The organism is uncultured Methanobrevibacter sp., assembly GCF_902769175.1.
In the GTDB taxonomy this organism is placed as follows: domain Archaea; phylum Methanobacteriota; class Methanobacteria; order Methanobacteriales; family Methanobacteriaceae; genus Methanobrevibacter.
Genome location: NZ_CACXNW010000011.1, coordinates 1 through 57671 on the forward strand (window position 1 = coordinate 1; position 57671 = coordinate 57671).

Annotated in this window: 64 protein-coding genes (1 of these 64 running past the window's edge); 15 read left to right on the forward strand and 49 right to left on the reverse strand. The window is 32.1% G+C overall.

Features of this window, described 5'->3' with window-relative positions:
• Positions 1 to 308 precede the first annotated feature (308 nt).
• From cca to thpR, 5 genes are all read left to right on the forward strand, one after another.
• Positions 309 to 1781 carry a CCA tRNA nucleotidyltransferase gene (cca, locus tag QZV12_RS04720; RefSeq protein WP_295617999.1) on the forward strand — a complete coding sequence of 491 codons (1473 nt, stop codon included), beginning with the start codon at positions 309 to 311 and terminating at the stop codon, positions 1779 to 1781.
• Positions 1782 to 2456: 675 nt separating this feature from the next.
• Positions 2457 to 3779, forward strand: coding sequence for a hypothetical protein (locus QZV12_RS04725; RefSeq protein ID WP_295618001.1), 1323 nt, complete (start codon positions 2457 to 2459; stop codon positions 3777 to 3779).
• A gap of 5 nt (positions 3780 to 3784) precedes the next feature.
• Positions 3785 to 5086 (forward strand): hypothetical protein, encoded by a 1302-nt coding sequence (locus QZV12_RS04730; RefSeq protein ID WP_295618004.1) that lies wholly within the window; start codon positions 3785 to 3787, stop codon positions 5084 to 5086.
• Positions 5055 to 5540 (forward strand): hypothetical protein, encoded by a 486-nt coding sequence (locus QZV12_RS04735; protein ID WP_295618007.1) that lies wholly within the window; start codon positions 5055 to 5057, stop codon positions 5538 to 5540. The genes QZV12_RS04730 and QZV12_RS04735 overlap by 32 nt, the downstream gene beginning before the upstream one ends.
• A gap of 358 nt (positions 5541 to 5898) precedes the next feature.
• Positions 5899 to 6474, forward strand: coding sequence for an RNA 2',3'-cyclic phosphodiesterase (gene thpR / locus QZV12_RS04740; RefSeq protein ID WP_295618010.1), 576 nt, complete (start codon positions 5899 to 5901; stop codon positions 6472 to 6474).
• 56 nt (positions 6475 to 6530) lie between these two features.
• Here thpR and QZV12_RS04745 read toward each other — a convergent pair whose 3' ends face one another.
• From QZV12_RS04745 to QZV12_RS04780, 8 genes are all read right to left on the reverse strand, one after another.
• Entirely contained in the window at positions 6531 to 7040 is a 510-nt protein-coding gene (locus QZV12_RS04745) for a nitroreductase family protein (RefSeq protein ID WP_295618013.1), read from the reverse strand.
• A 78-nt stretch (positions 7041 to 7118) separates the two neighbouring features.
• Positions 7119 to 7298 carry a hypothetical protein gene (locus tag QZV12_RS04750; RefSeq protein ID WP_295618018.1) on the reverse strand — a complete coding sequence of 60 codons (180 nt, stop codon included), beginning with the start codon at positions 7296 to 7298 and terminating at the stop codon, positions 7119 to 7121.
• A 71-nt stretch (positions 7299 to 7369) separates the two neighbouring features.
• Positions 7370 to 8020, reverse strand: coding sequence for a hypothetical protein (locus QZV12_RS04755; protein ID WP_295618021.1), 651 nt, complete (start codon positions 8018 to 8020; stop codon positions 7370 to 7372).
• Positions 8021 to 8124: 104 nt separating this feature from the next.
• Positions 8125 to 8604 carry a GNAT family N-acetyltransferase gene (locus QZV12_RS04760; RefSeq protein WP_366925539.1) on the reverse strand — a complete coding sequence of 160 codons (480 nt, stop codon included), beginning with the start codon at positions 8602 to 8604 and terminating at the stop codon, positions 8125 to 8127.
• Between the two features lie 124 nt (positions 8605 to 8728).
• A complete protein-coding gene (npdG, locus tag QZV12_RS04765) occupies positions 8729 to 9415 on the reverse strand; it encodes an NADPH-dependent F420 reductase (RefSeq protein ID WP_295618024.1) in 687 nt (228 codons plus the stop codon).
• A 475-nt stretch (positions 9416 to 9890) separates the two neighbouring features.
• Entirely contained in the window at positions 9891 to 10217 is a 327-nt protein-coding gene (locus QZV12_RS04770; protein ID WP_295618027.1) for a hypothetical protein, read from the reverse strand.
• 333 nt (positions 10218 to 10550) lie between these two features.
• Positions 10551 to 11483 carry a 3-hydroxyacyl-CoA dehydrogenase gene (locus tag QZV12_RS04775; protein WP_295618235.1) on the reverse strand — a complete coding sequence of 311 codons (933 nt, stop codon included), beginning with the start codon at positions 11481 to 11483 and terminating at the stop codon, positions 10551 to 10553.
• A gap of 185 nt (positions 11484 to 11668) precedes the next feature.
• Complete coding sequence (locus tag QZV12_RS04780) at positions 11669 to 11974, reverse strand: MarR family winged helix-turn-helix transcriptional regulator (RefSeq protein ID WP_295618030.1); 306 nt, start codon at positions 11972 to 11974, stop codon at positions 11669 to 11671.
• Positions 11975 to 12743: 769 nt separating this feature from the next.
• Here QZV12_RS04780 and QZV12_RS04785 point away from each other — a divergent pair.
• Positions 12744 to 13541: a 2-amino-3,7-dideoxy-D-threo-hept-6-ulosonate synthase gene (locus tag QZV12_RS04785; protein ID WP_295618033.1), complete on the forward strand. Its 798-nt coding sequence runs from the start codon at positions 12744 to 12746 to the stop codon at positions 13539 to 13541.
• 61 nt (positions 13542 to 13602) lie between these two features.
• Entirely contained in the window at positions 13603 to 14733 is a 1131-nt protein-coding gene (locus QZV12_RS04790) for a 3-dehydroquinate synthase II (protein WP_295618036.1), read from the forward strand.
• Between the two features lie 192 nt (positions 14734 to 14925).
• Here the strand turns inward: QZV12_RS04790 and QZV12_RS04795 are convergent, their stop codons facing one another.
• Together QZV12_RS04795 and QZV12_RS04800 are read right to left on the reverse strand one after the other, a co-directional pair.
• Positions 14926 to 15273, reverse strand: a complete 348-nt coding sequence (locus QZV12_RS04795) for a nitroreductase family protein (protein WP_366925540.1) — start codon at positions 15271 to 15273, stop codon at positions 14926 to 14928.
• A complete protein-coding gene (locus tag QZV12_RS04800) occupies positions 15227 to 15448 on the reverse strand; it encodes a nitroreductase family protein (RefSeq protein ID WP_295618039.1) in 222 nt (73 codons plus the stop codon). Before QZV12_RS04800 ends, QZV12_RS04795 begins: the two co-directional genes overlap by 47 nt.
• 259 nt (positions 15449 to 15707) lie before the next feature.
• Here QZV12_RS04800 and hemL point away from each other — a divergent pair, with 259 nt between their 5' ends.
• The 5 genes from hemL to uppS all read left to right on the forward strand — a co-directional run bounded on the left by hemL (position 15708) and on the right by uppS (position 22278).
• On the forward strand, positions 15708 to 16973 hold the full coding sequence (gene hemL / locus QZV12_RS04805) for a glutamate-1-semialdehyde 2,1-aminomutase (RefSeq protein ID WP_295618042.1): 1266 nt from the start codon (positions 15708 to 15710) through the stop codon (positions 16971 to 16973).
• A 432-nt stretch (positions 16974 to 17405) separates the two neighbouring features.
• Positions 17406 to 19379 (forward strand): hypothetical protein, encoded by a 1974-nt coding sequence (locus QZV12_RS04810; RefSeq protein WP_295618045.1) that lies wholly within the window; start codon positions 17406 to 17408, stop codon positions 19377 to 19379.
• Positions 19380 to 19688: 309 nt separating this feature from the next.
• Positions 19689 to 20231 carry a flavodoxin family protein gene (locus QZV12_RS04815; protein WP_295618048.1) on the forward strand — a complete coding sequence of 181 codons (543 nt, stop codon included), beginning with the start codon at positions 19689 to 19691 and terminating at the stop codon, positions 20229 to 20231.
• A gap of 151 nt (positions 20232 to 20382) precedes the next feature.
• The gene (gene mtxX / locus QZV12_RS04820) at positions 20383 to 21174 is read left to right on the forward strand and encodes a methanogenesis marker protein Mmp4/MtxX (protein WP_295618051.1); all 792 of its coding nucleotides are present in this window, start codon (positions 20383 to 20385) and stop codon (positions 21172 to 21174) included.
• Positions 21175 to 21537: 363 nt separating this feature from the next.
• On the forward strand, positions 21538 to 22278 hold the full coding sequence (gene uppS / locus QZV12_RS04825) for a polyprenyl diphosphate synthase (protein WP_394350722.1): 741 nt from the start codon (positions 21538 to 21540) through the stop codon (positions 22276 to 22278).
• A 352-nt stretch (positions 22279 to 22630) separates the two neighbouring features.
• On the opposite strand, the gene QZV12_RS04830 is transcribed toward uppS, so the two are convergent.
• The 21 genes from QZV12_RS04830 to QZV12_RS04930 form a co-directional block, all read right to left on the reverse strand.
• Complete coding sequence (locus tag QZV12_RS04830) at positions 22631 to 22777, reverse strand: hypothetical protein (protein ID WP_295618058.1); 147 nt, start codon at positions 22775 to 22777, stop codon at positions 22631 to 22633.
• 1368 nt (positions 22778 to 24145) lie between these two features.
• Positions 24146 to 24826 carry a 2,5-diamino-6-(ribosylamino)-4(3H)-pyrimidinone 5'-phosphate reductase gene (locus tag QZV12_RS04835; RefSeq protein ID WP_295618060.1) on the reverse strand — a complete coding sequence of 227 codons (681 nt, stop codon included), beginning with the start codon at positions 24824 to 24826 and terminating at the stop codon, positions 24146 to 24148.
• A gap of 87 nt (positions 24827 to 24913) precedes the next feature.
• The gene (locus QZV12_RS04840) at positions 24914 to 25675 is read right to left on the reverse strand and encodes a TatD family hydrolase (RefSeq protein WP_295618065.1); all 762 of its coding nucleotides are present in this window, start codon (positions 25673 to 25675) and stop codon (positions 24914 to 24916) included.
• 585 nt (positions 25676 to 26260) lie between these two features.
• The gene (locus tag QZV12_RS04845) at positions 26261 to 27598 is read right to left on the reverse strand and encodes an LlaJI family restriction endonuclease (RefSeq protein ID WP_295618068.1); all 1338 of its coding nucleotides are present in this window, start codon (positions 27596 to 27598) and stop codon (positions 26261 to 26263) included.
• 13 nt (positions 27599 to 27611) lie between these two features.
• Positions 27612 to 29837: an AAA family ATPase gene (locus QZV12_RS04850; RefSeq protein WP_295618071.1), complete on the reverse strand. Its 2226-nt coding sequence runs from the start codon at positions 29835 to 29837 to the stop codon at positions 27612 to 27614.
• 60 nt (positions 29838 to 29897) lie between these two features.
• Positions 29898 to 32621: an AAA domain-containing protein gene (locus QZV12_RS04855; protein WP_295618074.1), complete on the reverse strand. Its 2724-nt coding sequence runs from the start codon at positions 32619 to 32621 to the stop codon at positions 29898 to 29900.
• Between the two features lie 69 nt (positions 32622 to 32690).
• Complete coding sequence (locus QZV12_RS04860; protein WP_295618107.1) at positions 32691 to 32984, reverse strand: hypothetical protein; 294 nt, start codon at positions 32982 to 32984, stop codon at positions 32691 to 32693.
• Between the two features lie 23 nt (positions 32985 to 33007).
• Positions 33008 to 33958 (reverse strand): DUF4268 domain-containing protein, encoded by a 951-nt coding sequence (locus tag QZV12_RS04865; protein ID WP_295618110.1) that lies wholly within the window; start codon positions 33956 to 33958, stop codon positions 33008 to 33010.
• Between the two features lie 100 nt (positions 33959 to 34058).
• Positions 34059 to 34397 carry a DUF2149 domain-containing protein gene (locus tag QZV12_RS04870; RefSeq protein ID WP_295618113.1) on the reverse strand — a complete coding sequence of 113 codons (339 nt, stop codon included), beginning with the start codon at positions 34395 to 34397 and terminating at the stop codon, positions 34059 to 34061.
• A 13-nt stretch (positions 34398 to 34410) separates the two neighbouring features.
• Positions 34411 to 35043 (reverse strand): MotA/TolQ/ExbB proton channel family protein, encoded by a 633-nt coding sequence (locus tag QZV12_RS04875; protein WP_295618116.1) that lies wholly within the window; start codon positions 35041 to 35043, stop codon positions 34411 to 34413.
• Positions 35044 to 35391: 348 nt separating this feature from the next.
• Positions 35392 to 37566, reverse strand: a complete 2175-nt coding sequence (locus QZV12_RS04880; RefSeq protein ID WP_295618119.1) for a hypothetical protein — start codon at positions 37564 to 37566, stop codon at positions 35392 to 35394.
• A gap of 224 nt (positions 37567 to 37790) precedes the next feature.
• A complete protein-coding gene (locus tag QZV12_RS04885; RefSeq protein WP_295618121.1) occupies positions 37791 to 39767 on the reverse strand; it encodes an Ig-like domain-containing protein in 1977 nt (658 codons plus the stop codon).
• Positions 39768 to 40014: 247 nt separating this feature from the next.
• Entirely contained in the window at positions 40015 to 41646 is a 1632-nt protein-coding gene (locus QZV12_RS04890; RefSeq protein WP_295618124.1) for an Ig-like domain-containing protein, read from the reverse strand.
• 56 nt (positions 41647 to 41702) lie between these two features.
• The gene (locus tag QZV12_RS04895; RefSeq protein WP_295618132.1) at positions 41703 to 41834 is read right to left on the reverse strand and encodes a hypothetical protein; all 132 of its coding nucleotides are present in this window, start codon (positions 41832 to 41834) and stop codon (positions 41703 to 41705) included.
• Positions 41835 to 42591: 757 nt separating this feature from the next.
• A complete protein-coding gene (locus QZV12_RS04900; RefSeq protein WP_295618134.1) occupies positions 42592 to 43587 on the reverse strand; it encodes an integrase in 996 nt (331 codons plus the stop codon).
• Between the two features lie 223 nt (positions 43588 to 43810).
• Positions 43811 to 44962, reverse strand: coding sequence for a helix-turn-helix domain-containing protein (locus tag QZV12_RS04905; RefSeq protein ID WP_295618137.1), 1152 nt, complete (start codon positions 44960 to 44962; stop codon positions 43811 to 43813).
• 490 nt (positions 44963 to 45452) lie between these two features.
• Positions 45453 to 46172: a hypothetical protein gene (locus tag QZV12_RS04910; RefSeq protein ID WP_295618140.1), complete on the reverse strand. Its 720-nt coding sequence runs from the start codon at positions 46170 to 46172 to the stop codon at positions 45453 to 45455.
• 7 nt (positions 46173 to 46179) lie between these two features.
• A complete protein-coding gene (locus QZV12_RS04915; protein WP_295618143.1) occupies positions 46180 to 46671 on the reverse strand; it encodes a Pycsar system effector family protein in 492 nt (163 codons plus the stop codon).
• Positions 46664 to 47614, reverse strand: coding sequence for an adenylate/guanylate cyclase domain-containing protein (locus tag QZV12_RS04920; RefSeq protein ID WP_295618146.1), 951 nt, complete (start codon positions 47612 to 47614; stop codon positions 46664 to 46666). Before QZV12_RS04920 ends, QZV12_RS04915 begins: the two co-directional genes overlap by 8 nt.
• A gap of 200 nt (positions 47615 to 47814) precedes the next feature.
• Positions 47815 to 48207 (reverse strand): type II toxin-antitoxin system VapC family toxin, encoded by a 393-nt coding sequence (locus tag QZV12_RS13665; protein ID WP_366925538.1) that lies wholly within the window; start codon positions 48205 to 48207, stop codon positions 47815 to 47817.
• The gene (locus tag QZV12_RS04930; protein WP_295618150.1) at positions 48208 to 48483 is read right to left on the reverse strand and encodes a hypothetical protein; all 276 of its coding nucleotides are present in this window, start codon (positions 48481 to 48483) and stop codon (positions 48208 to 48210) included.
• 669 nt (positions 48484 to 49152) lie between these two features.
• Between QZV12_RS04930 and QZV12_RS04935 the strand changes: the two genes are divergently transcribed.
• Complete coding sequence (locus QZV12_RS04935) at positions 49153 to 49275, forward strand: hypothetical protein (RefSeq protein WP_295618153.1); 123 nt, start codon at positions 49153 to 49155, stop codon at positions 49273 to 49275.
• A 492-nt stretch (positions 49276 to 49767) separates the two neighbouring features.
• On the opposite strand, the gene QZV12_RS04940 is transcribed toward QZV12_RS04935, so the two are convergent.
• The 14 genes from QZV12_RS04940 to QZV12_RS05005 all read right to left on the reverse strand — a co-directional run bounded on the left by QZV12_RS04940 (position 49768) and on the right by QZV12_RS05005 (position 55148).
• The gene (locus tag QZV12_RS04940; RefSeq protein ID WP_048812362.1) at positions 49768 to 49974 is read right to left on the reverse strand and encodes a hypothetical protein; all 207 of its coding nucleotides are present in this window, start codon (positions 49972 to 49974) and stop codon (positions 49768 to 49770) included.
• Positions 49975 to 50237: 263 nt separating this feature from the next.
• Positions 50238 to 50405 carry a hypothetical protein gene (locus QZV12_RS04945; protein ID WP_012955110.1) on the reverse strand — a complete coding sequence of 56 codons (168 nt, stop codon included), beginning with the start codon at positions 50403 to 50405 and terminating at the stop codon, positions 50238 to 50240.
• A 19-nt stretch (positions 50406 to 50424) separates the two neighbouring features.
• The gene (locus QZV12_RS04950) at positions 50425 to 50577 is read right to left on the reverse strand and encodes a hypothetical protein (protein ID WP_295618159.1); all 153 of its coding nucleotides are present in this window, start codon (positions 50575 to 50577) and stop codon (positions 50425 to 50427) included.
• Positions 50578 to 50587: 10 nt separating this feature from the next.
• A complete protein-coding gene (locus QZV12_RS04955; protein WP_295618241.1) occupies positions 50588 to 50812 on the reverse strand; it encodes a DUF4314 domain-containing protein in 225 nt (74 codons plus the stop codon).
• 16 nt (positions 50813 to 50828) lie between these two features.
• Entirely contained in the window at positions 50829 to 51170 is a 342-nt protein-coding gene (locus QZV12_RS04960) for a DUF2958 domain-containing protein (protein WP_295618162.1), read from the reverse strand.
• Between the two features lie 9 nt (positions 51171 to 51179).
• A complete protein-coding gene (locus tag QZV12_RS04965) occupies positions 51180 to 51377 on the reverse strand; it encodes a hypothetical protein (protein WP_295618165.1) in 198 nt (65 codons plus the stop codon).
• Positions 51378 to 51388: 11 nt separating this feature from the next.
• Entirely contained in the window at positions 51389 to 51760 is a 372-nt protein-coding gene (locus tag QZV12_RS04970) for a hypothetical protein (RefSeq protein ID WP_295618168.1), read from the reverse strand.
• A 12-nt stretch (positions 51761 to 51772) separates the two neighbouring features.
• The gene (locus QZV12_RS04975) at positions 51773 to 52054 is read right to left on the reverse strand and encodes a hypothetical protein (protein WP_295618171.1); all 282 of its coding nucleotides are present in this window, start codon (positions 52052 to 52054) and stop codon (positions 51773 to 51775) included.
• Positions 52055 to 52246 (reverse strand): hypothetical protein, encoded by a 192-nt coding sequence (locus QZV12_RS04980; protein ID WP_295618174.1) that lies wholly within the window; start codon positions 52244 to 52246, stop codon positions 52055 to 52057.
• A gap of 14 nt (positions 52247 to 52260) precedes the next feature.
• Positions 52261 to 52416 carry a hypothetical protein gene (locus tag QZV12_RS04985; RefSeq protein WP_295618177.1) on the reverse strand — a complete coding sequence of 52 codons (156 nt, stop codon included), beginning with the start codon at positions 52414 to 52416 and terminating at the stop codon, positions 52261 to 52263.
• A gap of 44 nt (positions 52417 to 52460) precedes the next feature.
• The gene (locus tag QZV12_RS04990; protein WP_295618179.1) at positions 52461 to 52766 is read right to left on the reverse strand and encodes a hypothetical protein; all 306 of its coding nucleotides are present in this window, start codon (positions 52764 to 52766) and stop codon (positions 52461 to 52463) included.
• A gap of 11 nt (positions 52767 to 52777) precedes the next feature.
• Positions 52778 to 53068, reverse strand: a complete 291-nt coding sequence (locus tag QZV12_RS04995; protein ID WP_295618182.1) for a hypothetical protein — start codon at positions 53066 to 53068, stop codon at positions 52778 to 52780.
• Positions 53069 to 53100: 32 nt separating this feature from the next.
• Positions 53101 to 53640 carry a hypothetical protein gene (locus QZV12_RS05000; protein ID WP_295618185.1) on the reverse strand — a complete coding sequence of 180 codons (540 nt, stop codon included), beginning with the start codon at positions 53638 to 53640 and terminating at the stop codon, positions 53101 to 53103.
• Positions 53641 to 54989: 1349 nt separating this feature from the next.
• Positions 54990 to 55148 carry a hypothetical protein gene (locus QZV12_RS05005; RefSeq protein ID WP_295618188.1) on the reverse strand — a complete coding sequence of 53 codons (159 nt, stop codon included), beginning with the start codon at positions 55146 to 55148 and terminating at the stop codon, positions 54990 to 54992.
• A 23-nt stretch (positions 55149 to 55171) separates the two neighbouring features.
• On the opposite strand from QZV12_RS05005, the gene QZV12_RS05010 reads away from it, so the two are divergent.
• Together QZV12_RS05010 and QZV12_RS05015 are read left to right on the forward strand one after the other, a co-directional pair.
• Positions 55172 to 55345 carry a hypothetical protein gene (locus QZV12_RS05010; RefSeq protein ID WP_295618191.1) on the forward strand — a complete coding sequence of 58 codons (174 nt, stop codon included), beginning with the start codon at positions 55172 to 55174 and terminating at the stop codon, positions 55343 to 55345.
• Positions 55317 to 55586 carry a hypothetical protein gene (locus QZV12_RS05015; protein ID WP_295618193.1) on the forward strand — a complete coding sequence of 90 codons (270 nt, stop codon included), beginning with the start codon at positions 55317 to 55319 and terminating at the stop codon, positions 55584 to 55586. Before QZV12_RS05010 ends, QZV12_RS05015 begins: the two co-directional genes overlap by 29 nt.
• 217 nt (positions 55587 to 55803) lie before the next feature.
• Here QZV12_RS05015 and QZV12_RS05020 read toward each other — a convergent pair whose 3' ends face one another.
• From QZV12_RS05020 to QZV12_RS05035, 4 genes are all read right to left on the reverse strand, one after another.
• Positions 55804 to 55977 (reverse strand): hypothetical protein, encoded by a 174-nt coding sequence (locus QZV12_RS05020; protein ID WP_295618196.1) that lies wholly within the window; start codon positions 55975 to 55977, stop codon positions 55804 to 55806.
• Positions 55978 to 56033: 56 nt separating this feature from the next.
• A complete protein-coding gene (locus QZV12_RS05025) occupies positions 56034 to 56330 on the reverse strand; it encodes a hypothetical protein (RefSeq protein WP_295618199.1) in 297 nt (98 codons plus the stop codon).
• Positions 56331 to 56514: 184 nt separating this feature from the next.
• The gene (locus QZV12_RS05030; RefSeq protein WP_295618202.1) at positions 56515 to 56967 is read right to left on the reverse strand and encodes a hypothetical protein; all 453 of its coding nucleotides are present in this window, start codon (positions 56965 to 56967) and stop codon (positions 56515 to 56517) included.
• 45 nt (positions 56968 to 57012) lie between these two features.
• On the reverse strand, positions 57013 to 57671 hold the 3' portion of the coding sequence (locus QZV12_RS05035) for a hypothetical protein (RefSeq protein ID WP_295618205.1). 91 nt of this gene lie beyond the right edge of the window; the window shows 659 of its 750 coding nt (coding positions 92–750); its start codon lies beyond the right edge, outside the window; it ends in the stop codon at positions 57013 to 57015.

The window sequence follows — 57671 nt, forward strand, 5'->3', positions numbered from 1 at the left end:
AAAAAAAATAAAAAGAATTTTTTGGATTTTGGAAAAAATTAAAAAAAAAAAATTGGGATCATGAATTAGATTTTTTTTCAAAATTTGTGACACCCTCTCTTCTTGAAATTTAATTTTTCTATTTTTTCTTTCCTTCTTGATTTTTCTTTTTCTACTTTTTTTTTAAGTAATTGCTTTAATTAAAAAGTTTTATTATTTGTTTCTTTTCAATATCCTCTTAAAATTCTAAAATTATAAAACTAATAAAAACATAATATAATTATTCAATGAAAACAATTAATTTTTTAAAAACTATAAGGAACTAAACAATGAATTATGAACTTATTTTAAAAGATTTAAAACCAAGCCAAGAAGAAAAAGATGCTGTTAAGAAGACTAGCGATAAAGTAATATCTTTCATCAATAAAACCTGCGAAGAAGAAGGAATTGATGCAAAAGCTCATGCTGTAGGTTCTGTTGCTAAAAACACTTGGTTAAGTGGCAAATCTGATATTGACATTTTCATTAGTTTTCCTTATGATTGTGAAATGGAAGAACTTAAAGAAAAAGGCTTGTATTTAGCATATAAAACTAATGATGCATTAAATGGCAATGCATCAGAACATTATGCTTCACATCCATATTTAACCTGTGATATTGATGGCTTTGAGGTTGATATTGTTCCTTGCTATGATTTAAGTGGCGGCAAGCCTATTCGCTCAGCAGTGGATAGGACAATATTGCATACAAATTATATTAAAGCCCATTTAAGCAAGGAGCAGGAAGATGAGGTTTTGCTTCTTAAAAAGTTTATAGATGCTGTAGGAACTTATGGTTCAGAATTTAAGACTGGCGGCTTTGCAGGTTATTTATGTGAATTGCTTATTTTAAATTATGGCACTTTTGAAAATACCTTGAGAAATGCTCAAAATTGGAAATACAACACAGGCTTCGATTTGGAGAATCATGGCACATTAAAGGATTTTAAGAAAGACCCTCTTGCTTGCATTGATCCAACTGATAAAAACAGAAATGTAGGGGCTGCCTTAAGAATAGAAAGATTTGCTGACTTTATTGTAGCTTCAAGAAACTTCTTGGAAATTGCTGATGATGAAGAGATGGATGAAAGTGAAAAAGAAGAGAAGATTGCTGAATTCTTCAATCAACTTAAAAAAGATCATTTGGATAAACCTAATAAAGATATAGCACAGGATATCGTGGATTCATTTAAGGATAGGGAAACTCAAACTTTAGTTATCAAATTCAATATTCCTATAATGTCTGCAGATGCACTTCACCCACAGCTTTTAAAAACCGTTAAATCCATAAGTGAAAAGCTAGATTCTGAAGGATTTGATGTATTTAAGTATGATTACTGGACTGATGAAGAAAAGTTTGTCCTTTTCACTATAGAGCTTAATATATTTAAGCAAGGAAAATATTATGTACACAAGGGCCCTAAAGTATGGCCTAAAAAGCCTTGCGATAACTTTAAGAAAAAATGGGGAGATGCATTATATCCTTTAGATGATTTTATGGTATTGACAAGGGAAAGAAAATTCAACACTGCTAAAGGATTTATAGGGGATATTTTAGAAAATAATATTCATATAATAAAGGTTGGAAAGAGCATTAAAACTGTCATTAAGAATAGTGAAATTATGGAAATCGATGAATTCTTAAATGATTTGGATATTCACTTTAATTATGATCTTGAAAAGAAAAATCGTGTAGACTTGGCTTCTGATTATTTAAACTCTTTAGATGACTTTTTAAATCCAGGTCAATATATAAAGAGATAATTTTTTAATTGTTAATTCTAGAGTTGTTCTTTTACTTTATGTTTTTTTTATCTGAAAATTGTAGGAATATTCTTTTTGGATTTTTTTTTTTTTTTTTTTTTTTTTTTTTTTTTTTTTTTTTTTTTTTTTTTTTTTTTTTTTTTTTTTTTTTTTTTTTTTTTTTTTTTTATCAATTTTCAAAAATAATTATAAAAATCTTTTTTCTTATTTTTACATTCATTTTCATTTTTGATTTTTTTTATTAAATTGCTCATTTTTTATTAAGATATTATCATACTGTTTAAAAATATTTAAGTTAATTATATATTTAATTAGTTAACTTTATATGCCTTTGATAATAAAAATAAAATCGAAATATATTATATAATATATTAAAATGCTAGTATAATGTATTTTAATGCTGAAATTTTTTAATTTTGGTGTTGGAATTATTTCCAAATGAGTAATGTAACTAGGGGTAATAAAAAATTTTGCGAATAGGCTATTTTCCATTGTCTTGAAAGATTAGGTTTAAGATAAGGATTCATTTATCTATTTAAATCTTTATGGTTTTTAATGGATTAAATGAACGAAGTTTTTTTCTAATTTGTTACATAAGTTTAGTTGAATTCAAAAGTTTTTATTTAAATTTCAATTGTATTAAATGAAGATTTCTCAAACAACTTAGGTGAATTTATGGATAAATTGAAAAAGAAGATTTTGTTAATATTATTAGTTAGCATGCTAATATTTTCTGTTCAGTCTATTGCTGCAGCAGAGATTAGTGATGCTGGCGCAAGCGACAATATTTTTGATTTATCTAATGATATACAATCTGTTGATGCAGATAATCCTAACGAAGTTGTTGGATTATCAGACAGTTCAGTTTCACAGGATGAGGAAGTCATAGCAGCACCTAGTTCAGATGATGTTGTATCTGAAGGAGGAAACACCTTTACAGATTTAGAAAAGATGATTAATGAATCAACTACTGGTTCCCTTACATTAGATAAGGATTATGTTTTCTCTGATGGAGATGCAGATACTGGAATTGCAATCAATAAAAGCATTGTTATTGATGGTGCAGGATATACTATTGACGCTCAGCAATCTGCAAGGATATTCAATATTTTAGCTAAAGCAGCAAGTCCAAAACACACCATCACTCTTAAGAATTTAAATTTAGTTAATGGTGTAGCAGATAATGGTGGTGCAATCAATGTTGGCAGATACAATGAATTAAATGTAGATAATTGTAATATCACTAACAATACCGCTAACAATCGTGGTGGTGCAATTTACTCACCTACCGCTGAGTCCAATGTCAATATTATACGTTCCGATTTCAGGAACAATCGTGCAATATCAGAGAATGGTGGGGCTTTATATGGTTTTGATTATGTTATCAATATGTCCGAGTTTTATAATAACTCTGCAAAAAATGGTGGAGTAATTTACAGGGCTGGCGGTAACTTCAATATTTCTAATACCAACTTTATTAACAACTCTGCAAGTGAAAGTGGAGGAGTTGTTTATACTACCCGTACTAGTAGCCCTAATTCCGATTGTATTCGTTTCACTAACTGTAATCTTGAGTACAATAATGCTACTAATGGAAACGGTGAAGCAGTTTACCTTAAAGGCAGTTCCAGCGGAGGTCCAACAGTTAGATTCAATAACACAAATGTAATCGGAAACCTTGCAAAAAGTGATAGCGGTTGGGGTGGAGCAGTCTATTCTGACAACGGCCGTATATTTGCTTATGGATCTAGCCAATTTATAGGTAACAATGCAACTACAGGTAGTGCCATTTATATGGCTAGTCAGTCTGGACAAGGATATCTCTATCTTGAACTAAATGGTACAGTTATTTTAGACAACCAAGCTAATTCCACTGCTCTTCCTATGGATGCTAGCGGTGATTTAGAATCTGGTGAAAATGTTGTTTTCAACATTACATTCACTGGTAAGGACAATCTATTTAACGGTATTTATACGTTGTTCTTTATCATAATTTAATATTTTTGCAAAATAAGGACAATCTATTTAACGGTATTTATACGGATGTTTTTGTTAACAACTATTATTTCAATGACATAACCTATTGGAATGAAAAGGGCAGAGTGGTAGAAACTTTCAATACCCAACAAGCTAAAGATAAGAAATCATTCCAAGAAGCTGGAATTAACATAACCTTCAATATCACCAATAAGAAAACTGGTGAAGTGGTAAACTATACCATTAAAACCAATGGTACTGGTCAAGGGGATTTTAATTTCACTAAATTCGCTAAGGAAAAGAATTTGCCAAATGGTGCATATGAAGTTGTAGCTATCCATTATGAAGATAACTATTATACTGGAATCCTTTCTGATCCTATTGAAGTAAATGTTAAAAACCCTATCAATGTCACTGTTTCTAATGAGACTGGTGAAGGTAATGTCGGCGATGAGATTGAAGTTGAATTTACCGTAAACTCCACTGATGGCAGTGTTATTAGTGAGGGTAAGTTGACTGTTACTGTTAAGGGTACTGAGTATAGTGCTGATGTTAAGGATGGCAAAGCTACCTTTACTTTCGGTCCTTTCGATGAGGCATTTGAATTGAATGGTCTTGAAGTGACCTATAACGGCACCGAAAATTACCCTTCTGCAATCGGTTATCTTAACTTAACTGTTTCCCAAGTTAATGTCACTGTTTCCAATGAGACTGGTGAAGGTAAGGTCGGCGATGAGATTGAAGTTGAGTTTACTGTTACTGCTAGTGATGAAAGTGAGATTAATGAAGGTAAGTTGACTGTTACTGTTAAGGGTACTGAGTATAGTGCTGAGGTTAAGGATGGCAAGGCTACCTTTACTTTTGGTCCTTTCGATGAGGCATTTGAATTGAATGGTCTTGAAGTGACCTATAACGGCACTAACAAGTATGCTACAGCAGTAGGTTATCTTAACTTAACTGTCAAAAAGATTCCTGTAATTGTTATTGTCGAAAACATTACCTGTCACAATGGAGATGTCAAATCAGTTAAAATTACTGTAATTGAAGCAGAAACTGGTGAAGAAGTAACTGGAGGAGAGGTTACATACAGCATTGACTACAGCACTAGAAGATTAAGTGCAGATGGTGACTCATATCCAGTAGATGGTAGTGAAGCAACTGCTGAAACCACTCTTAATGGTGCTCCAGGTCTCTATGATTCTGAAGCAACTTACAGCGGTACTAACAAATATGAAGCTGGATCTGGTGTAGGTACAGCTGAAATATTAAAATTAAACACTACCACTGAAAGTGAAGATGTTTCAGGTAAAAAAAGGAGACACAACTGATATTACTGCAGATATTCTTGATGAAAATGGAGATCCTGTACAAAATGGTACAGCTACCTTAACCGTTGACGGAAAAGAATACACTGCTGAAGTAAAAGATGGTAAAGCAGTATTTAAAGGTGTAGAATTAACCGAAAACACTACTGCAACCATTGAATATGCTGGTAATGATTGGTATAATCCATCTAATACCACTATTGACATAACTGTTACTGAAGACCCAAGTCCAAGTCCTGATGAGGAACCAGATGAGGAGCCTGATGAGGAACCGGACGAAGAGCCTGATGAGGAACCAGATGAAGAGCCATCTAATGAGCCTTCTGATGAACCTCAACCAACTCCTGCTAAGACTGTAGCTATTAAAGACTTACCAGCAACTGGTAACCCAATTGCTATGCTCTTATTAGTATTAATGGCTTTAGTATCAAGTATATCTATTAGACGTCAAAAATAAGATTTTAAAAAGACTCTTTTCTTCCTTTTTTTATTTTTTTTAATTTTAATTATTTTTTGGATGTTTTAGTTGTTTTTTAGTTTTTTTTAATTTTAATTATTATTTTGATGTTTTAGTTATTTTTAATCTTTTTTCTTAACAGATTTTGTCTTTTTTTCTTGATGTTTTAGTTATTTTTAATCTTTTTTCTTAACAGATTTTGTCTTTTTTTCTTGATGTTTTAGTTATTTTTAAGTTTTTTAAATCAACTCTTAAATAAAATAAAAACATAATATTATTATTTATCATGCCTTAGAATTCAGGTGATGTGTATAAAAAAAATATTATTGAAGTTTTAGAAATTTAAAGAGTTGAAAAAATGAAAGTTAAAGAATCAAAAACTGTTAGAAGTTTTTTAGCAATTGAACTTGCAGAAGATTTAGTTCCTAAGATTTTAGATGTTCAAAAGGAGTTTAAAAAGACTAATGCAAATATAAAGTATGTTCCTTCTCAAAATATTCATTTCACCTTAAAATTCTTTGGAAACATTCATTCAGATATGATTGAAGACATTTGTGATGCAGTGGAAAGGATAATTAAAAATTATTCCTCTTTTGATTTAAATATTAAGAATTGTGGCTGTTTCCCAAATAAAAAGGTAATAAAGGTTCTTTGGTTAGGTTTAGAAGAAGGATCTCCAATTAAAGACCTGCAAAAAGACCTTGACAAGGAGTTTAAAAAATTAGGATTTAAAAAAGAGAAGAATTTCATTTCTCATTTGACTATTGGGAGAGTTAAAAGCCCTAAAAACAAAAAAGAAATTCAAGAAACAATTGAAAGATTGGAAAAGATTGAAATTGGCCAAATGACTGTATCCAAAATCTCTTTAAAAAAGAGTACTTTAACTCCTCAAGGACCAATCTATGAGGACATTAAAGTATTTGAATTAAATTAAACAATTTACTATTTTTTTTTAATTTATTTAATGAATCTCATGGTTTTTAAAAGTATTTAATAGGATTCGTAGTGAATCCTATCTTTATCAAATCTATCTGTTCCAGTATAATCCTCTGTCGGATATCCTAAAACTATTACAGAGTATGGAAAAACATTTTCTGGAATATTGAAATTCTCTTTCAAGTAATTCACTCTTTCCTCATCAGGGTATGTTCCAAGCCATACTCCACCGAGGCCTTCCTCTACTGCTTGCAGCAATATGTTCTCTGTACAGGCTCCCATATCCTGCTGAACCCATCTGTAATTCTCAAATTGACTTAAATAATCCTGATTGAATAGAGTTATGATACAGCATGTAGATGTTCTGGCAGGCTTTGAATATAAGCTCATGTTTTCTATCTTTTTGATTCCTTCCTTATCTTTAACCACTAAAAATTCCCAAGGCTGAGAATTGATTGCAGAAGGTGCTTGCATACCTGCTTTTAAAAGTCTTTCTATCTTCTTATCTTCTATTTCCTTATCTAAAAATTGTCTAATGCTTTTCCTTTTAAAAATTGCATTCATTTTATACACCTTTTTGAAATAAACTTTATCATTCATTAAATTATTTTTTTATCTATTTTCTTTTTCTTTATATTTTTTTCATGATTTTAATAGGAATATCAAGTAGTTATATGAAACAAAGATCACAAGAACCAATGCTATCACTGCTTGAATATAAAATAGATTGTTTAAAATGGCTAATCCAAAGAACTTATATGCCTCTCCTGTAGCAATTGCACTTATTACAAATGGAAATGTGAATGCTGAAAAAATTGGCATAAACTGCAGTCTTTCTAAAATTATGAATTTGATTGCTTGATAAATTGCAAAAACATAAAAAATGCATGCACCTAGATTAAGCTTAAAAAGTTTCCATCAATTGTCATCGCATTCACGTATCCAACAATAAGGATAGCGAAAATTGCAGCATAGATGCAAATGAATGGTTTATTTTTATCGTCTATTGCAGTAAACATAAGGTATCTGTAGGAGACTAAAATCAATGTTGGTATCATCATTATAAATCCAAAACAGAAGAAGATAAATCCATATTGTGATAAGCCAAATGCAGGTGCTGTAATGGCAGCCATTGTAATTCCAATATAAACAATCCACCAAGTTGCAAATACGGTTTTAATGTCAAAATTATTCAATACATATCTTTTAGTGAATATGATGATTATTGATAAATGTATTATAATTCCTAAAATCCATATTCCAAAGGCAATGCTTTGGGATAATGGGAGAAACAATGGCTTTAGATATGTGCTGAATTGCATTAATGCCATTGAAAATGTACCAAATGTGCTTAAGGCAATCAGATTATTCAATTCATTGTAAAAACCATTGAAATCCAAAACAAGCTTTAATAAAACCAAGAAAATTAGAACTGATCCGATTATAAAAAATATGCTGCTGTAATCTGTAAATATTTTGCCTAAGGATAAAATTGCTAAAATTAGACCTGTGATTGCCAGTGGCAGATTTTTTATAATATTCATAATATTAGTATAAAAAAAGAGCATAATAAAATTTTGCTAAAGTCTTTTAAAAAAATTCATAATTATTCCAATTTTTAATCGAAAAATAATTATTTTAAATTGATTTATTTGGATTCATATAGGAATTCATAGTGTTCTATATTATCCTCCAAATAAACGTCTGACACTTTTTCAAAACCTAAATCCTCATAAAATTTAGTTAAATAGGCTTGTCCTGAAAGCTTAATTCTATTTTTTCCTAAATCATCAATGATGAAAGCAATTGCATTATTCATCATGATTTTAGCAATGCCTTGTCCTCTATATTGCTTTTTAACGATTACTCTCCCAATGGCCATGTCTTCATATGCAATGTTTTCAGGAAGTATTCTTAAAACTGCTATCACTGTTGAATCATTATTGTCTTCCAAAAATAAGTGATAAGCATCTTTATCCTTATCATCCAAGTCTTGATATGGGCAATTCTGTTCAACAACAAATGCTTCTGCCCTTAATTTTAGAATTTCATATAATTCATTAGTTGTAAGTTCATCAAACTTTTTTAATTTCCAGTTTATGTAATCACGTCCAAAAAATAGTAGGATAGTTTAAAAAAGATATTTATTTTTTATATTTGATAATATTTATGATTATGAAAAATTTTAAAAAAAAGAAAAAAAGTAATTATTCTATAAAATAGAATAATTAAGTTTTTATAAATTCTGGAATTTATTCGTCTAATTTTGGAATTCCAGTGATTCTGAGTCCACCATAATGGGATCTGTATTTGATGTTTAATCCGATTAATAATGGAGTAATCTTTTCGATGATTCTGGATTTTTCCAAGATTCCAGTATCGATGGTTCTTACACCAGGGATTTTGTTGATGAGTTCTGCTGCAGTTTCTTTTGCTTCTTTGTCGTCTCCTGCAATTAAACAGTCACAGTCGATGTCTTCTGGAATGTTGGATAAGTGGGAGTTACTGATGTTACAGAATGCACAGATAACTTTTGCACCGGTTCCGTCAAGGATGGATGCGGTTCTTTCTGCTGCAGATCCTTCCATTAAGTCAATGAATCTGAATGGTTTTCCGCCAATTGCAGTTTCTAAAGGTACAGTTGCATCTAATACAATTTTATCAGTACAGAATTCTTTGATTCCTTCTACAGTTGGTTTTTGTGCTGCAAGAGGTACAGTAAGGATTAAGATGTCTCCTTCTTTTGCTGCATCTTCGTTTGCCATACCACACATCTTGGATAAGTCATAGTCGGAATATTTTTCTTTAGCTTCTGCTACAACTTCTAATGCTTTTTCCTCTTTACGGGAACCAACAATAACTTCTACACCTTCAATTGCTAATCTGAGAGCAATTCCTAAACCTTGTGGACCAGTTCCACCAATTACACTAACTACCATAGTATATCTCCTAAAATTTAATATTTAAAAATATTTTCAAATGTCTTTTGTATAAAGTCTTTGTGAATATATTCTGCAATATATTTATACATTTATTTTTATTGTAAAATGTTTATAAATTTTTCTTTTTAGTTTAATAATTTATCATTTATCCTGGTTAATGTTTAGTTAAAATTAAATTTATATGAATATTTTATAATTTTTTTTATTTTTTTTTAAAATTTTGTATAATTATTATTTTAAAAAAAATTAATATTGACATTTAAATTGATAAATTTAGGACAGTTTAATAAAATAGTCTTTTTGAACATTGGCCTTGAAAATTTTTAAAAAAAATAAAATTATGGTTTTTTTTACATAACATGGAGAAGGAAAAAAATTAAAGAAAATTTTTTAAAATTATATTTATTTTGCTTTTGAAATTTTGGTAATTTCCTCAAGACTTATTCCCGTAAGTTCAGAAGCTTCTTTAAGATCAAGTCCTTTTGAAAGCATATGGGTAATAATCATATGTCTGTCTTTTTCCATTCCCTTTTCTATTCCTTCTTTTCTGTTTTTTCTTCTTTTGTTTTATGATGATTCTTTCTATGTGTTTTCTAGCATCTTCTGTTAGCAAGTCTACCATTTCAAAACCTCCAATATCTTCGAAATCCTTTTCATTAAACCATTCGTGGGCAAAATTCATTTGAATTTCCAGCATATCTACTGTTTCTTCAGGTTTAAGAGTTTTATTAAGCCTTGTAAGTTGAATCGTTTCTTTCAGTGTTTCAATTTTTTTATTTTTATTCATCAGAGGACTCAATAAAAACAAAGCCTTTTCCTTATTTGACATAGGAATATTGTTTTTTATTTTGTAATAACTCTTATTTAAAGTTTGTTTTTGATTTAAAGCTTTTTACGATATTATAAGCATAGTAAACCCATCAAATTGATTGATTTTATTTCTGATAATCTCATGCTTGTCGTGAACAAGGCTAAAAATTGGATTAGTTAGGATAATTGGAGTTTTAAAATGAGGAATTAATTTGTGAAAAAATAGGGAAAATAAGAAATTTAAAAAAAGAAAATTAAAAAAATTAAAATAAGAAAATAAAATAAATGATAAAAATCATTTATTTAAATGTAAACTATTTTTCTAATATTCGTAGAATCCTTTTCCTGCATTGATACCTGTTTCGCCAGCATCTATTTTGGCCTTAAGCTTTGTAGCTATTTTTCCTTGGGTTGTTTCAGGGTCTTTGGATCTTGGGTCCATAATTATAATGTTATATGCAGTAGTAAGGCCTACAATATCTAAGATTTGGAAAGGGCCATTTGGTGAACCTGTAGCAAGTCTCCAAGTCAAGTCAATTGTTTCAGGGTCAGCAACTTCTTCTGCCCATAATGCTTGTCCTGCAGATAGGAATGGTACAAGCAGGGAATTGAGCACATATCCTGGTTGCTCTTTCAATACTTTGATTGGAACCATATTTATGTCTTCTGCATATTGGACTATAGCATCAAAGTATTGTGGGTCTGTTCCAGGGTATGGCATTACTTCCGCAGTGTTTTGAGCCCAGATATTGTTTGCAAAGTGGAATGCAAGATACTTTTCAGGTCTTCCTGTGTATTCTGCAAATTGGCTTGGGAGCAATGTAGATGAGTTGGTTACAACAATTGTCTTTTCAGGAAGATATTTTGCCAATTCTTCATAGAATGGGATTTTTTGATTAGGATCTTCTGCAATTGCTTCGATTACAAGATCTGCATCTTCTGCTGCTTCTTCATAACTTGTTGTTAAGGTTAAGCTGTCAAATGCTTTTTGAGCTTGCTCTTTCAATGCATCGATTTCTTCATCTGTTAAGTCAGGAGTTTTGCTGAATCCTCTGCAGTATGCAGATTTGTCGGTTTTCATTTGTTCCATGGTGGCTAAATAGATGTTTAACAATCTTTCAAATTTAGGTTTAGCCCTTTCAATGGAGCCTTCGCTTCTAAGCCAAACGGTTACATCAAAACCACAGAAAGCAGATTGATAAGCGATTTGACTACCTAATACTCCTCCACCAGCTACTACAACTTTTTTTAATATCCATTTGAATCACCTAATATTTTATAAACTATATGGAATCAAAAAAATTAAAAAAATAAATAACAAATATAGTTTACTTGAATACTATTATAAAATTTAATATATTTAAAATTTTATAAATGATTTTTTTTTAAAAAATAGCAAATGGGGGTTCAATCAAAAATTTTAGACTTTTCAATAGCTGTTTATTCATATTCATTTAATTCAACTGATTTTAATGACAAGTCAATGAATGTCTTAAAGAATTCATCATCCAACTTATCCAATCCCATCTTTTCTTCCCATTCCTTGTTGATTCCTTCTAGAATTGGAACCAATTCCTTTCCTTTTTGGGATAGTCTTAAAATATTATGTCTCTTATCTTCACTTGACTGCTGCCTTATGATTATTCCATTGTATTCAAGTTTTTTAATAGCTTTTGTAATAGCTCCTTTTGTAATGTATAAACTATCTGACAAGTCTTTTTGATTTAAAAAGCTATTGTTCAACATCTCTTCATTATGTATTCAGGCTATGCAAAGCACATGAATCAAGTTCAAGTCATATTTTGCCAAGGCATTGTTAAAATAAGTTTTATGATTTTTATGAAAAATAAACAGTAAGTCTCCTAAACGATTGTAATCATAAAATTCGGAATTGATTTTCTTTGTCATCATTTTCATTTTTATTGCTACAATTATTTAAAAATAACTGAATATTAATTGTTGTTTTAATAATGATTTTTTGATTGTAAAATATTTGAAATAATGTTTTTTTAAAATATTATTTTTTATTCTTTTTTATTATTTTCATTTCATTTTTTATTTATTTTCAATTTCTTTTTTTTTTAATTTCTTCTTTTTTTAGTTCCTATTCATTTTTTTATTTCTTATTTTTTAGTCATTATTATTCTTTTTAATTTCTTATAGTCCTCTTATTTTTCATTATTGTTATGATATTTTTACTTTTAATCATCTTCATTTTTTTATGATTTGAATTGCATTTTTTTAAAAAGATATAAATATTAAAATTACATAATATTATTGTATTAAAAAACACATCAATGTATAAAAAAATACATTCTCATTAAAAAAATATATTTTTTCTTATATTGTTTTAAATAATTTTTCAAATAAAAAATTTAGTTAAGCAAAAATTTAACAAAAACATTATAAACTATATAGTTTATATATAATTAATGTATAATTCATTAAGGTAACAAATAATTTAACTGATTTGTTCATATTGAAATTATTATAATAAAATTAGGAGACTAATCTTATGCCTGGAATAGGAAAAAAAATTCGTTTAGAAAGAATCTTCAATAGAAAAACTGGAAGAACCGTTATTGCTCCTATGGACCATGGTGTTTCAAGCGGTCCAATCAAAGGAATAATTAACATGGATGAAACCGTTGAAAGCATCTCCCAAGGTGGAGCAAATGCAATATTAATGCATAAAGGTATTGTAGGACTTGGACACAGAGGATACGGTAAGGATATTGGTCTTATTGTACACTTGTCTGCAAGTACTTCATTAAGCCCAGACCCAAACAATAAGGTAACTGTAACCAGTGTTGAAAAGGCTATCCAATTAGGTGCAGATGCAGTATCCGTACATGTAAACATAGGATCTGACACCGAACCTGAAATGTTGATGGAACTTGGTGAAATATCTGAAACCTGCAGTTACTGGGGAATTCCACTTCTTGCAATGATGTACCCAAGAGGACAAAAAGTGGAAAATGAACATGATGTGGAAATGGTTAAGCATGCAGCACGTGTAGGTTCTGAACTTGGTGTAGATATTGTAAAAACCAATTATACCGGTGACCCTGACACATTTAAGGAAGTAGTTGAAGGAGCATTAGTCCCTGTAGTCATTGCAGGAGGACCAAAAGTGGATACTGATAGGGAACTACTGGAAATGGTAAGAGATTCCCTTGAAGTTGGAGGAGCAGGTGTAGCATTTGGAAGAAACCTTTTCCAAGCTGAAAACCCTGGAAAAATCACAAGAGCTATTGCAGAAGTAGTTCACAATGATTTGGATGTTGAAGAAGCATTGAAATTCCTCGATTAAATAATAATGCTTAAATTAAAGCTTTTACATTATTAACGATTAAATTTAAAGGAGATTAAAATTGTCAAACAAATTCGCTTGGATTATGTCCCCAAAAATAAGCTGGGACGATAAGAAAGAATTGATTACAACAGCACTTGAATCAGGAATTGATTTTGTTCTTGATACAGAAGACAGTGAAAACATTAGAAAAGTGGGAAACTTTAAAATCGTTTCCAATGAAGAAGATGCTGATATCTATTTAGTTGGTTTAGATGGTGAAGGAGATGGAACTCTTGAGCTTAAAGACAATTTAAATGAATCATCAGACTTAGCAAAGGCAACTGAAGCTAAAAATAAAGGAAAAACTGTCTGTGCCTATATAGTCATTACAGATAAATTGCATGAACAATTAGCTGTAACCTTAGGTAGAGTTGTTGATTATGTAATCCTTGTAGCAACAGACTGGACAATCATTCCCCTTGAAAACATTATTGCAGACTTGCAAAAGGAAAATGTAAACATCATTGCTGCTGTAAAAAATGCAGATGATGCTAAAGTGGCTATGGAAACATTGGAAGTAGGTACTGATGGCGTAATATTTGAGCCACAGGAATTTGCTCAAATCAAGGATATTGCTAATCTGATTGAAGAGCTTTCAACAGAAAGCTATGGATTGAAGGACTTGACAATTACAAATGTAGAGCCTGTAGGCTCTGGAGACAGAGTTTGCATTGACACAACAACTATGATGAAGCCTGGTGAAGGAATGCTTATTGGATCCTATTCAAAGGCAATGTTCTTTATTCACAGTGAAAGCTTGGAAAGCGAATATGTAGCTTCAAGACCTTTCAGAGTGAATGCAGGTCCTGTGCAAGCTTATGTTATGGTTCCAGGAAACAAGACAAGATACTTGTCAGAGCTTGTAACCGGTGATGAAGTATTAATCGTTGATAATGAAGGAAAGACCAAAAAATCTATTGTCGGCAGATCTAAAATTGAAAAAAGGCCACTTCTTTTAATTGAAGCAGAATATGAAGATATGAAGATAAAATCATTAGTTCAAAATGCAGAAACAATAAGATTAGTCGATGAAAATGGAGAACCAATTTCTGTTTCAGTTTTAGAACCTGGAATGAAGGTCAAAGGATTTATTGACGATAGCGCAAGACATTTTGGTATGGCCATTGATGAACTGATTATTGAGCAATAGTTCCAATGCATTTGCAAAAGTCTGGATTTCAATATTCTTGGCTAAAATATAATTAATCGTTAAGAGTTATTGCTCTTAACATTTTACTTTTTTTCTTTTTTTATGATTTAACGTATATGATGAGTTTTTTCTTCTTTTTTTATTTTTTTTTATAATTTAACGTATATAATGAATTTTCCTCTTTTTAATAATTTAACGTAGATAATGAACTCTTTCCTTATCTATGTCCTCAAGAGCATAAGCTTCCATATGTCCGTCTTCAATACCTAAAGCCAATAGTCCAACTATTCTAAAGTAATCATCAATTCCTAAAATGTCACGTACAAGGTCTTCTGATGATTTTCCTAATTTTGATTTTCTTAAATGTATTTGGATCCAACAGCTGCCAACATCCTGTTCTGCAGCCATTAAATGCATGAATGCCAAGGCTATAGAGGAATCTTCAATCCAAGTATCTGAAACTTTGCTGTTTGCAATGACAGCTATTGCCTTATTAGCATCCTTTACAAATGAAGCGCCAAATGCTTTTGATTTGCTGATTTTTTTTTAATGTTTCCTTGTTTTCAATCATCAAAAAATTGCATGGCTTCAGGTTTCTGCTTGTTGGGGCAAGAAGGCCTGCCTGAAATATCTTATTTAGCTTTTCTCTTGGAATCTCTTCATCAGTATACTTTCTAACGCTTCTTCTTTTAAGCATCACATCCAATAAATCCATTTTATCAACCTTTTTAATTTATTTATTTTAAAGAGAAATTTAATTCTTAAAATGATTTTTATAAATAATCATATTAATCTTTTTATAAAATAGAAATACCTATTAATTAAGAATATATAAAATAGAAATACCTATTAATTAAGAATATATAAAATAGAAATACCTATTAATTAAGAATATATAAAATAGTATTATATCAATTTTAAAGATTTAAGTCATTGACAAAAATTAAAAAATTAAACTTTAAGGAATTTTTAGCATGAATTCAGAAGAATTATTTAAAATAAGTAAAACACTCACTCCTGGAGGAGTAAACTCTCCAGTACGTGCTTTTGAACCTTATCCATTCTTTGTAAAAGAAGCGAAAGGTTCTCATATTGTTGATATTGAAGGAAATGATTATGTAGATCATTGTCTGGCATATGGTCCTATCTTATTAGGTCATAGCGATGATGATGTAATGAATGATGTTTTTGCTCAAATGCAAAAGGGAACCGCTTATGGGGCTCCAACTGAAAATGAAGTTAAATTGGCTCAAGAAGTGATTGACAGGGTTCCTTGTGCTGAAATGGTTCGTTTTGTAAACTCTGGTACAGAAGCCACTATGGCTGCAATCAGACTTGCAAGAGGATTTACAGGCAAGGATAAAATAATTAAGTTTGAAGGGTCATATCATGGAGCACATGATTATGTCCTTGTAAAGACAGGTTCTGGAGCAGCATGCTTGCCTGATTCTGCTGGAATTCCAATGGAAACAACTCAAAACACCCTTTCAGTTCCATTTAATGATGTTGATGCATTGACTAAATTGATTGATGAGGAAGGGGAAAACATAGCATGCCTTATTGTAGAGCCAGTAATGGGAAATATTGGATGTGTAGAGCCTACAGTCAAATTCTTGAAATTCTTAAGGGAAATAACTGAAGAAAATGGCATAGTATTAATCTTTGATGAGGTTATCACTGGTTTTAGAGTTTCCCATGGTGGAGCTCAAGAATATTATGGAGTCAAGCCTGACCTTGTCACTTTTGCTAAAATATTAGGTGGAGGATTCCCAATAGGCGCTTATGCAGGTAAAAAGGAAATCATGTCATTGATTGCACCTAATGGTCCTGTCTACCAAGCTGGAACCTTTAGTGGAAATCCTGTTTCAGTACAGGCTGGTCTATCCACATTAAAGAAATTGGATTATCCGTTTTATGGTGAATTGGCAAGAAAAGGAGATTTCTTAAGAGATAATTTAAAAGACATTGTAGATGACTTGAAATTGGACTTACAGGTTGTAGGTTTAGCTTCAATGTTCCAAATATACTTTAATAGTGAGCCTGTCTTAAATTATGAGATTGCTAAAATGTCAGACACCAAAAGATTCTTGGTATACTTTAGGGAATTGTTGAAGAAGGGAGTGTTTATCCCTCCAAGCCAATTTGAATGTAATTTCATCTCTGGAGCACATACTGAAGATGATTTGGTCAAAACATCTGAAGCTATTGAAGCTGCTTTAAAAGTGGCTTGGGAAAAATAAATATTCTCTGGCACTGTTTAAGCTGATTGAAATTATGATTGAAATTAGATTAAGTTATTTTTTATAATAACTTGAATTTATTATTTAAATTACATTTAGTTATTTTTTTATAATAGTTTGAATCTATTTTTAAATTAGATTTAGTTATTTCTTAAAAATAATTTAAGAAATATTTTTTTTCATTGAATTAAATTTAAAAATAGCTCTTTTTTTTCATTGAAATAAATTTAAAATAACTCTTAAAAGGAAATAAATTAGAAAAAGAGCAGATTTCAACATTCATTCCTGTTGAAATCCTTTTTTTATAAAAATAAAAATATTATTAAAAATTAATTTAGACAATCGGTTTAAGTTCCTAATTTTAAAATTTTTAAGTTTAGCATATTATAAAATTTTATATATTGATAGGAATAAATTAAATATGTGGGTAAAATGTTAAGGAATAAGAAAATTTTAATTATTGCAGTGACTTTTATATTATTTTTAAGTACAGGGATTGTTTCAGCTTCAGATTTAGCTGATTCATCTATAGATTCTAATATAATTGCTGCTGAGGATAATTGTTTGATTGATAATTCAATAGGGCTTAATTCTATGGTAGATGATTCAGCAAAGGATGATTCTTTACTTCAGAATTCCATATCTAAAGAGAAAACAGCTGATCTCTCTGTTGATATAAAAAATAATGGAAATTCAAATGATTCAATAAAAGCTGAATCAAAGGATAATAAAAATAAAACCATTGCAAAATCTAAAACCAAGATTACTGCAAATAAGGTAAATGCATATTACAAGGATAAATCTCAATTAAAGGTTTATTTGAAGGAGTCCCATAAAAAGGCATTGAAAAACAAATCCCTAAGAATATCCATAAATAATAGGATTTATTTCAGGAAAACCAATGCTTTAGGTATGATTGCATTAAAATTGAATCTCAAGCCAAATAAATATAATGTGAGAATCAGTTTTGATGGTGATAAGGAATACTATGCATCTTCATTAAAAACTGTTGTCAATGTTAAAAAGGATCCATTATTGATTAAGACAAGAAATTCTAAATCTTATTATCATCCAGACACTTTCTTTAAGGCAAAAGTAATTAATAAACTTACTAAAATGCCTGTTGAAGGGGTTAAAGTATTGTTTAATGTTTATTCATCTAGAAAGAATTTTAAAAACTATTATTCATTAACAGATAAAAATGGAATAGCCACTTTGAACAAGAGATTAAAGGCTGGAAAATATGATGTCTATTCTTTCATAAAAGCTAAAAAGCAATTGTTTTCATATAAAAAGAAAATCAATAAGGCTCTTTTGACTGCAATGGATACTCGTGAAATTGGTTGTTCTTCAATTTATGTTCATATAAATGAAAATGAAAGTGCTGTTGCTTTTAGAAGGGATTCCACATATGCAGCTAATCTGCATATTATCGCTCAGAGATGGCATGGAAGACATGCATTAAAGCAATATAAGACTACTGGAACCTACTTTTTCCATTCAATTGTCACATCTGATGGATGGATGATGGGTACTGGAGGTTGGGATAATCCTTCTGTAAATAAGAAAATAGAAAACTTGGCAGGAAAGATAGTCTCTTCCAACAGCATAAAAACTTCATTCCTAAAGTCTATATTGGCTCAAGAAAGAAGATTGAAAACAGGTCATTTTACTATTGTAGCTCCTGATGGAAGATATGCTGTTCTTTGGAGAAGCGGATATATCAGAGGCACACTTAAGAATGGTGAGTATCTCCTTGTTCCAAATGCAAGATCATTGTTCCGTCATGGCAAATCTATGAAATTTTCTAGCAATACTGCAACTGCAGCATTAAAAATAGCTGCTTGTGATGTTTTTGGAGTCAATAGAAGAAATATTATGGCTTATCATTATAAAAGAACCACTAAAAACTTTAAGACAACTGCATCAGTAAGAGTTTATGGTTCCAATGATAAGGGAAACCTTATGGGAAGACATACTGCTGGCAAAAGAGACAATGTTTACTATAAAAAGAATTTTATCAGCAAATTCAAGCTTTTTGGAACTCCTAGATTATTGTACTTAGGAACACATAATTTTGGAAACATTGACAAATACTTCAAAACCCAAACCAAACTCAGCGCTCCTAATGTTACAAGAACATATGGCCAATCAGGATATTTGAAATTGGCTTTAAAGAATAGAAATACAAACAATCTATTGAAAGGCGTAAAAATCTCTCTTAGGGTTTACACTGGAAGCACATATAAAAATTATGTTGTAAGAACCAATCAATATGGAATCGCTTATTTCAATACATATGCATTAGATATAGGCAATCACAAGGTTCTCATAAGCCCTGCAAACAATAGATATATGATTTCTGGACAAACAAGAATCACTATTGAAGAGCCTAATGAAATATAAGTAATTAGGGGATAGTTGTTCTGATTATCAATTTTTATACAATTGTCTTTTATTCTATTTTATTTTAATCTTTTTTTAATCTTTTTTTTTTTAATTATTTTTTAATTATTTTTAAATTATTTTTTAATTATTTTTCTAAATTATTTTTTAATTATTTTTCTAAATTATTTTTTTTAGTTCCCCTCCAACAATTATTAGATTAACCTATTCAATTAAAAAAACTTTAAATAATCTTAAAATAAATTATTAAATATATTGATAATTTAAAAATTATTAAATATAATTCAATTATTTTGGAGGCAGAAGAAAATGAAAATTATTGCATTACAAGGAAGTCCACGTATTGGTGGAAACTGTGACGTATTGATGGATGAAATGATTAAAGGTGCAGAAGAAAACGGTCATGAAGTAGTAAAATACTACCTTGAAGAAGAAAACATTGCTGCTTGTAAAGCATGTATGTTCTGTGCTGAAAACCCTGACTGTGTACGTGAAGATGATGGTAACAAAATCATCAATGAATTGGTTGCAGCTGATGGTGTAATCTTTGCAACTCCTATTTACTATGGTCAAATGTCTGGACAAGCAAAAACCATTATTGACCGTTTCTATGCTGTTGGACAAAACCCAGATAAAAGCTTAGGCGGTAAAGCAGCACTTATCTTTACTGAAAACCAACCTGAAGGAACTTACGAAGCTTATATTGAAATGACCAAATTCTCTCCATTTATCTTTATGGGCTATGAAGTTATTGGTCATGTTGATGCAGGAAGTGCTGGTCCAGCAGGAATCGTTGCAGATGAACAAGCTGATAAATTAAAAGAAGCTTACGAATTAGGTAAACAATTTTAGGTAATTTAATAATTTTAAATTTCCTATTTTTCTTTTTTTATTTCATATTTCTATTTTTAAACTGTTTTTACTCATTTTTATCCAATTAAATTTTTCATAGCTATTTAAAATTTATAAAACTATAAATTAAATAATGAATAAATCAATTACTATGATTAATATAGTAGCAGGATTAGGAGAAAATGAGAATATCATAAAGGCTTCTAATGAATTGAAAGATATTGGAGACTTAAGCATAACTTTAGTTGAAACTGAAGATGAACTGATTGAAGCATTTAAGAATCCTGATGTTCATGCAGTAATTAGGGGATCGTTAAAGGCATCTAAAGTTATCAAAGCTATTAAAGAGCTTAAATCTGATAAGAAAATCAACAGAACTACTTATATTAACACTCATGAAGATGAAAACTTCTCAAGGGATTATGAATTTTTGCTTGCTCCTGTTGGAATAGATGAAGGCAAGGACCTTGAAGAAAAAATCACTTTAGCTATTCAATCTGCGAATTTTATCCAATATTTAGGAAAAAAGCCTAAAATTGCTGTCTTGGCTGAAGGTCGAAAGGATGATTTAGGAAGAAGCAAAAGAATAGATGAAAGCTTGAAATCCTCTCAGGAATTAACTGAAAGCCTATTGGAAAAATTTAAAGAATTGGATAACTTTGATAATGATTCCAATGAAATATCTAAGAATTATTCCATTAAAAACTATTATATTCTATTGGAACAGGCAATTGAAGATGGAAACAATATTATTCTTGCCAATGATGGTATTTTTGGAAATATCCTTTTTAGAACACTTGTATTGCTTGATTCCTGGCCTAGCTATGGTGCTGTCACACTTGGAATAGATGAAATTTTCATAGATACCAGTCGTGATCAAAGCATTGAAGGTTACATTAGAAGTTTAAAGTTGGCTTATAGATTAGCTAAATTAAGGCAATAGCCATTTCATTTTACTTTCAAATATCTTTTTTATCATTTATTTTAATCATGTCTCTCTTTTTTTTAAAATTTAATCTAAAAATTTTTTTAATCATTTATTTTAATTATGCTTTTTTTGTAATTTAATCTAAAACTTTTTTAAACATTAGTTTATTAACTCATTTTTTGTAATTTAATCTAAAACTATTTAAATTATTTTAGTTAAATATACTAATAATAAAAATTACTTAGTCAAGTATTGTAATTTAATATTACTAATTAATTCAATAATTCAAATTAATATAATAAACTAATTTAATAGATTAATGGATATTCAAAAAAATTTATTCGGGGGATTCTTGTGCCGCCACAATTTTTATATAAAATGTATGAAAAGCGTCTTTTAAAGGAATTAGATCCTGATAGGATGCCAAGACATGTAGCTATTATCATGGACGGTAATAGAAGATATTCAAAGATTCAAGGAAATATGGAGGTTATTAAAGGCCATGAAATTGGTGTAGATACCTTAGAAAAGGTTCTTGATTGGAGTATTGACTTGGGAATCGAAATCGTTACCGCTTATGCTTTTTCAACTGAAAACTTCAATAGGCCTCCAAATGAAGTGGAAGGATTGATGAATCTTTTTATTAAAAACTTTAAAAGGATTGTGGATCATGAAAAGATTCATAGAAATAAGGTTAAGGTAAAAGTAGTTGGCAGAACAGAGCTTTTGCCAGAAAGTGTTCGTGAAGCTATTCGTGAAGCTGAAGAAGCTACAAAAGATTATGATGAACGTTTATTTAACTTGGCTATCGGTTATGATGGTCGTTTGGAAATAGTTGATGCAATTAAAAAGATTTATCATCAGGTTGAAGATGGTGAAATATCCATTGATGACATTGATGAGGAATTGGTCAGCAAAAATCTATATACTGCAGGATTGGAAGATCCAAGTCTTATCATAAGAACCAGTGGAGAAGAAAGGCTTAGCGGTTTCTTGTTATGGCAATCTTCATATTCAGAGCTTTATTTCTGTGATAGCTTATGGCCAAAGTTAAGAAAAGTAGACTATTTAAGAGCTATTCGGGATTATCAGGCAAGGGATAGAAGATTTGGTGTTTAACTCAAGCTTTTTCTAGGCCTTCGGCCTGCAAAAACCTTGACCAAAAATAATTATGTTGATGTAATCAACTATTTTAACTTTTTTTTACTTTTTTTTTAATTAATTTTTTACTTTAAAATTAGTTTTTTTTTTTTTCAATTGTTTATATAAATATTATTTTAACTGTAATATTATTAAAAATAGTTTTTGAATTTTTTATGATTTTTTTTTTTGAAAGGATTATTTGCTTAAAAATAGTTTTTGAATTTTTTATGATTTTTTTTGAAAGGATTATTTGCTTAAAAATAGTTTTTTAAAAATATTAAATTAAAAATAATTATAAAAATAGGTTTAATAATTTAAAAATAGTAAATTAGTGTTCTTTCACTTTTTTACTATCCTTATTGTTACAGCATCCAAAGAAAAAGTTTCTTATTTTTTTAACTTCAGACTTGTTCTCTTTTTTTACCCTTTCATCTCTTTCGTGCATTTTTCTTCTTGCTTCAGCCATATTTCCCATGTTTTCACCTCATTCTATTTGAAAATTTTAATCAAAAATAAATTTTTTGATGTTCTTAATTATATATGTATATATAAAACATTCTTTATAAATTTTTTTAAAGTCTAATGATGCTAGAATTCTTAAAATTAGACCATTAAAAAATTATAAAAAAATTATAAAAAATTAAAAAAAATATTGAAAAAAAAAGAAAAATGGCATAAAAAGGATAAATCCTTTTTTTCTATGCCTTTAAACTTCCTTTAGAAGTAAAAACTTTTATAAAACTTTAATGATTGCTTTTTTGATTTGAAAATTAAGAATTTGAATTTATTTAGTGTGTGTTATGATTTGATTTGATGATTTTGAGGATAAATAAAATTATAGTAATGTTTTGTTTTGAGCAATTCTGGAGAATTAAAGTTTTAATAAAGTTAAAGTATTTAAAGATCATTCCCAAAAATCATCTTCTAAAGGTAACGACTTTCGGGTCTCTTTTTCTTTCTCGCTTTGTAGGTTTAATTTGCTTCTTTCCACAAATTCCACTTTTGCTTCTTCCCACATTTTCACATCCGAGAAATTAAAAGACATAAGCGGGCTAAATTTTAAGAACTGGAGTATTTTGGAGTGATTAATGACAGTATTCAATGTTTGTAGGCTAATTCTTAAAATTTAGGTTTGCCTAAATATCTTTACTTATAGTTTGTTTTGATTATATATAAATCTTTAGGTTTGCCTAAATATTAGCATACATACAAAATGTTTGTATATATCAAAACAGTTATATACTATAAGAACAAATATAATTATAGATATTTGGGATAACTCCAGCGTCGAAAATCGAAACTGGAGTAAAATGAATACTATCAAAATCCAAAGAAAAAATAAACCTGAATATCTCCAAAGAGAATTTAAATGTGCTGAAAATATTTTTAAGGGCATTTAAATTAAAATCGTATTAATTGCTTTTGCAATTAATTAAGCTGTTGAACAAAAGGATTAATTTTTAAAATTAATCAACATAAAAAAACTAAATAAATAATTGAAGAAATTTTTTAAAAAAAGCATTTTAGCATGGAAATAAACTAAAATCATTTAAAACGAAACATTACTTCAATCTATTTTCAAATCAAATCAAAAAAAGAAATCAAATCAGTCAAATCGAAAAAAAAAACAAGTAGAGGTGTAAAAATCAAGAAAATAATGATAAAACCTCAATTTGAAAACCACAATTTCAAAAGCAAGTAGAATCAAACAAAGAATAGAAATTGTTTGCTTTTACATTCTTTTTAATTTATTGATCAGAATAAATAAATTAAAATCAAATCAAATTTTGTTTAATGATTATTTCATTATTATTTATTATTTAACTATTTTTAAGCTATTTTTTTATTTTATAACCTTATATTCCAATACAAGGTCTTTGCCTAATGGATAATGTTTCTCTAGTTTTAATTGCACAGCATCTTTCATATAATCGAATCCTTCACCATCGAAGAATGTTTTGGAATCCTTTCCTCCAACGATCATAGGTGCAATGCAGATTTTCACCTCATCAATCAAATTGTCTCGAATCATTGAAAAGTTTAGCGTTGATCCTCCTTCAAGCATAAGGCTTTCTATTCCTTTTGAATATAGGTATTCCATAAATTCCCCTAAGTTCACTGATTCTTCATATGAATAGAATACATCTGCCTTTTTGGAAATTTCCTTTGCCCTATTCACTGCTTCCATATCACAATTTGGATTATTTTCATCACAGATTGAAGAAACAGCAATTATGGTTTCTGCATCATCATTAAGGATTCTAAAGTCAAGAGGGGTTCTTGCCCTATTGTCTACCACTACACGAACTGGATTGTCCTCTTTTTTTGCATTTATCTTATGGACTGTAAGTCTTGGATCATCTGCAAGGACAGTTCCGATGCCTACCATGATTCCATCAACTTCCTTTCTGATTTCGTGTACACGTTCAAGGTCTTCCTTCCCTGAGATTTCAGAACTTCCGGTTTTTGTAGCTATCTTTCCGTCCAATGTCATAGTTGCATTTAAGATAACATAAGGTTTCATTTTATCATACCTTTAGATTAAATGTATAACAAAATATTTGGATATTATATTCACAAAGTATTGGTTTAATTAAATGTTCTTTCAATATTATATGTCAAATACATATCTTGCATTCTTTTCAGTTCGCTGGTCTATATCTTCCACACTAATTTCATGAAGTTCAGCTAATTTTTCAACTGCAAGTGCAACATTAGCAGGTTCATTACGTTCTTCCCTAGTCATTCCAAGGTATGGGCTGTCTGTTTCAGTTAGGATTCTTTCAATAGGAATTTCCTTAAACAGGTCCTGATGCCTTTGGCTATAGCAGACCATAGTGGAACAGCTTAGGTAATGGTCTTCCATGTCTAAAATCTTTCTAGCAGTCTTTAAGCTACCTCCATAGCAATGGTAGATGACTTTAGGAATATCATCGTATTCCTTCAATAGGTTGAAAATCTTCTTTTCACAGTCTCTGCCATGAATGAGCAATGGCTTTTTGTACTCATTTGCAAGCTCGATAAATCCCGTGAAGATCTCTTGCTGACGGGCTCTCAATGCCTTGTCGGTACAGTAGAAGAAGTCCATTCCCACTTCTCCAATGGCTAAAATTTCATCCAAATGCTCAATCATCTGCTTATGGGCTGCATCAATTTCCTCTTGAGGGGAATTCTGTGAGCTTACCGGATGAAAACCAAAGGTAGGGTAAACAAAGCCTTCATACTCTTTTGAAAGTGCTAAAGCTTTTGCATTGCTTTCCAAGCCATATCCTGAATTAATTACTGCATTGAGCTTTTCCTTAGCTCGTGCTATTACATTTTCTCTATCTTCATCAAATTCATCGAAGTCTATATGACAATGAGTGTCTATCATCGTATCACTTATGTAGCAATGTTATAAATGTAATATATTTTTTACATATTTTTGATAAAATTTCAACAAAAATTTAACAGATTTTTATCATGTATACCTCAATGTTGAAGTGCGTATCTATCATCGTATCACTGAAGTAATAATGTTATAAATTTTTTATGAAATAACTGCTTTTTCATTCATGAAAAATTTATTCAATAAAATCTGTCAATCATTACAACTCTAATGTATCCATAACATTTAAAAGAGTTCATATAACTATATATTTTACCTAATATTTATAACTAATTTTTTGAAAAATAGTTTAAAATGTTAAAAAATAATAAGGTAGTCTATATGTAGCCATTAGGAATAGGAAGATTAATAAAAAAGATGTAATTTAATCAAATAGTCGAACAATTATTTTGACACTTTCACTTAGCATGTACAATCTTGGAACATGATACTGTGGATTTATGGCATAGACAAATACATGCGCACGAAAGTGTCTTAAATTCTTGCTTAAAGTTAGGATGAATATTAAATTTTTTAGAAATTTGAAAAAGTAAGCTGATTTTCAAAATTATTGTATGGATAAAAATAGTACTAGAGATTCAATCTTGAAATGTCCATTTTCTTATTGTTCAGATAAAGTTGGTTGATTTCACCTGCAGGAAGCATAATAACTTGAATGTTCTCCAAACCTAAACTGGAAAGCATTTCCAATTCAACATGACCCTTGTTGTCAATTTCTGAATGATATGATGGGAACAGGAAAGCATTCTTTACACCTTTGAATCCAACATAATCAATAAAATCCCTATAAGCAAGCTCATAGAAGTACTGTTTTGAAATGGATTCAATTCCAGGCTGCCCAGCCAACTTGTCCTTTTCAAATTTCAGATTGTAATATTTCGCATCAAAGATAATGAAGTCATCCTTGAAGAATGTAATCAGGTCAGGAATAAATGTATCCTTAGCCCTTAAGCCAAAATCATAATTGGATACCCACTTAGGCCTTTCTATCAAATCAATCAATCTGAGCTTTGAACTATACTTCTCATTGTGTTTGAGTAAGTCCTTCAATTTTTTATCCAACTTATTGCTAAAGACCTGACTGCACATCTCTTCCCAAATGACATGATAGGAAGTGGTACCATACAAAGTCAGGAAGTTTTCATTGGTAAATGAGTTCATGTTGGATAGATAAGCATGCATTGACTTCAATAGCTTTTGCTTATGGGTGTTGAATTCAACATTCAGCTCCTTTTCAATTTTGTTCAATATGAAATCCAAATCTCCAAAGTCATCCAATGTCCTATCACTAAGTTCAACATGCATCAGGTCAAAGTAATCAAGCAAATTGGACTTTTCAAGACGTTTAGAGCATTCTGTAATTATGTATTCATGCAACAATCTGAAGTAATCGTACAAATCATCAATTTTGTATTTGGTTTGAAGTTCTGTATAATAAGGCTTGTCCTCTTTAATTAAAGCAAAATTGTCATTGATTGTCCTGTCCCAATTTATCTCACCGTTTCCATTTATCTCCAATATGTTCTGGATATTAGTATATATTCCGTTCTCGTAATAATCCTCTATGAAAAACAGCATCAATGACAGGAGATTGAATGAAATGTCTTCTAGTTCCTCATTTTCATAGGAAAAGTCATCATGGAGCTTCTTGTATTTCTTTATGACATTTAATACTTCCTTAAAATCAGCCTTGATGTTTTCCGTATTGGTAATGTATTTAGGGTAACAGTTGATTACGGATTCTTCCACAATGAGGACTCCAACATACTTGAATTGGTATCTGTCATTATCCTTATCGATTATGGCATATTCCAGAAGCCTATTGAAGATCTTTTCATTTTTGCCAATGATGTCAAGTATTTCCGATTTAGAATAATGCCTTAACTCTTTGATATAAACGGATTTCATCATTCTTCTCCATCTAAATGATTTCCTCTTCTTCCAAATCAGAACCTATTAATTCCTCTTCATCGTAATCTAGCAATTCCTCTTTAATGTTATCGCAGAATATTTCAATGCCTATCTCATCAAAGAGTTCACATACTCTTGAATATATGACATTGTTGTTTTCCCTTGCACCTGCAAACAAGTCATTTCTCTTTGCTTTAGCGGCATCTTCAAACAGATACATGATGATTTTGTTCTTGAAGATTTCCTTGAATTCCTCATCAGTAAGTTCTTCATCAAGGTATTCGTTGAATGCAAAGAAAGGTCCAAGGAGCTTATCTTCATTGATCCTGTATGATAAGAGTTCATTGTTTATGGCTTTTCTTAAGTCATTCCATGAGATTTCCTGTCCATTTAGGTTGACTTTGATGTGTTCAATCAATTCTTCGTTGAAGTTTATTCCAAAGTATTTGAAGTCCCATCTTCTCTTGAATGCTGTGTCCATTGGGAATACTCCTTGGTCTGCACTGTTCATTGTTGCCCAAATGAACATGTTTGAAGGGATTTTTATCTTTTCAAATTCTTCGTTCAGTTCTTCTTTTAGATAGTTTCTCATGTCTTCTGTGGTTTCTATGGAGTATCTTGATTCATTGCTTTTGTCCCTGTCCAATAGCTGGAACACATCTCCAAATACTGCTGCTACATTGGACCTGTTGATTTCCTCTATAATTAATAAGAATGGTTTTTCTGGATTTTTTAAAGCTTTCACTAATGACCTCATGAAAGGTCCAGGCACATATTCATATGATATGGAATCTGATTTTGGAACTGGCTTATAGGTTCCTACAAAGTTTGCATATGAATAATCAGGGTGGAAAGTTACTCTTTCATAGCTATCTTCATCTGATATTAAGTCATCTTTGTCCACATTTAAGTTGTAGCTTTTTCCAGTTCCTGGGGCGCCAAAGTAGATTACATTTCTTTTTAAGTTGGATGTGAATCCAATTTGTGTGCCCTCTTCTCCTTCATTTCCTTCTTCTTTTTTCACTGTTTTTCGTTCAGTTTCCTTATCTTCAAATAAACCTTCGATTGTTCCGTCAATTAAGGAGTATAATTTAATTCCTGCTTTTTCAGCCAATAAATGCAATTGTCCATCTTTGGCATAATACCAGTCTTCAGGCAATATATTGAATTTGGCAATGCATTGTTCTTTTCCACCTTCATTATGCCATTTAGCAAATTTATCAGGGAAAATCATCACATAATATTTATGGATCCAAGAACTGGTATGGTGGACATGAGTGCCTTGAAAGATCTCATTCAATGTTGAATCCACTTTTTTGTAATCATCAACTGTATCTAATTTAGCACTTTTAATAAATTTAGCTCCGCTTACAATTGCATCTCTTATTTTAGTTGCAATTTGGATAGCATCTTCTTCACTGATATTTGTTGGTTTCTGCGTAGGGCCTACTCTCCAACCCAAATCCTTACTTTTAAATAAGTAATATTTGAATGCGGAACCTCCTCCAATGCCACCAAATCTGCCATATTCCTTTGAGAATTCTAAATTGTAACATAGATTATTTTGATCTCCATCATGGATGAAAATCTTGTTGAGTAATTCTAAACCTTCCAATTTCTCTAAGATTTCTGGTGAAAACTTATCATAAAAGCTTTTTATTGCAGATTCATATTCTTCCTGTTCCAAGTTTCCTAAATCATTTTCATCCAGATAGTCTCTGATGATTTTTGCTGACTTGTCATATTCAACTTCATTGATTTTTCTAAAGACATTATATATGTCTATTTTAGCATTTTTAGTTATGTTGAATAATGTGGTTTGTGTTCCTAAAGTGCTTTTAGTAGATTTTTGAAGCTTGTCATAAGGTATCTCACCTAACCATTTAACATCACGAATATTCTCAAATCCATCATATGTTTCATCTTCTAATTCAGTGATGTAATAATAATCTGAAACAATTCGTCCAAACAAATAGTTTTGAGCTGAAGGATTACTGGTTAGAACATAATCACCTATTTTTACCTTATGTCTAAATCTGCTCACTTGTGATGCATTTATACCAATGGTTTTTGCATTATCATTAGGATATTTCTCTTTCATGAGCTCTTTAATATTCTCTTCACTTTTATCTGAAAGGTCTCCAAGATCCCATCCAAGAGCAACTATGTTTCTGTTTATAAACTCATCTATAAGAAAAGCACCTTTACCTGCTCTAATCATCCATATGTTTTTCATAATTTCACCTAATAAAATCTTTATATTTTTTTAATTTTATATTCCGAGCTCATAAGATATTTATATTAACTCTATTAAACCATTATTATCTCTTAAGACTCCTTTATTCAGATTTTCATCAATAATCTGATTAAATCTATTATTGATTTTGTCACGAACTTTTTTAAAACCTAAATGTTTTGAAGCAGATTTGATTAAACTTTCCCTAGTTGATGAGAATTCCATTTTTAAAGTGTAAATAATTGCTTTTTCAATTTCTTGCTTAGAAATACGATTAATATTAGGTTTTTCACGTTTTCTAACTTTCATTTTATCAAAATCAAAACCATTAGTATAATAAAAATCGCCTAAATGAGTTACAGATGAAACAAATCTTAATTCATTATTTACAATGTTTTTGAATTTTTTAGTGGCCTTTGAACCTGTAACTTTTTTTACATTACCATAAATATCATCTATATGAATAGGTTCTTCAACTTCAATCAAAGCTTGAAGCACACCAATATAAGTATGCCCATATTTTAAGAAATCAGTGCAATATCTGTAATCTTCAAAGTAATTTTCTAATTCTTCATTAATTATATCCTCATTGGATTTAATAACTGTTTCAGGTTCAAAATTTGATTCTACTTTTTTAGCTAAATTTTTATTATCTTTATTTATTATTGCATCTTCAATGGCATCAATCAATCTTGATTTAGCATCTCGTGTTTCATGGAACCAGTCAGTTGACCAAATCCTATAGAATTTCCAACCTAAACCCTCTAAAACATTTTGCCTAAGCCTATCACGGTCTCTTGCAGACCTAGAGGAATGATATGCGGCTCCATCACATTCTATTGCAAGTATATATCTATTGCTATCTTCTTCATCTACAATAGCTAAATCTATTTTATAACCTGCACAGCCTACTTGTTTTTCTACATTGTAACCTTCATCAGTTAAGAAATTGTAGACTGATTCTTCAAATGGTGAATCAAAGTCCTCACCAGTATGATAATTTTCAGGAAATTCTCCCTTTTCTGCATAATATAAGAATGTTTTCAATGCTTCTACTCCTCTTGGAGTATTAGGAGTAGTGTTCATTTCAGAAGATTTAAAATTACTGAATACAACACATTGCATTCTTGCTCTTGTAATTAATACATTTAGCCTTCTTTCTCCACCTTCTCTGTTTAAAGGACCGAAGTTCATAGATAATTTGCCATTTAAGTCCTTACCATATCCAACACTTATCAATATTATATCTCTTTCGTCTCCTTGGATATTTTCGAGATTTTTTACGAAAAAGCCATCTTTTCCAGATTCATTGAAATATTGTTCTAATTCTGGATGTTTTCTAAGCTTATCCTCTAAAACATCTAAGACAGTGTTTCTTTGTTTAATATTGAATGTTCCAACACCAATACTTCGGGAGTTACCATATTTTCTAACAAGATCAAATGCATATTCAACAAGATTTTCTGCTTCTTTAATATTATTAGAACCAGAACCACGGTAATATTCAGTATTAGGATCATATTCAAATTTTAAACCTAAATCTTCTTTATCTTTCATTGGAGATGGGAAAACATATAGTTTATTATCATAAAATTCATTGTTTGATACATTGATTAATGATTCATGACGACTTCTATAGTGCCATTTTAGCATTTTAGTTTCCGTTGTATTTTTACAAAGGTGGAGAATACTTTCAACATCATCAGTATAATTCTCCTCTTCAGAATCATCAATATCTACTTCTTTTTCAAAGAAGCTTGTAGGAGGTAATTGTTTGGTGTCTCCCATAACAATATACTTTTTAGCCCTAAGTAGTGCTCCCATTGAATCCTCAATCTTAACCTGACTTGCTTCGTCAAAAATAACATAATCAAAATAAGACTCAAAAATTGATGGTTCTAAATATTGAGCTATTGATAAAGGACTCATCATAAAACAAGGTTTAATGGAAGAAATAACATCAAATGTCCTAGCTAAAAGTTTTCTGATAGGCATTATCTTTCTTTTTTTAGCAAATTCATGTTTCAAAACACCTAAACTGGATTGTGGACTCACGTTACTTAATAAATTAGGCCTATTTATACTTAAAATTTCTTTTACTCTGATCCTATTTGCTTTCATAACATCTTCATCTAACTGCTTAAATTTATCTATCTTTTCTTCATGCAAATAATAATTAAAGTCATCTAATATATCATTAGATGAGAATATATCTTTTAAAGCAGCTGTTGAAAAGTTATAATAGAATAAATTGATAAATAAATCTGAATTGATTTCATCAAATTTAACATAACTTATTAAATTTTCAGTATACTCATTGGAGTTTTCATCACAATATTTAATAAATTGTCTGTAATTATTTAAACCATCGATATTATCTAATAAGCTACTCATTAATGACTTAAACTCATCAATTTTAATAAACTCTTTATCACCCATGTTTGAAATCTCAGAATCCACATCAGGAATAAGGAATTTATTTTTAAAGTTTAGTTTTTGATTTAATCTATTATATAATTCCAAAATTTTATTTTTATCTATTTTTAGCCTATCAATATAACTATCTAATTTTTCAATGTCAATGTTTTCTATTAATTGAATTGTTTCATTACTGAAAAGACTGTAAATCTCTTCCCATTTTTCAAGATATTCTTGATAAGTATAGTATAGAACCCGGTTTGTACTAGCTTTTTCAGTTGATTTTGGTTTAGTTGTAGTTTCATAAATTGCAAATTCTTCAAAATCAGTTAATATGACAATAGGAATTTTAGCATTCCCCCCCATATCTTCTAGCTTGATATGCTGGACTTTGTCATCCTTAATATTTACACTAGGCTTTTTAGCTTCAAGGTACTAAATTAATTGCCCTCCCAATCTAAAAGAGTAATCTGGAGCTTTGGTTTCTTTTCCAATTGAAAGGGATTCTTCAAAAATAACTTCTTTAAAACTTGGACCTAATTTTTGTTTATTATGAACATCCCAACCCAAAGCCTCAAACATAGGATTGATAAATTCTATTTTGGCTTCTTCTTCCTTAAATGAATTTGAAGTATAAAAATCTTTATTATTTTCAAATTTAGCCACTAATTCTGCCACTATTTCTTTGCTTTTTTCAAATCCATTTTTATCAAGAATTGGGTTTAACATCAAATCACTTACCTTTTTAAGAATTACATATTTTTAAATGATTCTATCTTATCTGAGAAAACATTATAAAAGTTCACAGCCATGTCCAAATGCCATTTAATGGCTTCATCCCAGTTATCCTCATTGTTCAAGTTAATGCTTTTAATGATATTTGTATATGAAGCCTTTTTATTATCCAACCTTTCCCATCTTAATGGGAAACCTAGTTGCTCTTCAATTTCTTCCTTCTGAGAATATAAATAGTCATACAGGTCTTTATTGTCTCTAATCCATATCTGTGTTTTGATATCATTTTCCCTCGTATTGATGGTTAGAGAAATGTGTGCCAAGCTACTTCCAATAGCTAAATTGTACCAATGCTGACCTTTAGGTTTTCTGGAATTAAAAACAGCATTATAGTCCCCATCGTTATCTATCATTTCACTAAGCTGTGTCCAATAGTTTAGTTGGAGCATCTTAGTGGCACTCATTTCATCGTTGCTGCTTCTTTTAATGGTTTTTGTCCAATTGTTAGGGCTTGAAACGATTTGGAATTTAGGAGCTAACTTTGAATCGTCTATCTTCCATAATTCGATTCTGCATAAGAATATGTTTATCTCGTCATCGGTATGCTCATTCAGCCAGTCCACTGCTCTCCTATGCTCCTCACGTACATCCTTTACGACCCATATGATAGTCTTTGCGTCATGCCCTGAAGCGTAAGTGATGATTTTTCCTAAATGATCATGATTGGTTGATTCCAATTGATTTTCAATGATAATCTTGTCTTCGGTGTTAGATTCAAATGCTAAAATGTCTGTGCTGAATGTGCCAGTTTTAGCTTCAGTGGTGATTAATTCTATATCAATATCTAATTCTTTGCTTAATAATGCTAAATTTTCTTCTTTAGCTAGCCATTTAGTGAAATCTTGAGCTTCATTTTTCCAAACAAGTCTTAAATCTTTAACTTTTTCAAGTGTACCTAATTGAACCATAAGCATACCCCTTTAATATATTTTAATATATTAAGATTTATTGTTAATATTATTTAAAAATGAGCATAAAAAGTGAAAAAAAGAATAAAGAAAAAAATAGTTAGTTTTCAATCATGATGAGCTTGCCCGTATTTGAATCCTTGTAGACCTTACCAAGCTCACTGTAACCCTCACCGGAACTTGAACTTACATCAGGAGTCTCATTCAACTGCTTTCCTTGATCTATCTCTGTTACCTGCTTCATGGCATTGATAGCATCCTGCCTCTGTTCGGGATTGATATCCTCATTGAATACAATTGCCTGCATGTTCCATGAGATGACTAGAAACACCAAAAGTCCCACTGCTATTACAAGCATTGCATCCACAAGGTTTGCAACACCAGTCATTGGATCTTCCTCTTCCTCCTCAAAAGCAGTCTTTCGATTAAGCTTAACCATAAAAACATTACTCCTAAAGCTTTCCTATTTTTGTAAGGACAACATCGGTCAAGACATCAATGTTAGCAATGTACTCACTGTACCATCTGCGTCTAATCTTACTGATTACATAAGCAAGTGCACCAGCACCAATACCCACAACAGTGGTGTCAAAAGCAACAATGATAGCATTGGACAAAGTCACAATGTCACCGCTACCTAAAGCAGCAAGACCAGGACCCATAGGAATCAAAGTACCCATCAAACCTAAAGTAGGACCGATACGAGTGATAATATCAGTGTATGATAGTCTTTTCTCCAATTTCTTTTCTCTGCTGCTCACTAGTTTCTTTGCAAGCGCTATTCTTGATTCAAGGTCAAGATCAGTGCCTGTAATCTCCCTTAAGTCATTCTTCATTGAATTTGGTATTTGGGAATTGTCCACTATATTCAATATTTCCTCTTGACTGTTTGCATTTGAGATCTCATTGATTAATCTTTTCATCTCCACATTGGAAACAGTCTTCCTATGCCTGAACTCCCTAATCAATCCACCCAATAGGATAATTGCTCCTATTGCAAAGAGCAACAGAAATATTATTACAGGGATTTGAAGACTCTGGCTAACCAAATCCAAAGTAGATGTTAAAATGTTAGTGCCAACCATATAAAAATACTCCTCCTAAAAACTATACAATTTAATTAAAAAGTTGATGAATTAAAATATATGTTTCATATGAAAACTAATGTTTAATTTATCAAATCATTAAAATAATTAAAGAAATATTATAATCTTAAATTTTATAAATTGCTAATGTAGATAAAACCATTAATAAATCACAATAATCTATTAATTTTAAAATTAAAAAACAAAACTTTATCCTTTAATTTTAAAATTAAAAAATTAAAAAGGAAAGCATTTGCCAAAAAAATATACTCTAGAGGTTTATACTAAAATATGAAGCTTAAAACTATTATTTTTTGGCAAACACTCCATCATAAACAAAAATTTTAACTATTCTTCTTCCTCTTTATCCTTCTGACGCTTATATCCCACAAGCAACAATAACAGAACAGCTATGCAAATGCCTGCCAACTGAATATAGTCAATTGACTTGACTGCCAAACTGTCCTTCTCATCGATTTCATAGGCATTCTTCTTAACATCTGCATCTGCAGTGGAACTGTCTCTAGAGCCTGCAGTGGCACTTGCAGCTGCAAGGCTCAATCCGGAATCCCCTACTGCGTAATGGGTTGAATTCAAGTCTCCATGAGTTGCATTGGACCTTGAGAACCTGCTGTTCCTGCCGTTGACATCCGAATTGAAATTGAATCCATTGCCGTTTCCATTGCCGTTCCATGAATTGCCTTTTCCATTTCCATTGCCTTTGAAGCCATTGCCATTGGAATCATCAGTGGCAAAGCCAGGAGGAGAATTTGAATCTCCTGAATTGATCCAGAACAGGCTGAATCCGCTATCGCGAGGGCGTTCAAAATTCAAATACCAATCAGGCAAGTCACGCTCGGACATATGGCGATTAGGATTGGAACCATTGGTATTGTACCGGACAACATTGTTCTTGCCCTTTCCCCCTATGGCTACAGCGGAATCGCCGCCTTGACCAACAGCAGTGTTCAATATGTTATACATTACATTGGAATCACTGGTGGTGGAATCCTGCATACCATGATTCAGGCTAATTGCAATTGCACCTGGAACTGTGACATTGTTGTACTTGATTTCATACTTATGATTGCCACTAACACTTTGAGAATAGCTTATGCCGTAAATATGATCACCGGCATGCCAACCGCCAACAGTGTCGACAATTATGGTATTGTTTAGTATACGGTCATTGGAATCCTGTGCCTCAATGCCAGCAACCAAACCCCACCCATAATTGGTCGCATTACCTGTAATGTTAATGAAATTGCTGATTATGTCAATCTGAGTAGGACCATAATAATTATAGGAATAAATTCCAACATTAGGACCATTATTCACACTGTGCAAATGATTGTATGCAATCATGATATTATAAGCAGGACCTGCTACCTGAATAGGGTAAGCGGTACCCCACTGACCACTGCCACCATAAGTGAAGACGTCAATAGTGTTATTCAAGATGCAAACATTATTCAGCTTGTACAAATCCAAGGCATATAAGAAATTGGCAGTGCCCTTGCGAGTGTAGAAATCCTCAACAGTAATGTTGTTGCCGCTGATTGTAGAATTGTCACAGGCATAAATCAAGACAGTAGACAAGGTAGGATTCCGCCCTTTAGCTCCATTGATGGTAGAATAGACATTATTATCTATAAGCTGCATATTGTCACAGCCTTCGGCAGCCAAAGCTGAAACTTTGTCCATCTTCACGCCCATGCTAATGCCAGCGCCCCAACTAACATCACACAAAGGCAAAACAACACTGATATTGTTGCCGCTCACCAATGCATCATAACAATAATTCAGATAAACAGCATAATTAAAACCCATATTCTCCGCTTGGCCAATGAAATTAACAGTATTGTTTATCAGATTAAGACCAATATTGTCATTGGCATAGATTCCGTAATTGGTGCTCTTTGGACAGAAATAATTAAGAGTGTTGTTAAAGACTGTGATATTGTCCCAAGCTATATAAATGCCAGCATTCTTATTTTTATCAATTGTCTTATCCACAGTAAAATTAAAATTGGCTAAAACAACCCTTGATGCATTCAGGCAAAACACGGTATTGATAAAGTTGGAATTATTGGAAATGACAGTAGTGTTCTCCTTATCTATTGTGAATACCCCCTTATTATCAAAAATGCCATCAAAGAAAAGAATTGAACCAGCAAACTCATCCCTTAAAACACCTTTACTGTCAAAATAACGAGTATAGTTATCAGAATTCACACAATAAGTCGGATTGGCATCAGTCTCATTATCCTCTTTTAGAACATTCTTTTCAGATTTAATATTATAATCATTTGCAAAAGAATCATCAGCAGACAGCAATTCATTCTGAGAGCTTAAGTCGTTAGCCTTATCAATAATTTCAGCGTTTAAGCTCTCCTGTTCGAGTTCAGAAGAAGAATAGGATTCAGTAATCTGATCAACGGAAGAACCTTCTATTGAATCAGCAATACCACTATCATTTAAAGCAGAACAGGTATCCGCATCCAAGGCGGAAACAAAATTCATGCCTAAAATAAAAACAAATATTGAAAGAAACAATAACAATTGATATTTTAATCTCAAAACAAATCCCACCTTCTAAATTACAAAAAATCATATAATAAAATAAACAAACTAAAGAAAACCATTAATTCATCCATTTTATTTATTCACCACAACAAACACGAATCCGTTTAATACTCAACATTGTAGTGAATAAATAAAATAAAAGAATAGGATTTAAAAAAATCCTATTTGGATTTAATCTTAATAACTTTGCTAACGCCCTTATACCACTTGTCTCCCTTAAACACTATCTTTGATTTATAGGTGCCCTTTTTGGACAACTTAGTGATCTTGAAAGTTGCAACACCCTTCTTGTTAGTTGTTGCCTTGTAAGTCTTGCTGTTGACTTTTATAGTGATCTTTTTGCCTTTTAAAGCCCTGTTTTTAGAATCCTTTAAAGTGACGGCAAACTTTTTGGCTTTTGCCTTAACTTTAAATGTCTTGGCCTTGGCAACTAACTTGGTCACGCCTTTAGAGATTACAATCTTAGCAGATGCAGAAGAAGCCTTATAAAGGTCATCTCCATTAAAGCTAATGGCAGCAGTATAAGTTTTAGGAACAAGGGTTGCAACATTGAGACTTACTTGACCTTTATTGTTGGTTGTCAATGTCTTTCTGATTGAACCGACTTTGACAGTCACTTTCTTGTTTACCAATGCTTTTCCATTTGCATCCTTTAAGGTGATAACAATCTTTTTGGCAACATTGTAAACTGCACTTACCTTAGGCGCTATAAGCTTAGTGGCAATTTTAATAGGTAGAATTTCAGAATCATTAGTGCCGTTGTCACTAGTTTCCATGAAACTGAATGTCTTATTGACTGAAGCTGGAGTGTAACCTTCATACTCATCGCCAGGATAGGAAATCTCAAAACTGTACTTGCCTACAAAATTACTCAAAACTATTTTACCATTCTCGTTTGTATACTCATAAGAGACTCTGCCGTTGGTGACGACCTCTATCTCCACATCAACCAATGGATTGTTGGATTCATCGGTTAATGTGATTATCAGACTGTTGCCGCTTGCAACAACATTCAAACTGGTATTGATGACTGGCCTGTCTGCAGTAGAGTTTATGTAAAATGGAGCAACTACTGGAATATCTGGACTTGTTGGGAAATCAGAAATGCACTTGGAAATCACGATATTGCTTGCTTGGCGAGCCTTGACAATCCCATTTGTGTCACAATTGCCGAATGTGGAATTATAGATGTACACTCCATCCACGCGACCGTAGTTATCAACATTTCCTCCATAGGAATCAACAATGGCATCAGAACTTACATTATCAAACAGGCAATTATTGAAAATAAACTTGCTGCATTCAAAATTTGTAATCATTGAAGTTGTTTCATATTCATATACCGGATAAACGAATCCGCCATACATGGTAACATTATAATATTCTACATTTGAATCATAAGTGTAGTTTAAGAATTTGCAGTTTTCGAAAGTTGCAGTGCAAACATCAGTCACACCATCCCGGTTAGGTTGAGCATGCTGATACCACCCGGAAACTAAGGAAGTGTTGATGAAAGTGCAATTGATAAAATTGAAATCACGGCCATCACAAGAAATGCCATAATGGATTAATCTATCAGTATATATTCCATCATTGAGTTCTGGAAAACTAGCCTCTCCTACGGAAGGAACTTCAAAAGTCACATTGATGAAAGTCAATGTTTGATTAAAGTTAACATACCACCCATCAAACCAAAATGAATTAATTACTGTTCCTTCCTGACCGACAACATTATAATTTGTATTGTATTCCTGACCTCCATTAGGAACTCCATAGTTGCCTTCAGACAAATGAATAGTGCCATTGACAGCCACTTTATCAAATGTATAATAATCAAAGCTTTTGTATGCAGTCTCAGGACTTAATCCATCACCGCTTTCTTCCTTACTGTTGTTTATATAAATCTCTGAAGGCTTTTCATCATCTTCTGCAATTTCAGAATCACTGTCATCAAATAAGATGTCATCATCAATGTTTTCCATGATTTCAGAATCTCTGATACCTAATGAATCATCATCAAAATCTCCCAAATCATCACTATACATTAATTCAGCCATATTATCCGATGCAGATACTGTGCCGATAAAGCAGAATAAAAGTAGACCCACTAATAAAATCTTCATTCCATTATTTTTCATTATTCCTCACCCTCAATATATTAGCAAATGAACTTATGTAAATTTTCAGTTTATCAGAAAAAATTACATTTTTAGTAAATTCATATTATAACATTTAAGTTATTAATAAACGTTTTTTAAATAATTTATTTATTATTCCAATCCACTCACGAGATTAAAATAAGAAATAAATTATCAGCAACCCTAATCTTTCTTTGAACTAACTGAAAAAAATAAAAAAATAATAGAGAAAAATGTTGATTTTTCCCTATTTCTTAACGGTTATTTTTACTTTTTTGCTTAATGCTTTGTAGTATTTGCTTCCTGCAAACTTGACAGTTGCAGTGTATTTGCCTTTTTTGGTTAATTTAGTGATTTTGAAGGTTGCTTTACCTTTGCTGTTTGTGGTTGCTTTGTAGGTTTTTTTGCCTACTTTCAAGGTAAGCTTGACCTTTTTCATTACTTTACCTTTGTTGTTTTTAAGGGTAACTGTGTATTTTTTGGTTTTGACTTTAACCTTAAAGGTTTTTGCTTTTGCAGTGATCTTAGGTTTTGCTTTGCTTACAACTACTTTAGGGCTTACGCTGGAAGCAAGGTAATCGTTGTCTCCTGCAAACTTGACAGTAGCAGTGTATGTCTTAGGAACAAGGGTAGCGACATTGAGACTTACTTGACCTTTAGCATTAGTAGTCAAGGTTTTGCTGATAGTGCCTACTTTTACAGTAACTTTCTTGTTTGCTAAAGCTTTGCCATCAGCAGTGAGGGTAATGACTAATTTTTTAGCAACATTATATGTAGCGGTTACTTTAGCTGCAGCAAGTTTTGTAGCAACTTTAGTAGGAGGAACAGGAGTGTCAGGTTCACTTGCTTTGGTGACAGTTACTGTTACAAGTTTGGTTGATTCCTTGTAATTGGTTTCATCGCCAGCAAAGTATAATGTGTATTCATGGACACCTTCAGCATCATAGCTGATAGGAATAGTGGCTACCCCTCCTTCTACAGTAGTTACAGTGCTGTTTACTCCGTCAACACTGACAGTGATCTCTTTGCCTACAAGAGCATTTCCATCAGCATCTTTAAGGGTGACAGTTAAGTTTGCAGCAACATTGACTTCAACAGTCAAATCGTCAGCACCAATGACAGTTTCAGCTTTTTCAGTGCTGTTGACATAATCGCGATCACCTTCAGTTACAATGCCATAACTTTCTACACCAGTACAACCTTCAATGGCATATCTTTCACCAAAGGCACTGCCAGTAGCAACATCCACAATACCTTTAACATTCACATTATTGAAGACACAATCCTTGAAATTAATTCCATCTTCCAATATAAATTCACCAGTATTGTTTACAATGGAATTAGCAGTAACATTCTCAAAGCGACAATTATTGAAGTTAACTTGAGAAGTGGTGAACGCTTCTAAAATACTGCCTTCAGTATTATAATTTACAAAGTCACAATCAGTGAAATTAATAACACAGGTCTTTTCAGTGTAATAGATACTTGGGGAACCATCACCTATAATAAAGTAATTATATATGTCTTTATCAGTAGTTATATTAGAATTGATGAAAGTACAATTAATGAAAACTTTATCTCCTCTTAAATTAACATTTGGATTTTTGAAAGTGATGTTAATATAAGTAGTTACAAAAGTTTCAGTTTTACCATAATTATTTGGGAAAGTTTTACAATCAGGACTTGAAAAATCTCTTTGTTCAAAAATTGTGGCATCCTTATTTAACCCTATAATAGTGTAGTTCGCATCAACACTACCACCAAACATACTATAAACACCATCAGCCACATAGATTATACCCTCATTAAGGATATGTTGTATTGCATAATTTAAAGCCCTATTACCACCATATGCATTTTCCCAACTACTACCATCCACATTAGCACTACTATAACTATTAGAAGAACTTACATTGACATAAATTACACTATGGTTTAAACTATCACCAAGAACAGGGACTGTCCGGAATCTCCTTCAACAATTTCTTCAAGAGCAGGCTCCTCATCCACAGAAGCCTCCAATTCAACATCATCATTCTCTTCTTGAGCAGACGCAGACTCAACCACAGCCGGCTCAACTTCATCGTCTATAGATTCGACTGAATCGCTTACATCTTCGGAAACCGCATCAACTGCAACAGCATCAGCGCTCGCATCCACAACATCCGTGGACACATCCTCTGCCGCACTAGCAGCTCCGATTATACAAAATATAAGTATTAAACATATGCATATCTTTTTAAAACTCATATTATCACAAAATTATAATTTTTTTATTTTCAAAATTCCTCACTTTTCCATCAGGAAAGGTAGAAAAGAATATCCAGAAAATTTCTTCAATAAGTCCTATAGGTTCTCATGATTTTTATGTTTCTTTGGTAAAGACATGAAAAATCCTAATGAGACTTACTGAAAAATGGGAAAAACATCTGTTTTTCCTAAATCCATTCAAATAATCTTGATAAAAAAATAAGTTCTTATCAAGCTAGATTGGTGACTACTCAAATGAATTTTACATTTATTATATATAAATATATACTTATATAAAGTTTGCTGAATTAAGTTCGGTCAAAAAATTTTTTGATATAAAAAGCCATTTTAATGCTTAATCCAAATAACTGTTTTTTTTTTCGAATATAACTATTAAAATCTAGTTTTAAATTAAACAACTAAAGAATTTCCCTTAAAAATAAAAATAAGTCCAATTTAACTGTTTAAAATTTCACTAAAAAATGCTTTTTCTATGATCATCATACAATGCAGCTGTTTCAAATAAATTATGTTTCTTTACCAAAAACACATAAAAATCTATAAAAAACATATTCTACTTTTCCACCTTATACTCCATTCCATCTAGAGTGAAATTGATGATGATATTTATCACCTGGTTCTCAATGACAGTATTCGTATCCTCTTCTTTATCAAAATTTTCATACTTTTCTATCCATTCATCGAATACCATGACATTGTGCATTGCTGAAATGTAGATTTCCTTCAACTTTTTAGGATTGGTCTTGATGTAGGCTTCATGGACCTTGGTCTTTGCCCTTCCCTGCAAGGCATCGATATAGTCAGCGCTTAAACCTATATTGCTTGCATGGTACTTTCTTAGGGCATGGGACCTGAAGAACCTGTATTTTCCAACAAAGCCGAACCCCAGCTTGTCATTTACCTTCTTGAAGTTATATATCAGTGAGCTGTCAGTGAAGTCAAACAGCTTGTCTTCCAAAGAGAGACTACCTCTGGAAAGCAAACACTTGACAATATGGCAAGTGGCTTCAGGAGAGCAGAATGCATGATAGAACTTTTTCGTCTTGACTCTTTTCAGATAAAATGTAGGGACAGCTTCCCTGCGATTTTCCAAGGAATGCAAGACATCGTCAATGGCCCCTCCATCGTGATAATCCTCTGTTGCCTTTATGAAATCACCGACAGTCAAGGACAATGTTTCCGCCTTGGCGCATCCGCTGCCGGACATGAAAAGAATCACTGCCTTGAAATCAAGACTGGAAATCTCACAAGCTCGCCTAATGTCACGCTTTGTTGGCAAGTCACCATAGGATGAGAGATATTCCTCATTCAAGCTGATGTCATTCAAATAGGGCAATTCAACTTCAAAGTGCCTGTAGAAAGTCTTGATTCTGGAAAGATAGGTTCGGACAGTGCCAATAGACAAATCTGAACCCAATAAAAAAGCTCTAAAATCCATCAATCTCCTCTTGATACGTCTATCTTTAAGTGGAATGCCTCTTTCTTCATCCTCAATTGCCTCACCAATCAAATCATCCATAGCAATTTTATGAAAAGATTCATACTTCAAAATAGCAGACTTATAAGATATGATTGTACTATTTTTAATATTACGGTCACTACAAAAAACCTCAAGCAAATCATTCATTAACATATTATTTAATTAAGAAAAATAAAATTAAAAAGATTAAAAGGATAGGAAAAATGACATTGTTTAGTGCTTTTTTTAAATAATTTGTTTTAAAATAAAATTAAAAAAAGATGATTATTTCTAATTGTTACAAATTAAACTATTAGTTTTCAGATTGTTCAAAGTCATAATCACATTCTATTCCAAAATGATTATAGATAGGAACAAATAAATTATGCACTTCAGACCCTACTTGATTTTTATCTTCAATTATAACTCCTGCAGGATCAAGAGTGTCTCTTTCAGCATCTTGAAGCATAGATAAATTAAGTGGACCTTTCGCTATTTTTCGACCTTTTACATTAGTAAAAGTTACAAAAAAAACAACTGGGCACAAAATATCTAATTCTTCATACAATTCCAAGCATCCATTTACAAATTCTTCAAACCTTTCTTTAAAATTATCCACATAAACATCCCCCTTATCTTCGTCACGAATTGCTTCAAAAATGCCATTTCTAAATAATCTTATTTTGAATGGATATCGGCTACTACTATACAAACCTTCAAAATCAGAAGAATAAAATCCGCCTAAAAATTGTTTATTTCGAAGAGCAACTCTAGCTTTTTTTAAATCAATACGTGATTTTGAAAATGAATCGAAAGGCACTGCATGAAAAATAACTTTATAATTATCATTAATTTTAGAATTCCAAAATGAAAATCTTTCATTCCTATAACTGTTAATTTTTTCTTGTAGATTATTACTAAAATCAAACATGCTTTTTATCTCCTCAAATTCCATTGGATCAGTGCTACCATCTCTCCTAATGTAAAATGATCTATTTTTTCCATTATTTTTCTTTATACAATGAGGAGCATTCCAACTCTTAGGAACTTTAATCAATATTACAACCTTATCCTCACTTATCTTTTTTTCTCTTATTTTAACATCCACTCTTGGTTCAATATTAGTCCCAATTATACTCAATATGCTTCTTTTTTTCTCATCCCAATTAGTGCCATTTAATGAGATGCCCTTAATTTCAGTAGGCTTTTTATTTTCATCTTCTTCAAGACCATATATAAATAAACCACCACTAGCATTAGCAAAACCACAGACTGTTTTATTAATATTTTCTTTTTCTTTATCTCCATGCATTTCGCCTTTATATTCTAAATTTTTACTTTCAGGTATTTTATATTTAATTAAATCACTTATATCTTGTAAATTAATATTATCTATAGATTTTTTGTCTAAACTCATCTTATTTCCACCATACTCGTTTTTAAATTTCAATGAAGTATCCTCCATTATATCAAAGATTAAATGCAGTTGTAATCCAATACCTATTCTTTAAATATTAATTTAATATAAAACAACCTATTTAAATTTAATGGAGAAATATATGCATTGAGTTACCCATAAAATTGTATCTGGAAAAATATCTTAAATATTAGATTTTCGACTAAATAATCAATCGATTCATCTAATAAAAACATAATTTAACACACAAATGGAAAACTATGAATTCAAAAATTAAAATTAAAATTAAAACTATTTTTAGTTATAAATCTTGTAAATTGACTTCAATCATCTAAAAACAATTACTTTTCAGAATCTTTAGCAGACTCATCCACACAATACGCAATAATTTATCACCATTATCTAATGTTAGCTAGATTATAGCCTACACTAATGACTCTTAACTTAGATGACTCTCTTTTAAAATCTTCCTATTACCATCTCTTTTGAAATTTGTAAAACTCATTTTTAGAGAGTATAAATCCAAAAATGGATTCATTTAATCTTTAAAATCATTCTTTATCCAATCATTAAATTCAGTCATAATCACATCCCCAGAATAACAATTACCATAATTTGATATGTTAAAACTAAAATATTTCTCCACATCTTTATGAACATCATGTAAATTTTTATAAAATACAGATGACATAACAATATTCTCAAATCCATATGTATTTGCAATTGATGAAAAATTTGATGCATCAATAATTGAGCTCCCAATCCAAATTTTATCATTGATTCCTACGTGTTTTCTTCCTGCCTTAACCACGAGAGTTTGAGAGGCTCCTAACCCAATACCTGCTTTAAAAGTTGGCAAATTATGATTTACCAATAATTTATTTAACATTTTTATATATGTATTGCAATATGCAGCTTTCAGATATAAATCATAAAAATCATTTTTATCAGGGACAGTGTAAATTGCATAAACACAATCCCCTCTTATACCAATATCTCTTATATTATAATTCTCCCTTAATATTTCTATCAATTCTGAGGAAAAAGACTTAATTATTTTAGATATGTTTTTGTTATTTTCATTTTTAAATAAAAAAGAAGAGTTTCTAATATCAATAAAAATACTGCCTATCCATGAGTAATATGCATTATCAAATGTTAATTCTTCTGATTTGGGTAAACGATTATTTTCTTTAACTTCTAAATCATTTCTTAAAATCTCTTCTACTCTCTTTTTTCCTTCTTTATAATCATACATTAAAAGATCACCCTATCTTTAATAATGTCATTAGAATTATTATTAATACAAAGCTTATAGCGAATAATCTTAATGACCATTTTACAATGCAATATTTTTTAGTTGCAACTTTCGCTAATTGATAAATCTGTGCACTTAATTGTTCATCAAAGTTCCCATCACTCTCTTTTAACTCACTAAAATAATCATTTTCATTTTCAAAATTATCATTTATTGATTTATAATAAATTACATTCTTCTTATCAACTGTATCTGTTTTACTAGTTCTTGGACATAAACAACAAACAGAAAGCAATAAAGAAATAGATAATAAGAATATGGAAATGCCATATAAAATTTTAACAATATTATAATTGCTTAAACTAACTATTTCATCAGTAAGTTTAAAAAGAATATTAAAAATGACTCCAATAATAGCTATAAAAGCTATTGCTTTTGTATCTGCAAATTTTATCCATTCTTTATTAACTTCATAAATTTTCCATAACTTTTCAATCATACCTGCCCTCCAAATTATGTAATCTATATATTTCCATACCCTTATGGAGATTTGCTTGTTTAAGCTTTCTAGAATTAATTTTCAATTTTTTCATCCGAGATTTCCATTTTTTATGAGCCAAATCTACAACATTAGACCCTAAAATAATATCATTAGAGTTAGCAAATTTTTGCAGTTTTTTGGTTGCATTGAGATTATAACCATTTAATTCAATAGTTTCCCCTATATTTTTAACATAAACCTCACCATAATTTAAAGAAATCCGGAATTCTAATTGAGGAAGAGTCTTTTTTTCTAAAAATTTATTTAGATAATCTACAATGAAGATTCTTATATAATCAGAACATAAAATAGAATCATCAACTTTGTTTAATAAATTAGTTGGCTCAAAAAATGCTATTAAACCATCCCCTTCAAATTTGAATATATTACCGCCCATCATCCGAATAATAATTGCTATTTCATTTAAAAATAAATTAGGCACTATGCTGTATAATTCAGAAGATAACTTTAAACTCAATTCTGTAGATTTTACCATATCAATTGATAAAAATACAAACGAAGCTTTACTATCCGCATATTCCTTTAAAACAGCACCATCTGTAGAAAAATTATAAATTAGCTTATCATTCTCAAAATAGCAATCTAATAAAGTATAACGTTTTTCCAAAAATTCCGTGATGTTTTCAATTTTAGGAGTTGGAGCTAATATGGGTGATCCAACTAATGAGTTAACCCCTTGTTCAAATTCTTCATTAGGTATAAATAGTTGTTTCTCTTCACTCCAAAATCCCACTACTCCCTCTCGTTCGCATGGCACAAATCCATCCAAAGGGATGGATGCTTCGAATTGTAGATTTCCATCCTCATCAGAATACTTTTGGATATCACAATCCAACCTTAAATTATGAGGGTAAATCTCTTGAAATTTTTCTTTATCCACAAAAATACCTCTTATAAAATGAATGAATTGAAGATATGACTTCAAAACTTGGAAGAAATTTCATATATTCTTAAGATTCAATCTAACTACTGAATCATTTTGTAATCAGTTATTTAACAGAAGCATTGCAAAATATTGCAGGAAATAGGACATCATCCCAATTTAAATCAAAAAAGTAAAAAGAAGAGGAAGAGATTTCATTACAAGTATATCATGTTTATTCCGTTTATCTTGTCAAAATCACCGTCAAAGCTAAGGATGTTTGTTACATTGTGCTTCTGCATCGTATGCAGAATGGTGCAGTCGCTGTAATTGACACTATGGTTGTACTGTTTCCACAGCTTGAAGGAATCATCGAAATCCTGCTTGCTCAGATAATCAATGTTGTCCATGCCATAGAGCAAGTCGATTATCTCCTGCCTTTTTGAATCATACCTTTTCTTGTTCAGGTTGTTCAACATTTCTACAAGGACAGTCGAATTGATCAGTGTGCTTTCATTTTCAATCAAACCCAATAGGGTCAATGCTTCATGATGCTTTTTCGCCTTATCGTTCATCAGGGCAATCAGGTAACAGGTGTCAACAAAAATCATCTACAAACCTCTGTATGTCTCTTTTTTCTCTTTCACTTCATCGATTTCGGAACTGTTGTTAATAAGATTTGCAAACTTTCTAAGATTGTTTCCTTCAGGCTTGTCATGAGCCAGCAATCCATCTATTTCATCAAGGGACAGATTGGATGGCTTGTTGTTCCTCAATCCTTCGAGGATATATTGATTTGCCAGTTCCAATTGGCTTTTGCCTGTTTCCGCACTTCTCAATTTCAATTGCTTCTGAATTTCCTTGTCCAGTCTTATTGTAGTCAACATACGCATTTCACCTCTACAATGTAATATATTTGTATACTTGTATATAAAAGTAACTATTTGTATACACACTAAAAGCCAATTTCCTCAAACTGTATATTATTATGAAATGGATCTTTAAAAGTATTACAAATTTGTTGAAAATCCTCTCAGCACCCGAACTCCTACCGAACTATTTTTGAGAAAACTGATGAAAACTTATGACTAAAAGTATTATGATATTTTTGAAATTTGCTCTCAGACCTGAACTACACCTGAGCTACACCTGAATGATTTTATAAAATCTTATAAAAAAAGTATTACTAATTTTTTGAAAATCAGTCTAAGACCTGAACAACTACTGAGTTCCTACTGAGTGATTTTTGAAATTTCAGGGTTGAAAAAATTCAAAAAGTATTACTCCTCGAAAGACAAGTAATACTTATTCGACCAAACGAACGGCATACACAACTTTTTTCAATGCCCAACAGATCACCAAAGAGAAGAAGAGAGAACAATATCTCGTTTTGGAGAGAACGGGTTTCCTCAGATAGCTAAACGCTGAACCTTTCTTTCCCTTATTTTATTGGTATTTTTGCTTCTTTTTTAGGAAAAAAGTATTACTGAGTAATACTTTTTGAAATACCACCATTACAAGTGTAAAATCACATTCAGAGAGTCGGTGAGTGATTTTTGCCATCGTTCAATGAAAGCGACTGCACAGACTTTTTCACTTGTAATGCCACCTACCCAATTTTCACCACCAAAATTTCAGAAATTTTTCATGGAGCAGTCTACGGTTGCAGTAACCTATGACACGATTCCTCATCGACCGTCGCTCCACCCATCTATGACCTTTTCTTACCAACTCCTTTTTCAGATACCCAATCGCTCCATTGAGCACAGGTCTTCTGAAGGTTTTTTAACTCCTTTGGTCTAAATTACCCATTTACTACCGATAATTTACCAATTTAGACCATTTCCGTTAATTTTATTTTCAAATATCACACGAGAACGAACTTTTTCAGAGAGTCCACTATCCTACCCCTTGACTCCCTGAATGAATGGCATCTCACTATTCTTCATAAACCTGTGTTCTCACACGAGACGGAACCCTGATTTCGTGGGTGAATCCTTAAAGGAATGCCATGAGATTCATATGGTTATGATTATCACCTGTTAAATCTCACAACAGGTTCCTTATATCTCATGTCGACCCTACGAACTTCCGACTTTTACCCAAATACATAGATAGTGATTCATAAAAAAAGAGGAACTTCGTAAAGTCCCTCTAAAAACACCTGTGCTCTATTGGTCGCTGACAATGACAAAAGCGTCCTCCAAGAGTTCCCGTTCTTCGTCGGTGAACTCGAAGTCTCTGGTTCTGAGCTTCGTGTACAGCAACGCGATGGCTCTGTCAATGACGCTCTCGTGTTCCTCTCCCACTTCGGAATACTCCAATTCCTGAGCAGTAAGGAAGAACCGTTCCTCAATGGTGAATCCGACATCTCTCACGGTTACCACCAAGTTATCCTAATGACATATTCTATGAGATTGGCGAAATACCTGTCTTCCCTGCAATCGTAGTCAATCTCATTGGACTTCAGCCATCTCTTTATTCTCTCGTACACCTTTTCGTCTGTCAGGACGATTTCCATTGCGACATCGTCAAACTCAATTCTGTCAATGTTTTCGCACTTGACCTCGTCAATTTCCAAATACATAATCAATCTCTCCTGTTCTCTCACCAAAACAATAAAATAAAATGGTAGAGACTGTTAGAAGTCCCTACAGATAATTTCTCTCTTCTGCTCCTCTGTTATGCTTCCGTCTGCAATGCAGGTCTCCAAGTACAACAGATAATCGACTTGATCAAAGGTTAATCCACCTTCTGCAAGTATCATCTCAATTTCCTCACCGAGTTCCTTCAAACTTAGTTTCATCATCTAAATCTCCTCCGTTCAATCATTCCTCAATCAATACTGCACCGTTCTTCAGTGCGAAATCACGTGCTTCATTGCGAGATGAGAATCTGTATTTGACTACAAAACTCAATCCGACTGAATCGTAGACCTCTCTCCTTGCAGTCAGGTCATCATAAAGATACAACAAATCCATCAAATCTCTCCTATTCTCCTTTCCTCTCAACCACTTTGAACCTTTCCTCGCCATATATTAGTGCTAAACTTGAGCCGTTCTCCCATCTCACATGGATTTGACCAATATCGTCAACGAAGAGTATTTCTCCTCTGGTTCCACTAGGTGGAGCCTGTGCATCGTCCATATGAACCAGTTCGACAACGTCTCCGACATGATACATCTTTTTGACAAATTCTTTCTTCTGTCCGAACATTCTCAACACTTCCTCTCTAGTTCCTGATTATGTCTCCAATTCTCACCCTTTCAAAGTACAAATCCCTTTCAATCTTACCGTAGGAGACAATGACACCGTTGATTCTTATTGGTATCTTAAGGTTCTCCAACTCTGACAATGAGAAATAGCCGTACTCGTTGAATTCAGGTGTTATCGGTGATTCTACATATCCGAAGAAAAGGTAATCACCGTTCTCCTGTTTCTCTGCTTCCAGCACGTACCAAGTTCCCAGTCCGTAAGGGTTGAAGAACTTCATCACCACTATCGCGTCATCTCCTTTTCCGTCTTGGGAATAGAAAGGGAAGGATTTGAGTTTCCCTTCCATTTCCCTTGTCATCAGTTTCATCTACATTCCTCCTCTTAGTCTGCAACCATGATTGCTTAGATCCTCTTTTCTCAAGCTTTCCTCACCATTGTAACAACATCTGAAACCATCCTCAAAGTGATACAAATCCATTCCAAATGGAGAATTGGACTTCCAGTCAATCACCTTGATTGGTTCGTTCTCTCTTAACATCTCACAATTATCGCAAGGGCATTCCATAGTCTCACCTTCTACCACCAACTGCAATACTCAAAGTATAGATACTTATCGTCTTTCAAGACTTCGTCTATTTTCTCTACGGTGTACTGCAAATCGTAGTAGTACCACTCGTCATAGTCTATCGCACCAAAGAAGAAACCAGGTCTTGTTGGGAGAAGTTCCTCTGCCTTGTCATTGTCTGCGAGCACTGTTCTGCATAGGTCTCTTAGTTCCTCTAACTGTTCCCTGCTTACAGAGTGTGGTTGGCAGTTGTCCTCTCCGTCCTGAGCGTTGACTACGAACCAGTTGTGTACCTGATTGGACTTTCTCCAGTAAATCACCTGTTCTCTTACATTCTCTCCGTCTTGTTCAAATATTCCTTCCAAAAACATGTCTAATCCCATATCATCACCTTTCTAACAATCTATCATGTATATCTTCAAATCTTTTATCTCCATTTGGCTTAGGTAAAGAGAGCTAATCTCCATACCTATCTCAAGTGTTGCTCCGTTCTCATGGTAGACAAATTCCTTGCAATGAAAACAGAAGCAATTGCATTCTATCACTATGCTCCAGTTGCGAACACAGGGAGCGACCTTTGCGATGTAGAAATCACCGCAATCGGTTAGGCTCATGTACTCTCCGTTCTCATTCACCTTCCAGTAGGTGTCGAACAGGGTCTCAACGAACTCGTCCATTCAGAACCACTCCTCATCGTCATCATCGTAGAAGTCAAGTTCATCGTCGGAATCCTCGTAGTCCTCACAGGTTCCTTCGCGAATCTCTACATTGCCTTCGTCATCGTCTATGATGACAACGCAATCGACGTCATCATCAAATTCGACTGTTTTCTCACCGTGCTCGTCCTCAAAGGTAACTTTCATCACCATTCTATCACATCTCCTTAGTTTTCTCCAAATATGTCAGTTTTCCTGTAACTTATAAAGTCAACAACCAATTCTCCCACATTCTCAAACGGGACGAACCCATAAGAGTTGAGGACAATACAAATAATTTTCAAGTCCTTCTCAGAGACCAATGCTAACAGAAGATAGTCCACTGAGAAGTTGTCTCCAATAGCCTTCAGCCAGTTCACCATATCTCTCACCCTCCAATCAGAATGACTTGGGATTTCCCACTATAAGTGTTGGTGTCATCTATTATGCTCACTTCCTCAAGGTTCACTCCGTCATCGACAGCCTCTCCAATTGAGTCATAAAGAGAGATGCTGTATTTCAGGAAATCTCTGAGATTGACTGCAATCTTACCTTCTTCTTCAAATGAACAGTAGTGCTCAACTATCTCGCCAACTGCTCTGTTGGTGAAAATCCTGCTGACACCGTCTCCATTACGGAAGAAGGTCTCGACCATTTCTGCTATTTCGTTCTCGCACAAATCCACAAAAACCATACAAAAACCACCTAAATTACCCATTCAATGTATCCTAATTCCCCAATTTTCTTGGAATTTAACCCAATTGAGAACTCTCCGTCTTCGTAGGTCAATTCTAAGTCAAATTCATCGTCCTCTAAGACAATCTCATCGTGTTCTGTGGTTGCAAAAGCCAAATCTGTGGTGTAGCACTTGATGACAACGGTCGGCTCAGTATAGCAGTCTGCATCACCAATGTAGACACTTATAAGGTTTACAGTACAACGGCATAGAACATCACTTATAATACGATTTTGATTGATAACGTTTATCGCGTCCATTCTTTCACCTCTAAAATTATGAGACAAGGAGATTAGAACTCCTTATGGTTAATCTCGTTTTGTCTTATGATTCTGCACAATACATTGACGAATCTCTTAAACTCTTTTATTAGGAATTCGCAATGAACGGTGCAGTCACCTTCTTTCAACTGCTCAAGTACATCCTCGGTTATATCCTCGTATTCCTCAAGAGAATACCAGAACTCGTTGATGACTTCCTCGAATCTTTTGTCTAACCTTTCCATTGACTGTTTGAGTTCCTCTCTGTGAGGCTTATAGGTAACAGTCCTTTCTAAGTACTTCTCGATTTCCTCTAAATCACTAAAGAATCTACCTAAGTAATAGAAGTAGGTCTCAACGTCTCTCCAGTGATAGTAGTAGGATTCACCGTATTTTTCCTTAGCCTCTTTGATTCTTTCTTCTCTCACCTCGTTGTAGGATTCGTAGGTAGGATAGTCAACTGCTCCTTGACGAGCAAGGGAGTAAGTGTTGACTCCTGCCTCTCTAATTCGACTGTCTAGTGTCTTGATTTCTTCTTGTTGATAATAGGTTCTCTCTACGACTCTTAACATGAAATCGCCTCTCTGTGCTTCCTTCTTTCTCTTCTAAACGGACGGAAACACAATAAAAGTTATTTTATTCGTATAGATATAAATGTTTTGGACAAAATAAGAAAGAACAACGCTCTGTTAAGAGAAATAATTCAAATATACAGGTTTGAGGAAGGTTGGAGCAACCACGCTCAGTTTTACACTTGTAAGGTAACTCAATTCTGTTCTAACCAACGAGATTCTGGTCTTTTCCCGGTTTGAAAGTATTACTCGCGGGTGCAAAAATAATAATGTCTAACCTGTTCGTCATTGGTCTCGGTGGGGAAAGACGGTCGGATCTTTAAGCTATATGAAAAAACCCGATATAGCCCAACGCTGAATAAAGAACAACCAATCTAACCAGTTGAGAACGTGAAAAACAGTAATACTTTTTTGGTAAACCGTAACGAAAAAGTATTACTCAGCTCTCAACAATTCACCCGAATGAAGAGGAATCAGGGGTTTCTCATTGGTCTTTGAAGGGGTTTTTGAACGTTTTTTGAAATTTCAAAAATTCATAAAAAATGTTTGAAAAATAGCATAAAATTTGAAAAAACTTGGAAAAATAGCATATTGTGTGAAATTTTAGAAAAATCTGATAAAAAAAGCAAAAAGTACAATGAATTTTATGAAACTCAATTTTTGAAATTAGAGACCAAACCAAGACCAAAACAACCTATTGAATAATCAAAAATAAGGCAAAGAATTAGATAGTTTCGACTCAAAGACTATAAAATAATAAAAGCTAAAAACAAAAAAATAGAATGATACAATAAATGTGCAAAATGTAAGTTTGTAAATCTACATCATTAAATAAAAATGTCAGAAAAAAATAGGATTTTTAAAAATAAAGTAGAAATGGGTGAACAAAACTACTTTATTTTTAATTAACACGAACGCAATTTTGAAGATAAAATATGGCTTTGCAGGCAACTCTCTTAAAAAAAGGCACAGCAGAACATCACATCTACCACGACCGAATTAGATACCATCATTTAGATTTTATTTAACCTTTAAAATCTAGAAAAAAAGAAAAACCCAAAAAATCAAAAACAGAAAAGATGCAAAACAATTTGTAAAAAATAGCGAAAAAAACAAATAACTTTCCACTATGCCCAAATTGAGAGAATTGTCCATGCAAAATTTCTTTCTTTTCTCTTCAATTAACATAGTGGAAAATTACAAATAAAATTTTAAGGATTACCTTTTCAATCCCAATCTCCTCATCTCATTCTGTATGGCTATATGCTCCTGTGAAAACGTTTCCTTCCTGTGTCCGTTAGCACTGGTTCCATAGCTTCCAAGATTGTATTTCTTGTATTCATCAACAATTAGTATCTTCTGCTTAATCTTCTTCCTCCTTTTTGCCTGGTATCTTGCCTTCTGTTCCCTTTTGGCATTAGTCCTGCAACTCTCCGAACAGTATATCTGCCTGTTGTGCCTTTTGGTGAAGGGCTTGCCGCAGTATTTGCATTTAGTCTGATTTTCATTTTTATCTTCAGGTGTCTGTAGGGTGTCCTCTTCGCTCAACATAAAAATCATTGCTTCTTCTCTAATCTTGCTTGCTTCACTTCCTTCCTTATGTAGTCTCCCCTCCAGAGCTTCAAGTGCCAATGTGTGCTGCAGAAGCACCTGTCGCACCAAACCCTTAAATTCTGATGCAACAGCAATCCAAACAGCACTTTAAATGCACTCATCTCCGTTACCTTTCCACAGTACGGACATCTGAACTTCATCATTTGTTCCTCCTTGATGTCCATCCTATGCAATATGTCAGTCCTCCATCATTGTTGACAGCCCTTGAACTTATCCTGCAAATGTTCAGTGCTATCTCTCCTCCTATGTCTGGAATCAAATGGCTGTGCTTGCAGGTTCCACATACACTCAATTCCTCAATCTGTTTCATAAAAAGCTACTCCTTAATGTGAATCGTTCATGGAGCCGGTGATCCAAAAAAAAATAAAAACTGTAAAAAATAGCTCCAAGGTGATTTTTACGGTGCAATTCCGGATTCAAAATTCAAAAAACAAGTCAGTGATGAATTCAAAATCCTCTCTTGAAAATGTGTGGTCTGATTATGGTGTCTAAAAAACATTTTCCTTTCATTTTCATAATCTAAGTTGAAACTGGCTTGGAATTCCTTCCTTAAGATCCATGATATTCTCCTAGATAGTATCTCCTATTTCCTAAGTTGTGTGTCAGCTCATAGCATAACCTATTGCATAATCTTTCCGCCTCGTCAAAGGAAAAAGAAGATGAGCAGGAATAGGATTGTGCAAAGACAAGCCTGTCTACCTTGCTGAAGAACCTGACTTCCACCTGCTCCTTCTCCTCGTTGACCTTGACATAGTACTCCTCTTCCCATTCGTCGCTAATCATTCCTTCACCTCTATCTGCACATATAGCAGGTCTCTCTTTTCGTCATCAGGATTGTCCTCAACTTCCAAGATGTCTACAATTATTCCTTCCATATATTTCAACATGGAATGCAATTCATAAATTGCAGAATATTTTAGAATAACAATGCCTTCCTTAATGTACTTAGGAATAGAGAAGAAATAGACTGCATTTTCTGACTCGATTTCATAATCTATTCCATCAAACTCCTCAGACAATCCGATTAATTCATCCATTCTCTTTTTAACATTCTCCAAACGTCCAATTGTCAACAAAAACAACTCCATTGCTTAAATAATTAATAAATAAATAAATAAAAAAATATATAATATATAATATATAAAAAATTAAAAAAAAAATAAAAAAATATATGCGAACGTGAATACACACTAGTGTGTATAATACACACTAATACACACTCAACATCACATATACTTTTTCAAAAATTCCTAAACTTTCTTAAATGTCACGTATGCCTACAACTTTAACACCTTTCCTAGTACTATTGTCAGCAAGCTTTGTTATCTTAAATCCTTCATCCTTGCAATATTTCAGCAAAGCTTTAAAATCTAAATCCTTATTGTCAGCAAATATCCTTAACTGGTTTTGACCAATGAAACCTCCATTGACTTCAGACATCCTTACGAGAGTGTCATGGCAACCTGCAAAAATATTCCTGTTATTGATAGCCAGAACCTTAAGCTGTTCCAATCGTGCTTCCTGTGGCCTCAATACATTCAATGAAGCCTCATGCTCTTGGATTTCCTTTTTAACCTCACTCAACTCATCAGAAGTCATAAGATGTTCCTTCAAAGTGTTGTTAAAAAAGGTAGACAAAGGAACTGTCAACTTTACTGCTGCTAGATCAACAAGCTCTTCATCAAGAGTAACGTTTTTTCTTACTTTTGACATAACAACCATCTTCAATAAATCAAATACCTGTTTAATATGTTCAATTTAGCTGATGCCCCACTTGTAAATGAATTCAATGTGGTTCACATGCAAATAGAAATTGAAATATCCTGTTTTTTCATCCTTAATTGTCTTTAAAGTACCTGTCAAATCTACTATATCCTCTTTCTTCAGTTCTCTGATTAAGTCTCCCTCATAATAGATCAAAAGTTTTATCGGTTCAGACATTTTAGAATCATCAAGAATTATCTCCTTAAGCACAGCACTTTGGACATCTTCAAATGTAGACTCGTCCTTAAGCCATCTAAAAGACCTGCATCCACATTCGGAGCATATTGCGGGTTCTTTCATAGGTGCATTCAAATCCTGTTCAACCTCATGGATTCTCATGCATCCTCTGCATTCAAATTTTGCAGTGTCAACCCTTGCGCTCACTTTATCAACATCATCCACAATTCCTCTAACTTTAACGAACTTCCCAATCATTCTGCTTGAAATGTCGGTTAATGAAAATTGATTGCTAATGTTTTCAAATCTGACATTTAAATCGGCATTTTTCATTAAAGGATCAATCTTCTTGATTGCTCTTTTGGAAATCTTAATGACTTCCATAGGTCTTTCAATCAGGTAGTCCGCCAAATCAGCGTCAAACTCTTCCAAGTCATTAAAGTCAACAATCAAAGACCTTTCTTCAGGATACTTCT

What these genes read in the sequence shown, in the direction of transcription:
- cca (WP_295617999.1), top strand. Translation starts at nt 309, where the DNA reads ATGAATTATGAACTTATTTTAAAAGATTTAAAACCAAGCCAAGAAGAA.
- QZV12_RS04725 (WP_295618001.1), top strand. Translation starts at nt 2,457, where the DNA reads ATGGATAAATTGAAAAAGAAGATTTTGTTAATATTATTAGTTAGCATG.
- QZV12_RS04735 (WP_295618007.1), top strand. Translation starts at nt 5,055, where the DNA reads ATGTTTCAGGTAAAAAAAGGAGACACAACTGATATTACTGCAGATATT.
- thpR (WP_295618010.1), top strand. Translation starts at nt 5,899, where the DNA reads ATGAAAGTTAAAGAATCAAAAACTGTTAGAAGTTTTTTAGCAATTGAA.
- QZV12_RS04745 (WP_295618013.1), bottom strand. Translation starts at nt 7,040, where the DNA reads ATGAATGCAATTTTTAAAAGGAAAAGCATTAGACAATTTTTAGATAAG.
- QZV12_RS04750 (WP_295618018.1), bottom strand. Translation starts at nt 7,298, where the DNA reads ATGCCAATTTTTTCAGCATTCACATTTCCATTTGTAATAAGTGCAATT.
- QZV12_RS04755 (WP_295618021.1), bottom strand. Translation starts at nt 8,020, where the DNA reads ATGAATATTATAAAAAATCTGCCACTGGCAATCACAGGTCTAATTTTA.
- npdG (WP_295618024.1), bottom strand. Translation starts at nt 9,415, where the DNA reads ATGGTAGTTAGTGTAATTGGTGGAACTGGTCCACAAGGTTTAGGAATT.
- QZV12_RS04780 (WP_295618030.1), bottom strand. Translation starts at nt 11,974, where the DNA reads ATGTTGAACAATAGCTTTTTAAATCAAAAAGACTTGTCAGATAGTTTA.
- QZV12_RS04785 (WP_295618033.1), top strand. Translation starts at nt 12,744, where the DNA reads ATGCCTGGAATAGGAAAAAAAATTCGTTTAGAAAGAATCTTCAATAGA.
- QZV12_RS04800 (WP_295618039.1), bottom strand. Translation starts at nt 15,448, where the DNA reads ATGGATTTATTGGATGTGATGCTTAAAAGAAGAAGCGTTAGAAAGTAT.
- hemL (WP_295618042.1), top strand. Translation starts at nt 15,708, where the DNA reads ATGAATTCAGAAGAATTATTTAAAATAAGTAAAACACTCACTCCTGGA.
- QZV12_RS04810 (WP_295618045.1), top strand. Translation starts at nt 17,406, where the DNA reads ATGTTAAGGAATAAGAAAATTTTAATTATTGCAGTGACTTTTATATTA.
- QZV12_RS04815 (WP_295618048.1), top strand. Translation starts at nt 19,689, where the DNA reads ATGAAAATTATTGCATTACAAGGAAGTCCACGTATTGGTGGAAACTGT.
- mtxX (WP_295618051.1), top strand. Translation starts at nt 20,383, where the DNA reads ATGATTAATATAGTAGCAGGATTAGGAGAAAATGAGAATATCATAAAG.
- uppS (WP_394350722.1), top strand. Translation starts at nt 21,538, where the DNA reads ATGTATGAAAAGCGTCTTTTAAAGGAATTAGATCCTGATAGGATGCCA.
- QZV12_RS04830 (WP_295618058.1), bottom strand. Translation starts at nt 22,777, where the DNA reads ATGGGAAATATGGCTGAAGCAAGAAGAAAAATGCACGAAAGAGATGAA.
- QZV12_RS04835 (WP_295618060.1), bottom strand. Translation starts at nt 24,826, where the DNA reads ATGAAACCTTATGTTATCTTAAATGCAACTATGACATTGGACGGAAAG.
- QZV12_RS04840 (WP_295618065.1), bottom strand. Translation starts at nt 25,675, where the DNA reads ATGATAGACACTCATTGTCATATAGACTTCGATGAATTTGATGAAGAT.
- QZV12_RS04845 (WP_295618068.1), bottom strand. Translation starts at nt 27,598, where the DNA reads ATGAAATCCGTTTATATCAAAGAGTTAAGGCATTATTCTAAATCGGAA.
- QZV12_RS04850 (WP_295618071.1), bottom strand. Translation starts at nt 29,837, where the DNA reads ATGAAAAACATATGGATGATTAGAGCAGGTAAAGGTGCTTTTCTTATA.
- QZV12_RS04855 (WP_295618074.1), bottom strand. Translation starts at nt 32,621, where the DNA reads ATGGGGGGGAATGCTAAAATTCCTATTGTCATATTAACTGATTTTGAA.
- QZV12_RS04860 (WP_295618107.1), bottom strand. Translation starts at nt 32,984, where the DNA reads ATGTTAAACCCAATTCTTGATAAAAATGGATTTGAAAAAAGCAAAGAA.
- QZV12_RS04865 (WP_295618110.1), bottom strand. Translation starts at nt 33,958, where the DNA reads ATGGTTCAATTAGGTACACTTGAAAAAGTTAAAGATTTAAGACTTGTT.
- QZV12_RS04870 (WP_295618113.1), bottom strand. Translation starts at nt 34,397, where the DNA reads ATGGTTAAGCTTAATCGAAAGACTGCTTTTGAGGAGGAAGAGGAAGAT.
- QZV12_RS04875 (WP_295618116.1), bottom strand. Translation starts at nt 35,043, where the DNA reads ATGGTTGGCACTAACATTTTAACATCTACTTTGGATTTGGTTAGCCAG.
- QZV12_RS04880 (WP_295618119.1), bottom strand. Translation starts at nt 37,566, where the DNA reads ATGAATTTTGTTTCCGCCTTGGATGCGGATACCTGTTCTGCTTTAAAT.
- QZV12_RS04885 (WP_295618121.1), bottom strand. Translation starts at nt 39,767, where the DNA reads ATGAAAAATAATGGAATGAAGATTTTATTAGTGGGTCTACTTTTATTC.
- QZV12_RS04905 (WP_295618137.1), bottom strand. Translation starts at nt 44,962, where the DNA reads ATGGAGGATACTTCATTGAAATTTAAAAACGAGTATGGTGGAAATAAG.
- QZV12_RS04910 (WP_295618140.1), bottom strand. Translation starts at nt 46,172, where the DNA reads ATGTATGATTATAAAGAAGGAAAAAAGAGAGTAGAAGAGATTTTAAGA.
- QZV12_RS04915 (WP_295618143.1), bottom strand. Translation starts at nt 46,671, where the DNA reads ATGATTGAAAAGTTATGGAAAATTTATGAAGTTAATAAAGAATGGATA.
- QZV12_RS13665 (WP_366925538.1), bottom strand. Translation starts at nt 48,207, where the DNA reads ATGATTTTTGTTGACACCTGTTACCTGATTGCCCTGATGAACGATAAG.
- QZV12_RS04930 (WP_295618150.1), bottom strand. Translation starts at nt 48,483, where the DNA reads ATGTTGACTACAATAAGACTGGACAAGGAAATTCAGAAGCAATTGAAA.
- QZV12_RS04945 (WP_012955110.1), bottom strand. Translation starts at nt 50,405, where the DNA reads ATGATGAAACTAAGTTTGAAGGAACTCGGTGAGGAAATTGAGATGATA.
- QZV12_RS04950 (WP_295618159.1), bottom strand. Translation starts at nt 50,577, where the DNA reads ATGGATTTGTTGTATCTTTATGATGACCTGACTGCAAGGAGAGAGGTC.
- QZV12_RS04955 (WP_295618241.1), bottom strand. Translation starts at nt 50,812, where the DNA reads ATGTTCGGACAGAAGAAAGAATTTGTCAAAAAGATGTATCATGTCGGA.
- QZV12_RS04960 (WP_295618162.1), bottom strand. Translation starts at nt 51,170, where the DNA reads ATGACAAGGGAAATGGAAGGGAAACTCAAATCCTTCCCTTTCTATTCC.
- QZV12_RS04965 (WP_295618165.1), bottom strand. Translation starts at nt 51,377, where the DNA reads ATGGAATGCCCTTGCGATAATTGTGAGATGTTAAGAGAGAACGAACCA.
- QZV12_RS04970 (WP_295618168.1), bottom strand. Translation starts at nt 51,760, where the DNA reads ATGGGATTAGACATGTTTTTGGAAGGAATATTTGAACAAGACGGAGAG.
- QZV12_RS04975 (WP_295618171.1), bottom strand. Translation starts at nt 52,054, where the DNA reads ATGGACGAGTTCGTTGAGACCCTGTTCGACACCTACTGGAAGGTGAAT.
- QZV12_RS04980 (WP_295618174.1), bottom strand. Translation starts at nt 52,246, where the DNA reads ATGGTGATGAAAGTTACCTTTGAGGACGAGCACGGTGAGAAAACAGTC.
- QZV12_RS04990 (WP_295618179.1), bottom strand. Translation starts at nt 52,766, where the DNA reads ATGGTTTTTGTGGATTTGTGCGAGAACGAAATAGCAGAAATGGTCGAG.
- QZV12_RS04995 (WP_295618182.1), bottom strand. Translation starts at nt 53,068, where the DNA reads ATGGACGCGATAAACGTTATCAATCAAAATCGTATTATAAGTGATGTT.
- QZV12_RS05000 (WP_295618185.1), bottom strand. Translation starts at nt 53,640, where the DNA reads ATGTTAAGAGTCGTAGAGAGAACCTATTATCAACAAGAAGAAATCAAG.
- QZV12_RS05005 (WP_295618188.1), bottom strand. Translation starts at nt 55,148, where the DNA reads ATGAAAATCAGACTAAATGCAAATACTGCGGCAAGCCCTTCACCAAAA.
- QZV12_RS05015 (WP_295618193.1), top strand. Translation starts at nt 55,317, where the DNA reads ATGCAACAGCAATCCAAACAGCACTTTAAATGCACTCATCTCCGTTAC.
- QZV12_RS05030 (WP_295618202.1), bottom strand. Translation starts at nt 56,967, where the DNA reads ATGTCAAAAGTAAGAAAAAACGTTACTCTTGATGAAGAGCTTGTTGAT.